Here is a 49,360-nt window from a genome sequence, read left to right as displayed (position 1 = left end):
TCGGTTGTTTAGTTTTTCGTTTGATGAGTTTCTTCTACCGCTTCCCGTGGGGCGGCTGGCTTGTTCTTTTTCGAGTTGATGCGGTGACGCACGGCCTCGAAGATGATCGGGGTGATGGAGAGCAAAACGATCGCGATGAAGATGATGTCGATGTTCTTGCCGACCCATTCGAAACGGCCCAGCCACGCACCTAGCAGGGTCACGCCGCCGCCCCACAAGACGGCGCCGATCACGTTGTAGAGGAAGAACTTGGCTTTGTTCATGCCGGCAACACCGATGATCACCGGAACGAAGGTGCGAACAATCGGGATGAAACGCGCCAGAATCAGGGCTTTGCCGCCGTGGCGTTCAAAGAAGTCGTGCGCCTTGACCACGTGCTCGCGTTTGAAGACCTTGGAATCGTCGCGGCTGTAGAGGGCTGGGCCGGTTTTCTCGCCGATATAGAAACCGAGTTGGTTACCCACGATCGCGGCGATGATGATCGCGGGGATCGCAACCCATAGTGGGGTTTCGATCGCCCCGGTTGCCATCAGCATGCCCGCGGTGAACAGCATGGAGTCACCCGGTAGGAAGAAACCTAGCAATAAACCGGTCTCAGCGAAGATGATGCCGACGACCAGCGCGATGACCCACGGACCTAACCCTGAATCACGCAAGAAAACGTCAGGGTTCAACCAGTCAGGTAGGAACGCGGCACCGACATTAACGACGTTGGTCACGGCCTCAGGCGAGACCAAACCAGTGAATAGATTGCTCAGCATGAGAAGAATTCTACGTGGCTATCCGTGAGGAGCCGCATCGGGGCTTATATGATCCGCATCGGGGTAGAATAGGCTCACGTGGCTGTGGATTTTGTAGCAATTGACTTTGAGACCGCTAATGGTTTTCGTGGTTCTGCGTGCGCCGTGGGGCTCGTGAGGGTCCGTGATGGGGCAGTGGTCGATACCTATGCGTCGTTGCTACAGCCGCCTGCGGGTTTTGATCATTTTGATCCCCGCAACGTCTCGATCCACGGGATCCATCCCGAGCAGGTTGAAACGGCGCCGCGTTTTGCAGACGCCTATCCTGAGATTGCCGAGTTCATCGGCGGTGACCTTGTCCTGGCGCATAATGCGGCTTTCGATATCGGCGTGATCCGTGCCGGTCTGCAGGCGTGTGGTGTTGGTGCGCAGAAGTTGGTGTATGCCTGCACGGTCCAGTTGGCCCGTAAGGTCTATGACTTGATGTCTTATTCCTTGCCTTTTGCAGCACATGCCGCGGGCTTCGACTTGACCTCACATCACGATGCGTTGGCGGATGCGCGCGCGTGCGCGGCCATCGGGGTCGATGCGGCCCGCAGGCTCGGTGCCAGCACGATGACCGAGGCTGTGGAACAGGCTGGCTTGCAGGTCTCGACGATGGCGAGCTTCAAGCCGGGGGACCCTGAGTGCAAAGCGTTGCGTGACGCGCGCGGATGGCGGGTTGCCGGGCACGCTGTTCCGCAACAGCTGGATGCTCCGTGGCCGGTTGAAGGCCCTAACCCTGAACCGAATCACGACGCAGACCCTGCGAATCCGCTCTTCGGTCAACGCGTGGTGTTTACTGGCGAGCTTGGTATTCCCCGGAACGAGGCGAAAGAGCGCGCCGCCGCGGTGGGCGCTCAAACAGCTGACAGGGTGTCTACCACCACGAGTGTTCTGGTTGTTGGCGACGGTTTCGTTGCCGAAGACCTCACATCAGGCCGCATGACGCGCAAGGCACGCCATGCATTGGCGCGCCGCGACATGGGGCAAGACATTTCAGTGATGTCCGAGGCGGAGTTCCTCCAAGCCGTTGGCGGCCACTGGCCTTTGGGTGTTTGATACCGGCCAGTGAACACGCGGCGCTAGCCAGGCCAGTGCAGGCTCAGAACATGAGTTCTGCGAGCTTCTTCGAGTATTCCTCGATGAGCGGGTAGTGGTGGCGGGTGCCTGACTTGCCGGTCACGGCGGCGATGAGAGCGGCGGCGAACATGCCGGCCTGGAGGTAGCCTTCATCGGCGAGCGCGGTCCCTACGTCGGTAGCGTGCGCCTCACTTGCATCTGTGCCTAATGCGTTGAGGGCTACACCGGCAGCCAAGGTGAGGTTCGAGCGCGCAACACCGTCGTTGTTGTGGTCTGCCCGTTGGGCATGGTGGTCTGGCTGTTGAGCGCTGGGGTCTGGTTGCTGGGTGTGTTCGCCAACTTCGGCGGCGCGTTCGAGTGCCTGGATGAACGAGTTTTCTCCGGCGTCTTGGGGCATCTGGTGGGTGGCGCGGACGATCAGTTCCGCGGCATCCGCGCACGCGGCGTGGGCCTGTGGGGATCCGTGGGAGAGGGCTGCGGCGGCTGTTGCGAAGGAACGGGTCTGCTCGGTGGGCAGATAAGGGACCACTCCGAGTGCAATGGCGCGTGCCAGGACGCCGGGACCGTCTGTTGCAGCGAGCTCGGGAACGCTTGCGGCGGGACGGTTAAACGGGCGATGCGGAAGACTCATCTCGGGGGAGCGTAACCCAACGATGTTCTGCGGGTCCCCGCCTTCCTGGACGCCGAGCGCGAGCATGTGGTCCGTGAACGGGCGCGCTGGAGGGACCGGGGCTCCGTCCGGAAGTTCACGGTCAACTGCGCGGATCCAACGCAGTGCACCGAGCCACATGCATGCTGGCTCATCGGAGGTTACCCCGTCGTGGGCCCATTCGAGGGCTTCCATGAGGCCGTCTCCGATCGAGAGCATCAGCATCGATTCAGGCCCGAGCTGATGGACCTCGGTGGTGTGGGTACGTTCAACCTCTGCCGCGGCACTGAGCACAGCGTAGACGAGCTCGGCGTATCCTGAAGGGTCGGATGGGCGTGGTGTTGGTGCGGAGTCTGCGGGAGAATTGCTCATGCCTCCAGCCTAGCGGTGTTCGTCATCAAAATCTCAGGGGTGCTGGGTAGGGTGAAGCCATGAAGTTCCTGCACACATCGGACTGGCATTTGGGCCGTAATTTCCACGGTGAGTCCCTCGAAGCGGCTCAACGTAAGGCGTTGGGTGATGTGGTCGATGCCGCCCGTGAGCACGCGGTCGATGCGGTCTTGATCGCCGGTGATGTGTATGACCGCACGGTCCCGCCTGAACGAGCGGTCACGATGTTTGAAGACACACTTGAAGAACTCGTGCGCCTGGGTATCAGCGTGGTGGTGACGAGCGGGAATCATGACTCGGCGCGCAGGATGTCTTTCGGTAGCAGCTTCATGTCCGCTGCTGGCGTGCACTTCCGCACGAGCCTGGAGGACAGCATCGTCCCTATCCGCTTCACGCAACGCAGTGGCAACGGCGGAAGGGTAACGGTTAGCAGCGACGCCGAGAACGGGGTTCATGGTGCGGGCGGCGAGGTGGTTCAGCACGTTGATGTGTATGGGCTTCCGTACCTTGAACCGCGGGTTGTCGCAGTGCAATTGGGGGTTGAGAAACTCACTCATCACGATGTGGTTGCCGCCGCGGTAGCGAGAATCCGCGAGGTTGCCCAGCAACGCGAAAGCCAAGCCGGGGAAGTTCCGGTCAGGACGGTCATCATGGCGCACCTCTTCGCGGCCGGCAGCATGCCCACCGATTCGGAAGCAGTATTGTCTGTGGGGCAACTGGATCAGGTTTCAGCCGGGCTTTTCGCTTGGAGTGACTACACGGCCTTGGGGCATCTGCACGGTCCGCAAAGCCCCCTACCGAACGTGAAATATAGTGGCTCGCCGCTGCCCTATTCCTTCTCTGAAGCGCATCAAGAAAAAGGCGGGTGGATCGTGGAGATCAACCCGGGTGAGGATGTGAGCGCATCCTGGGTTGCGTGGCCGCCAGCGGTGCCGCTCGCGATCCTTAGAGGACCTATCGAGGAGCTTCTCACCAAAGAAGAACACGCCTGGGCCGAGCAAGCGTATTGTCAGATCACGCTGACAGATGCCCAGCGCCCAGAGCGCCCCATGGAACGGCTGCGGGAACGTTTTCCTAAGACCTTGGTGCTCCAACACGAAAACCGTGCAACCTCCCACGGCGCTGAAACCTACCGGGCACGGATGAAAAAGGCGGAGAATCCGCAACAGATCGCCGAAGGGTTCCTGGAATTCGTGCGCGAGCGCAGCCCGAATGAAGAAGAGACGAAACTCATCGAAGAACTCATCGAGCAGGCACGTGTTGAACAAGCAGGTGCCCAACAATTAGGCGTTGGGCAGAGGCAGGTAGATGGGCGGAGACAGGTAGATGGGCAGAGACAGGTAGAACAGTCCCACAGCGGGGCGGACGCGCAGAAGGGCCGGGCATGAAACTCCACACCCTCACGATGACTGCCTTCGGCCCGTACGCCGGAACCGAAACCATCGACTTCGATGCGCTCTCCGGAACCGGCCTGTTCTTGCTGCAAGGGGACACCGGGGCCGGGAAAACCACCATTCTCGACGCCGTGTGCTTCGCCCTCTACGGGAAGCTTCCCGGCGCCAGAAGCGAACTGGGAACCAACCCGCCCGTCAGAAGCAGCTACGCTCCCGCATCCCTCGCCGCTTCCGTAGAACTCGAATTCTCAATTGATGCGCAACGCTATCGAGTCAAACGTTCCCCGGCATGGAACCGACCGAAGAAACGCGGCACTGGAACCACCGCAGAGAACGCGAAAGCCTACGTCGAAGAGCTGGTGGATGGCCACTGGGTCAGCCGCGGCGCCAAACCCGCTGACGTCAACGTCTTCCTTGACGGCGCACAAGGCCTCCTAGGCCTCACCCTCGACCAATTCACTCGCGTGGCACTGCTACCACAAGGGGAGTTCGCCCAGTTCCTCAAAAGCAGCACGAATGAACGCGACGCACTGCTCTCAACCCTGTTCGATGTGTCCCTCTACGAGAACCTGCAGAAAACCGCGAACGAACATTCCAAACATCTCGAAGCCCAAACCCGGGACACTCAAGAAGCCTATGAACGCTGCATCGAAGACCTTGAAGAGCTCGCCGTGCGCTTTTGTCTTGAACCAGCGGATCTGGAAGGCGCAAGCGATGATCTCGGGTGGGCTGAAGGCCTGACCGAGGCGGCATCGCAGCTCATCCAGCGGCGCAGCGAGGCTCACCAAACGGCAACACAGCACTACGGGGATGCGAAAGATAAGCTCGCCCGCCTGGAATCCGTGGCGCGGGACGCCCGTGAATATGAAAACTACCGGCAGGCCCGCGCCGAACTAGAGGCCGGAGAGGCAGAAGCCGAGAAGAAACGGCAGGCCTTAGTACTCCATGAGCGCGCACGTGAAGCTCAGCGCTTCATGGAGGCAGAAGCGAACGCGGCCAGCACGGTTGCGAAACTCAGCGATGCATTCGAGCAAGCTCGCTTGGAACTACCTCGTACGCTTCCGGTGGATCATCCCGAACAGGCCTACCCATACCGGGAACTGACCCGAGGCAATGATGCATCTGAAACTCATGCCGCGAGTCTCGCGCTCTCACAACCTGTGCACGAGTTCACCGCGTGGGAAGAAGCCATTGCTCAAGCGCGCACACGGCAGCGGGAACTCATCACAAGCCAGGAAGCATGCAAAGCATCTGCGGCTACACTTCACCGCGCCCAGGCCGAGAGCGAAAAGCGTCAAGCCCACGTTGAGCAGGCAAACGAGACCCTCACACAAGCACACACCAGCTATGAGCGGGCACTCGAACAAGTTCAAGCGTGCCAGAAGCCGGAACAAGGCGCGTCCCAGCTGGAAGAACGGCTCCACAAGCTCACCAAGCAAGCACAAGCGGCCCGGGCTGTCGAAGACGCCGAGGCAGCCCACAAGGCGGCGCGTGAACGCGGCGAAGAAACCCAAACCTCACTCGACGCTGCCCGGGCATACGAACATGACCTCTACTCCCAGCGTGAGGCGTACCTCGTGGCGAGCCTTGCCCAAGATCTCACACCAGGTGAGCCGTGTAGCGTGTGCGGCGCGACCGAGCATCCCTCCCCAGCCACCCATACACAGGCCGCGACCAATGAAACGGAGACCACCGGCTCGGATCCAACCACAGCCATCCCAACGGTCACCGAACACGACATCGAAGAAGCCCAGCAGGCCAGAAAGCGTGCCGAGCGTGAGAACAGCGCGGCACAAGACCACGCGCGTGGCAGCTACGAGGCGCTCAGTGCGGCCCGAACCCAAGCCGGCGGCTTGAGCCTGAAGCAAGCCCAAGAATCCATCGCGGAGCTGGCGAACAAGCTGGAATCGGTGCGTGAGCAAGAAGACGCATTCGAGCGGGCAGAGACCGCCGTCACTTCAGCTGAAAAAGCCGTTGACGAAGCTCGCAGCCGACTCAAACACGCACAAACCGAAGCCGCCGCGAGCCGGCAAACCCTCGAAGAAGCAAGCCAAGAGGATGAGCGGCGTCGCCACAAACAGCTCGCACAGCAAGGGGAGTGGGAGAGCATCGAGGCCCTGAGTGCGGCACTCACACGTTTCACTGACACCATGCGGCGCTGCATCGACCTACATGCCCGTACAACAGATGCACAAGAGCAGATGAATGAAGCACGCGCAAAGGCTGAAACGTACCTCACCCATCACAAACTCACCCGCACAGAAGCAGAGAGAAACCTCCTCGAAGATGAGGAAGCAGAGCAGCTGAAGAAGGACATCAAAGCCCGTGCCGATCTTGAAGCACGGTCAGAAGCGCTTGGCTCGCTCGAATCCGTTCAGCGCGCAATCCAACGCATCGAAGACCGCGAGAGCACCCCAACGGAAGAACAGCTGACCGAACAGCGCGGGCGAGTCCAGCAAGCGGCGGAACGTAAAGATGAAGCGCTCGCCGCCCACATTGAAGCCCGGCACGTCAGCGAATCGATCGATCAGGCTTGCGCAGAACTGCGCGATGCAGATTCCCGGCGCGGCGAGCTCGGGGCGCAAGCGCAACGAGCCAAAGCTATAGCGGCGGCCCTCAACGGGACCGGCGGTGAGAACCTCAAGTCCATGAGCATTCGCGCCTATGTTCTAGCGGCCCGGCTTGAAGCGGTAGCTGAGGCGGCGACCCAGCGGCTCAACGTCCTCTCCGATGGCCGCTACAGGATCCTGCATGATGACACGAAGAGCCGTAACAGGAAAGCGGGCCTCGACCTCGTGGTCGAAGACTCCTGGAACAGCGTGGTCCGCCCCACTGCGACCCTCTCCGGGGGTGAAACCTTCCTGGTATCCCTCGCGTTAGCGCTGGGCCTTGCTGACATCGTGCAGGAAGAAACCGGCGGCATCACCATCGAGACGCTTTTCGTCGATGAAGGGTTCGGGACACTCGATAAAGAAACACTCGATAAAGCGATGACCGGCATCGAACGGCTCCGGCAAGACGGACGGATGATCGGCATCGTCTCCCACGTCGAAGAGTTACGCAGCCAGATCCCTGACCAGATCTATGTCCATAAGACCCGGAAGGGTTCACAAGTGAAAGTCATCACAGCAGACCAGCCGCAAACTTGAAAGACGGCCGGACGCGTGTAGGCAAGGGCTAGCATGAGAGGCATATGACACCAGTACAAGGCCCAACTGAAGAAGCGCCCCAATCAGCTACGAGTTTCCGCCGCCTCGCTCAAGACGCCGGGGCGCTCTATTTTCCGATCTCGCTGTTAGCTCGCTTGCCGATGTCGATGCTCGGCATGGCGTGCCTGACCTACATCGTCGCCTCGGCTGAAGACTTCACAACCCCAGGGCTCGTGACCGCGATCGGCGGGGTAGGGGCAGCGATCGGCACGCCCATCTCCGGGGCCCTCTCAGACAAACTGGGGCAAAAACCAACGCTGCTCGGCCTGTGTCTTATCCATGTTCTCGCCCTCATCGGGGTTCTGTACTTCGGCTCCGGTAGCGACGGGCCGGTCACGCTCACCCCGCAGCTGATGATCATCGCGTTGATTGCGGGGGCGAGCATCCCGCCATCCGGGCCCATGACGCGAGTGCGTTGGATCAACAGGTACGGGGCTGACCTTCACCAGCTACGCACACTGGAGGCAGCGCAAAGCTACGAGTCCACGATGGATGAGCTCTCTTTCGTACTCGGCCCCGCATCGGTCGGAATCCTCGCGGCAACCTTCGGCCCAGCGGTGCCGATCTATGTTGCGATGGCGTTGTGCATCGTGATCATCCCGGCCTTCGCGTTCCATCACACCGAGGCCTATTCACGCTTCAAGAAGCCGCGCACAACCGTTACGGAAACTACGCCGGCCACCCAGAAGCCACCGCGGAGAGGCAACGCTACGCTCATCGCTATCACCGTGATCGGGATGCTCGGGGTCGGGACCGTCTTCGGCTCGCTGGCCACGATCCTCACCTACTTCGCCGACTACACCGGCAACCCGGGAACCGGCGGGCTGATCTATGCGGTCATGGGCATCACATCGGGCCTGGCTGCCCTTTCTGTAGCGCGCTGGCCTGTCACGTTCTCTCACCCAGCCAGGCTCTTGACAGGGGCTGTCACTCTCGTGCCTCTCGTGATCGTGCTGTGGCTACCGGAAACTCCGCTTTCGATGAGCCTTGCGATCCTTTTACTCGGTGTTCCTATCGGGCCTATCCTGGTCACGAACTTCACGCTCGCCTCCAGCATCACCCCGTCGCACCGGATGGGATTCGTGATGACTCTGCTCTCGGCAGCGATCACGTTGGGAACATCGGCAGGAAACTCGATTGCAGGCCGCCTCACGGACGCCGGCGGACACCACCTCGCCCTCGTGGCAACGCTGGGCGCATCGGTTCTCGTCTTCATATGCGCGTTTTCGTATACAGTCCTGAACAAGCAAAAACAGCGTTAGAGACTTGGTACAGTGACTCCTATGATGAACCGCACCTATCTGGGATCCCGTGTGATTGGTCTCGGACATTTTCAGCCAGAGAAAATTTTGTCCAACCATGATCTCGAAAAACTCGTCGACACCAACGACGAATGGATCCAGGCCCGCACCGGTATCAAAGAGCGCCGCATGGTCGGTGAGAACGACACGGTGGTGAGCATGGCCGTCGAGGCGGCACGTATGGCACTCAAGGACGCCGACGTCGCGACTGTCGATCTCATCGTGGTTGCATCCACAACCTCCCAGAACCGCACTCCGAACGTCGCATCCCGTGTAGCGGAGGCTCTCGGATTGGAGCGCCCAGGTGTTCTCGATATCAACACCGCGTGCTCGGGCTTCGAATATGCGGTTGCGGTAGCGGATCAGTTCGTCTCTTCGGGCGTTTCTGAGCGGGCGCTCGTGATCGGTTCTGAAGCGCTGACTAACTTCACGGACTACACCGACCGCACAACGTGCGTGCTGACCGCCGATGGTGCGGGAGCTTTCGTGCTGGAACGCACTGAGGAGCCTGAGATCAGCCCGGTCGCGTGGGGATCGATCCCCGAGCTAGGGGATGCGGTTGTGATCGCTGGCGAGCCGGAATACTTCAGCCAGAACGGCCGTAACGTGATGCGTTGGGCTCTGACCGGGGCGGTCAAGGAAGCGCAGAAGGTGCTCGAGAAGGCTGGTCTCACGATCGATGATATCGACGTGCTGGCTTTCCATCAGGCCAACCTGCGTATCATCGAGCCTCTCGCTAAGGGGCTTGGGGCGAAAGATCAGATTGTGATCAAGGACGTTGTGAATTCCGGAAACACTTCCGCTGCGTCCGTGCCGCTTGGTCTTTCTAAAGCGTGGCACGCCGGCGAGCTTCCGCGCGGTGGGCGGACGTTGCTTTTCGGGTTCGGCGGCGGGTTCACCTTCGCGGGCCAAGTCATCAAGTTGCCAGCCTAAACTGCGGCGGCTGAAAGCGACAACGCTTTTCGTGGCCTACAACATGTCTTGTGCATGACGCAAAAGTTTCACTCTCTATCGTGGTGATGTGACGCGTGTCGCATTAGATCTGTGTATGATGTGGTGACCGTCACAACCGAATGATCGTTCGGTTGGCAATAGTAAAAGTCAGGCCCTACCTTCATCACAAGGGTCTGCTGTGGCCAAAGAAGGACATCATGACCACAACATCTGCACCCACGGCACATTTGGATGCCGCGACCAAGCGCAAGGAAGAACGTCGCGTCCTTGCCGGAACCCTCGTCGGAACCTCGATCGAGTGGTACGACTTCTTCATCTACGCGCAGGCAGCATCGCTTGTCTTCGCGAACCTCTATTTTGATCCGCTAGCTAAAGATGCCCCAGGTTTGACGCAGGTCATCTCGCTTGCCACGATCGGTATTTCCTTCCTCTTCCGTCCACTCGGGGCCGTGGTTGCCGGACACCTCGGCGACAAGCTCGGGCGTAAGAAGATGCTCGTCTTGACCCTCATGATGATGGGCTTCGCCACCGCTGCGATCGGCTTGGTCCCAACCTATGCGACTATCGGTGTTGCTGCTCCGATCCTGCTGATGCTCCTGCGCATTCTCCAGGGCTTCTCCGCCGGTGGTGAATGGGGTGGAGCGGCGCTCATGGCTGTTGAGCACGCGCCTAAGGGCCGCCGGTCGCTCTTTGGCGCCTACCCGCAGATCGGTGTCCCGATCGGCATGATTCTGGCAACCGGTGTGATCTTCGCTCTCCAGCAGATCCTCGGCATGCAGGCCTTCCTTGAGTGGGGCTGGCGCATCACGTTCCTGATCTCGATCCTGCTGGTTGTGGTGGGCTACATGATCCGCCGGTCTGTCTCTGAGTCTCCTGTTTTCGAGGAACTGCAGGAGCGCCGCGCCGAGTCCTCTGCTCCGCTGGGCAAGCTCATGAAGCAGAACAAGCGCGAGGTCTTCCTCTCGGCATTCATCTTCATCGCTAACAACGCGATCGGCTACCTGCTTATCGCGTTCTTCATCGGCTTCCTCGCCAAGCGTGAAGAGAACCCGCTACCACTCGGTCCGGTCCTTGGCGCGACGATGGTCGGCTCCTTCGGCTGGCTGACCTTCACCTTCGTCGGGGGCTGGCTTGGCGACAAGATCGGCCGTGTACGCACCTTCCAGCTCGGCTATGCACTCTTGGCGGTATGGGCTATCCCGATGTGGATGATCATCAAGGAAGTCAAGACCGTTGACGATCTGTGGATGTACGTGCTCGCAGTGTTGCTCATGACTGTCGGCTTGGGGCTGTCCTACGGTCCGCAGGCGGCACTGTACGCGGAGATGTTCCCGTCTTCGGTTCGCTACTCGGGCGTCTCGATCGGTTACGCGCTCGGTACCGTGCTGGGTGGTGCGTTCGCTCCGATGATTTCGCAGATGATCCTCAACCGCACCGGTGAACCGAACATGATCGGTGTCTACATGATTATTGTCTCGGTTATCTCCTTCGTTGCTGTGACGATGGTCAAGGACCGCCCGGACCGCGACCTCAACGTCGATAGCGCAGACCAGATGCGCGAAGAGAACCGCCGCACCACGTTGCGTAGCTTCCGCGACTAAATCGCTGAATAGCTGACTACTCAATAGTTGGATCCGAAATAACTGAATACTGACTAACTGTGGCGCCCCGGCGGTTCAACCGCCAGGGCGCCACAGCTACGCCTGGATGAGTTCGAAATCCACTAGCTCGCCTTCATGCCCGTTGATCACCAGGCTTAAAGCCTGGGTGCCCGGGTAGTAGGTGCGTGTGCTGGTGACCCGAAACGGGTGCGTTTTGGTTACCACACGGGTTTCACCTGGCGCCAGCGTGTATTTGCCGAGGCGGAACACGCTCGGCTTCCTGGTGCGGTTCTTTTTCAAGAAGTGCACGCGATACTCTGCAAGCACGTTGGCGGGGGTACCGCCTGTGTTGGTGAGTGTCGCTGAAAGGGTCGCTTTATCCCCAACGGCAACGGTGTCGGGGAATTCGGGACGGGTTGCGGTGATCGCGGTAGTGGGCGCGAATCCGACAAGCTCCAAGGCCTCAGGGTGGCCGCACTTGATCAGCCCGCGCAACCCTTGCTCCACGACCCGCTTTGCGTGCGGCCCGCCACTGGTTGCCCAGCGTTGGGCCGTGGCGAGAGCTAACTCAGGGTGCGTGCGGCCGATATCGTTGAGGTTGTTAGCGACGGATTTGCGAACAAACAGCGACGGATCCTCGTGTAGCCGGTCCAAGACCGGAAGGATCGGGGAGGGGTCCGCAACAAACGGTCTATGCACCTTCGCCCACGGAAGGCGCGGGCGGATGCCCTCGGAGGCGAGCCGGCGCACATTATGGCTATCTGAATCCGCCCATTGATGCACGCGTGCCATCGTTAGCTCCGGGTAGCGCTCCAGGTAGGGACGCACTGCCCACTCGCCGGTAAACGCCCTCGTGAGCGCCTCGATCGCGTCTAAGGAAACCTCCGGTTCATCCACTCCGTACAGTTCGATGAATCGGCTCACCGGCCACAAGTGGAATGCGTGGTTGAAGTAGCCTTCCCCCTCCGCGAGTTCGGGCCCCAGTTTATTGAGAAGCCCGTTGACCGCGTCTGTATAGTCCCGCGCGAGCCGCTCACGAAGACCCTGAGCGAACACGGTTACGCGGTCCAGGATTTCTAAACCCTCGATGCGTGGAGCGACCCACTCGGCGTATTCTTCAGCATCGATACCAAGCTGCGCACCGAGCCTTCGCGCGGTGTCAGGGTTGAAGTAGTTCTTCATTCTGGTCCTTGATTTTGCTTTCGCGTTTGAGTCGTTTGCGTTCGCGGCGGCCTTCAACGAGCCGGTAGAGGACCGGAACAAGGATCAAGGTCAATAGCGTCGATGAGATGAGGCCACCGATCACCACGACCGCGAGAGGCTGCGAGATGAATCCACCGCTACCGCCCGTCATACCGAAAGCGGTTGGGACCATCGCGCCGATCGTCGCCATCGCCGTCATCAAGATCGGACGCAACCTGCGCAACGCACCCAGCTCGATCGCCTGGTTCAGCGGCATCGCGTCGCGTTCACCTTCAGCGCGGTGCGCGGCGGGGTCGCGGTACTGGTTGATGAGGTCGATCAGGACGATCGCGTTGGTGACAACAATGCCAACCAGCATCAACATGCCGATCAAGGACGGCAGGCCCAACGGGATCTGCGTGATCAACAACGCAAGCAACGAGCCGATGAACGCGAACGGAATCGAAACCAACAGAATGAACGGCTGGATGAGTGAGCGGAAGGTCGCGACCATGATGATGTAGACGATCGCGATAGCAAGCAGGACCGCGATCCCCAACTGCATGAACGCATCTTCCTGCTGGGTTGCCGCCCCTCCGATGCTTGCGTGGGCGCTGTCAGGCAACTCGATTTGGTCCAGCCGTTGGCTCACTTCAGCCGATACAGCGCCGAGGCCGGCGGCCGTAGGAGAGATCGTGACTTGCGCAATGCGGTCGGTGTTGCGCGAAACCACAACGGTTTCTTTCTCCTGCTGAGAAACCTTAGCGATGTCGGAGACAGTGACCTCACCGGTTGCGGTAGGGATCTTCAGCTTCTCAAGGTCCTCGAGTGAAGCGATCGTCTTACCTTCACCGATCTTGATCGTGTAGGTCTGGAAGCCGAGGGTGGTGCGGCCAGCTTCCAGGGGTTCGATGGTGCCGTTGAGCAACGCGCCCACTTGCTGCGCGCTCAACCCCTTTTCAGCTGCCTTCTTCCGGTCCACGTCAACGCGTACGGTCGGCTGGGTTGTGGTGAGGTCATTCTTGATCGCGGTCACCTCAGGGATGTCCCGCATCGTGTCCGTGACCTTCTTGGTCGCTTCCGCGAGAGTTTCAGGTGTGTTGCCTTGCACCTCGATCGTGATGTCCTGGTTGAAACCACCACCGGTTCCTGGGGCGGAGACCTCGAACTCGGCGTCCTTATCGAGGCCTTCGAGCTCTCCGATCTGCTTTTCGACCTCGGAGCGCGCTTCATTGACTTTGGATGAGTCTTCGACCACCACAATGAACTGGGCCGTGTCCGAGCCTTGCCCGCCCATCATCACGGAAAGCTGGTCGGTGCCCGAGCCGACCGTGTACTGGACGTCGCGGACACCATCGACCCCCTCAATCTTCTCGGAGACCATACGGGCTTGCTTTTCGGTGGTATCCAGCGAGGAACCTGCAGGCAGGGCGAGCTCGGCGTCGAAAGAGGTCTCACCCATGTCACCGAACATGTTCGTTTTGATGAACGGAGTCAACGCGATAGACCCGGCGAGCAACACCACGGATGCCACGAGCGTGATGACGGGATGCTTCTGCGTGGAACGAAGGACGGGACGGTACGCCCGCTGCAGGGCCGGTAAACGCTCGGCGGCATCAGTATTGCGGCTCTTGCGGTTCCGAGAGGTCTTTTCGCCGGAGATGAACCAGTAGGCGAGCACCGGAACGATCGTGAGCGAGACCACCAGGGATGCAAGCAGCGCGATGCTCACTGTGAGGGCGAACGGACGGAACAGTTCACCGGCAAGTCCGGATACGAAAGCGATCGGCGCGAACACCGCAACGGTCGTCAACGTCGATGCGGTGATGGCTCCGGCCACTTCGCGGACAGCGTGGATGATGCTCTCACGGCGGGAGACGACAGTTCCGTCGCGTTCGGTCCGCGCATCGAGTGCGTCATTGGCGAGGTGGCGACGAATATTTTCGATCACAACGATCGCGTCATCGACCACTCGGCCGATCGAGATGGTGAGCGCACCCAAGGTCAGCATGTTCAGTGAATAACCGAAACCGAACAGGCCGATGAACGTGGCAAGCAAGGACAGCGGGATCGAGATCGCGGTGACAAGCGTTGCCCGGAAAGAAAGCAAGAAGATCAAGATCACGAGGATCGCGAAGACGAGGCCAAGCAGGCCTTCCTTTGTCAGGTCAGAAACCGCATCGGTGATCGGTTCGGCTTGATCGAAGATCACCACGCCTTCGGCGTCGGCGTCCTTGAGCAGGCCCGGCAGGGTTTCCTTGATCTTCTCGACGATCCTGACGGTGTCAGCCTCGGGTGTCTTGGTGATGGAGAGCGCAAGCGAGAGCTCCCCGTTGGTGCGGGTGATCGAGGAGCTGGCCTCATCCGCAAGCTCGACTGTGGCAACATCACCCAGCAACGAGACCTTGGGGTTGCGGTCTTGCGGTGCCTGCGGGGCTGAGCCCCGCGGCGCCGCGGCGGCTATGGGGAGTTTCCGCCACGCATCGAGGTCCGCTGGGGCACCGTTGGTCTCGGCCGGCAGACTCAACGTACCTTTTTCAATCGACCCCAGAGGGACTGAGCTACCGACTTCGCTGATCGCTTTCTGCAGGTCTTGCTCGCTCAGGCCCGCATCTTTCATCTTCTTTTTGTCAGGGGTGACCTTGACGTACTGGGAATCAGCGCCCGTGAGTTGGGCCTGGCGGACCCCGTCGAGACGTTCAATCTCAGGGATGACGTTGGCGCTCACACGGTCTGCGACAGCGGAGAGCGAGCCGTCACCGGAGACGGCGTAATACACGACCGGGAAGTCGCTGAAAGACCCTGCGAAAGAGGTGGGCGAGACGCCCTCGGGCAACATGTCGCTGGCGTTCGAGATGGCTCGTTCAACCTGGTTTCGTGCACGGTCCATGTTGGTCCCGTAATCCAGGGAAAGCTGGATGGTCGTCAGCCCTGTCCGGGATGTCGATTTGGTGGATTCAAGCCCCTCGACCGCCTGCAGTGAGCGTTCCAGCGGTTGCGCCACCTGTTCGTCCATGACTTGCGGGGAAGCTCCCGGGTGCTGCGCTGCCACGGAGATCATCGGGAACTCAACCGATGGCATGAGCTGTTGTTTCAACTGGTTCATCGAAACAACGCCGAACGTGCTCACGAACAGTGTGATCAAGATGATCAGAGCCCGGTTTCGCAGCGAGACTTTCGCCAGGTGGTGCATGAGGATCCTTGATGTAAGGCCGGAAAAGGGAGATGGGGGCGTGCCCGCAACGAAACGTTACGGACACGCCCCCATCCTATGCGTTGTTGGAGCGAGTAGTGGACAGACCTAGTTCAGCCCCAGGACCTTATCGGTGCGGTCCTTGACCTCGCTGTAGAGGGAAGCGTTGTTGTTGAGTTTCTGACCCAGCGATGGAATGAGCTCCTTGACCTGGTCTTCCCAGCCAGCCCACTTATCAGCGAAGCAGGTCTTGAGCAGGTTGACCATGATCGGTGCTGCAGTGGATGCGCCAGGGGAAGCGCCGAGTAGGCCAGCGATGCTGCCGTCAGCCGAGGAGACAACCTCGGTACCGAATGCGAGGACCGCCTTGCCGTTAGGGCCCTTCTTCATGGTCTGGACGCGCTGGCCCGCGGTGATCATCTCCCAGTCGCCCTTCTGAGCGGCGGGGTAGTAGGCGCGCATCGCTTCCATCTGCTGGTTGCGGGTCTTAGCGAGCTCGGATACGAGGTAGGTCACGAGGTCGAAGTTGGACTTCGCGACACCGAGCATCGTGCCGAGGTTGTGTACACGAACCGAGAACGGAAGGTCGAAGAAAGAACCGGACTTGAGGAATTTAGGCGAGAAACCGCCGTAAGGACCGAACATGAGGGACTTCTTGCCGTCCACGTAACGGGTGTCCAGGTGTGGAACGGACATCGGAGGGGCACCCACGGACGCCTGGCCGTAGACCTTGGCTTCGTGGCGGGCGATGACCGATTCGTTGGTGCAACGCAGGAATTCACCTGAAACTGGGAAGCCGCCGTAGCCCTTGATCTCATCGATACCGGACTTCTGCAACAGTGGGAGAGCGCCACCACCGGCACCCACAAAGACGAACTTGGCGTTGACTTCGAGGGTCTGCTTGGAAGCCTTGTCCTTCACGGTCACAACCCAGCCGTTGCCTGCGCGCTTGAGGTTGGTGACCTTGTGGTTGTAGAAGACGTCGGTGGAGTTCTTAGCGTCCATCGCGTCGAGTAGCTGGCGGGTTAGGGAACCGAAGTTGACGTCGGTGCCGGATGCGGAGCGGGTCATCGCGACGTTGTTGTTGGTGCGGCCTTCAGCTACCAGCGGGGTCCACTCGGCGATCTGGTCGATGTCGGTGGTGTGCTGGAAGTCCTGGAACAGAACGTTCTGTTTGAGGGTCTCGTAGCGGGTCTGCAGGTAGCGCTTGTGGTCTTCACCGATCACGAAAGAAGCGTGCGGCAACGCGTTGATGAAGCTCGATGGGTCCTTGACGATGCCCTGCTCGACGAGCCACGCGTAGAACTGGCGGGACTGCTGGAACTGTTCGGCGATGCCGAGCGCCTTGGTCGGGTCGACGGAGCCGTCGGCAGCCGCTGGAGAGTAGTTGAGTTCGCACAGTGCGGAGTGGCCCGTACCGGCGTTGTTCCATGGGTCGGAGGATTCGGCGCCAGCGCGGTCAAGGCTTTCGAACACGCCGATGCTCCACCCCGGCTCCACATGGTTGAGGAAGGTTCCGAGCGTTGCGCTCATGATGCCGCCGCCGATCAGTGCGACGTCGAGGGAGATCTTCTGGTTGGTCGAAGACACGGATGCAACTCCATCTGACATGTTTGTAGGTAAACCTTAATAAGTCTACGTCTCACAGTACCGCCGGGCTCTGTATAGGTGAAACGTATGGCGGCCTTTTAAGGGCCCAAAGTTACTAGCGCCACGTTCTGCGGTAACTTCTCAGCGCCCGCCTAGCCCTAGCTCAGTAAAGGGCTGTTGTTCACGGATAGTGCTTACTTCATCGTCACGAGTTCGAGTGGCTCTTCAAGGTATGGGTTCAGCGGGTAGTTCGTGACGTCGCTGGAGAGGCCGAGGGCCGATGCCGGCAAAAGTAGCGGGTGGAGCGGAAGGTCGGCTATGAGGTCGGTTTCGATGTTTCGGTAGGTCTCGCGGCGTTGGCTCGCTGAAGCGATGGCAAGGGCCGCATCGAGACGGTGCGGGATGTCGGTCAGGCGTGCGTTGCACAGGGGCCGGGGTCCGCTGAAGAGGCGAGCGAGCATGTCATGCGGGGAGCGGTAGAGCCCGTGTAGCCCGAAGAGGAAGAGCCCAGTGTGTTTTCCCTCGAGAAGGGCTGGCAGGAATTCGGTGTCCCAGTGCATGGGCTTCAACTGGGTTGTGATGTGCACTTCCGCGAGTTGTTTCTGAATGCCTTGCGCGGTCAATTCGGGTAGCGGGAAGTAGGGGAGGCGTACGCCGGTCGGGTAGGCGATCGGGATGCTTTCTCCGCCGTATTTGGCTGTCTTGAGTAGATCGGTGGTTGCTTTTTCATCCCGGATCGCGGGGCGTTCAGGCTGTACCCCTAGGGAAGCTGGCGTGTATCCGTTGGCGCTCAGGGTTGATTCTGGGAACTGGTCTTTGAGCAGTTGCCGTTCGTCGATGTTTTGCACGATCGCTTGGCGCATCGCGCGTTGTTTGAGGTTCTCGTCGTTGTGGTTGAAGCCGAGGTAGACCACGGAGAACGGGTCGCGGTGCATAACCCGCAAGCCGGCTTGGGCGATCTCTTTTTGTTCTTTCGCTGCCACCGCGTCGACGACGTCGGCATGCATCGGATTGTCGTGTTTGCTTGCCAGCCACTGGGCCGGTGTCGCTGAAAGGCTTGAGTGGATGAACGCGATAGTGGCTGGGGCTTTGCCTTCGGCAGGTGCTGGACGCAACGGCACCCCGCCGTCGTGGTTGGAGTCCCGGCCATAGTCTGGGGAGCCTTGGCTCGCGCTCTCGCTGTGTGTTGCACTAGCCGATGCGGCGGCGGATTCACGCTCGCTACGGAACTCTGCGCGTAGCTTCAGGCGTGTGGTGTTAGCTTCTTCGCGGTGAGGTGCGGTCTTGGTCGCTTTCGCTTCAAGGGTGTATGCGCCGGCGCCAATAGGTGTGGCGACAGGTTCGGTTGAGTCCTTGCCGAAAGCTGCCGGGGAGAGGACCCCGAGTCCGGGGTGTGTTAGCGCGTCTGGGAATGCGAAGCATGGGCGGGCGAAGTGCACATCGAGTACGTGTTTGCCCGGAGTTTTATAGCTCTTGATGAGCGGGGCCGAAGCCGAATCGGCGAGGATCGTGTCGATCGCCGAAGGCGTGGCGGCTGTGGAAGCGATCTTCTGCCAGCGTTCAAAATTGGCTTTGAGTGCAGCGGAATCGAGTTCTGTTCCATCGGAGAAGGTCAGGCCGTGTGCGAGCGTGATGCGCAGACGAGTGCCGTCCTCGTTGAGGTTTGCCGTGCGCGCTAGGATGCCGGTGAGGTTGCCGTCGGCGGAGTTGATGCTCACTAGCGGCGGGCAGATTTGTTGGATGATGCGCTGATCGAGTGGATCGTGGATAAACGCCGGATCCCAGACCCGAGGGGGTGCTGCGGCGAGGAAAGTGAGTTCTGTGCGGCTGCTTTTGCCCGGTGAGGGGGCACCGTTGGCGCATCCTGCCGCCATGAGCGCGAAAAGCCCCCATCCTAGGAGTGCGCGGCGGCTAGGGCCTGCAGAAGCGTGGTCCTCACGCGAGGAGCGACCTTTGTTGTGTGGGGGGAGTGCGCTATGTGGCATCTGTTCACCATCCCAGGGTGATGGCTTACATGAATGTTATGTGTAAGCGAATGAACGCATAAAGCAGAAAGTGCGGGCGGAGGGACTTGAACCCTCACGTCAAAGACACTGGAACCTAAATCCAGCGCGTCTACCAATTCCGCCACGCCCGCGGACGGCACCTGAGCCGGTGCCGCTGATCTATATTAGACCAGTTTCAGATCTCGTTGAAGTTTAGCAACGTGTCCTTTAGCTCGCACGTTGTATTGCGCGAGTTCTACGGTTCCGTTTTCATCGATCACGATGGTCGAGCGGATGAGGCCCTCATATTCGCGGCCGTAGTTCTTTTTGATGCCCCACGCGCCGTAGGCTTCTGCGACGGCGTGGTTTTCATCGGAGAGTAGCGGGAAGCTCAGCTGATCGCGTTCCACGAACTTAGCGAGCTTATCCACCGGATCGGGGGAGATCCCGACAACCTTGTAGCCGTGTGCAGCCAGAGATTCGAGCGAGTCACGGAAATCGCATGCCTGGGTTGTGCACCCTGGGGTCATCGCTTTCGGGTAGAAGTAGACGATGGCTTTGGTTCCGTTGGTGAGCTCACCAAGGCTCACGGTGCTTCCGTCAGCTGCAGTGAGTGTGAAGTCGGGTGCCGGTTGGCCTGGCTCAAGACGGTTGGTCATGGATCCTCCTTGAAGCGCGCTTGATACGCGAAAGGCTGAAACTGTTGTACAGTTTCAGCCTTTCATATTGGTGCGCCCTCCGGGACTCGAACCCGGAACCTATTGATTAAGAGTCAAGTGCTCTACCAATTGAGCTAAAGGCGCCCGTCTCGCGTTGTGATGCTTGTTGTGTTTGCGGTTCTTACTGAATCGCTGGGCATCGCTCGCGGCGACCTGTTCAACATTACAGTCAGTTTTCGTAAACGCCAAATCGGAGCCAACGGTTGAGCGCTTTTGTGAGATACAGCATATTGCTGGGGCTCATGAAGCCGTGCCGCCTCCTATGTTCCCGTGCTCCGGCGCGGCGCCCATTTAGGGGGCGGTGCCGGCCTCGATGGCGTCGGCGAAGAAGTTGATGAACTCTGCGAAATCGACTGATTCGCCGTACTGGTCCAGGGTCACTGCTGGGGTACGTTCGGTTCCAGAGCTTGATGCTTCTAGCAGCACGGTCGGGTACGGCGGGCAGGTGACGCGGAAGGTGCGTCCGGTGGTCATTTCGAGTTCCACTGAATCTGCGGAGTAGATCCCTACCGCGCTGATGTTGGTGAGGTTGATGCTGACTGCGGACTCGCTGGCTTGAAGAGTGTGGGCGTCGATGGGTGCAACCACGAGTTCGATTGGCTGGTTCCTGAACCCTATGAGGCACGGGCCACCCGAACCTGCCAGCCCAAACGCGTATGCGATGTTGAAGGAACCGTAGTTGGGGATTTGCTCATCGAACACTGCGCGCAAGCGGGCGCGTAGCTCGTCTTGCACTACAGGTTCGCTGGTTGGGACGGGTTCATTTGTGTCCATGTTCTTCACCATACGGGAATGCCCTGCCGCACCGGCGGAAAGCGGTGGGGCAGGGCATTCTCCATTCACTTGGGTTGCGCTTAGCTGTGCGGTTTAGAGATCTTGTGGGCGTGCGATGCGTTCCAGCGCGCTGATGTCGCGCACGGCTCCGCGGTCGGCTGAGGTGGCCATGAGCGCGTATGCGCGTAGCGCGCGGCTGACCTCGCGGTCGCGTTTGAGCGGCTGGTATCCGTGGCCGGCCTCGAGTTGAGCGCGGCGGGCCTGCATCTGTTCGTCTGAGATCTCAAGCTGGATTGAGCGGTTGGGGATGTCGATCGTGATGGTGTCGCCGTCCTGGATGAGCGCGATCTCGCCACCCGAGGCGGCTTCGGGGGAGACGTGGCCGATAGACAAGCCCGAAGTGCCGCCGGAGAAGCGGCCGTCGGTGATGAGGGCGCACTTCGCGCCAAGTCCCAGGCCTTTCAGATACGAGGTTGGGTAGAGCATTTCCTGCATGCCTGGGCCACCGCGCGGGCCTTCATAGCGGATGACAACTACGTCGCCTTCCTTGATCTCTTTAGACAAGATCTTGAAGACGGCCTCGTCTTGGGATTCGCACACCACCGCTGGGCCGGAGAACGTCCAGATGGATTCATCCACGCCGGCGGTCTTCACGACGCATCCGTTGCGTGCGATGTTGCCGTGCAGAACAGCGAGGCCGCCGTCGGCGGAGTATGCGTTTTCGGCGTTGCGGATGCAGCCATTTTCCGCGTCGGTGTCAAGGCTGTCCCACACTTCGGACTGCGAGAACGCGGACGAGGAACGCTTGCCACCCGGGGCTGCATACCAGAGCTTTTGGGCTTCTTCGCTGGCTTTGCCGCCGCGGATGTCCCATTCATCGAGCCAGCTAGTGAGGTCGGGGGAGTGTACGGCATGCACGTTGGTGTGCAACATGCCGGCGCGGTTGAGCTCCCCGAGCAGGGCAGGGATGCCGCCTGCCCGGTGGACGTCCTCCATGTAGTAGGTCCGCTCACCGGCAACGTTGGGCGCAACCTTGGCCAGGCACGGGACCTCGCGGGACTTCTTATCGATGTCCGGCAGGGTGTAGTCGACCTCGCCTTCCTGTGCTGCGGCAAGCAGGTGGAGGATCGTGTTGGTTGAGCCACCCATCGCGATATCGAGTGCCATTGCGTTATCGAAGGCTTCGCGGGTTGCGATGTTGCGCGGCAAAACGGAAGCGTCGTCGTCTTCGTAGTAGCGCTTGGTGATGTCCACGATGGTGGCCCCTGCGCGTTCGTATAGCTCCTTGCGCGCGGTGTGGGTTGCCAGAACGGAGCCGTTGCCAGGGAGTGCAAGCCCGATCGCTTCGGTGAGGCAGTTCATCGAGTTCGCGGTGAACATGCCGGAGCAGGAACCGCAGGTTGGGCATGCGTTCTCTTCGATCGAGAGCATGTCGGCATCAGATACGGATTCGTCCACGGCGTCAGCGATCGCGTTGACGAGGTCGAGGCTTTTCACGGTCCCGTCAGTCAATACGGCGCGGCCTGATTCCATGGGGCCGCCGGATACGAAGACGGTGGGAATGTTGAGGCGCAGTGCGGCTAGCAGCATGCCCGGTGTGATCTTGTCGCAGTTGGAGATGCACACGAGCGCGTCTGCGCAGTGGGCGTTGGCCATGTATTCGACGCTGTCGGCGATGATGTCGCGGCTTGGTAGCGAGTACAGCATTCCGCCGTGGCCCATCGCGATCCCGTCATCGACTGCGATCGTGTTGAATTCGCGTGCGACCGCACCTGCGTTGTGGATCGCTTCGGAGACGATGCGGCCCACGGGGGCTAGGTGGGTGTGGCCTGGCACGAACTCTGTGAAGGAGTTGGCGACGGCGATGATCGGCTTGCCGATGTCCTGGTTGGCGACACCGGATGCGCGCATGAGTGCGCGGGCTCCTGCCATGTTGCGGCCGTGGGTGACTGTGCGTGAACGAAGTGCTGGCATGTCTCTAGTCAAACATGCGCAGCGAGGCGGGTGCTGTTGATTTAAGACGTATGACGCACGTGTGAAGCGTTCACATACTGGTCTGTGGTCCAGTATGTGAGATTGTTACGGGCTCGGTTTGGATGTCCTAGATCACTATTGAGACGATTGGGAAACGTGCTTGAGGCCACATGGTCGGCCTCGCTTTCCGGCCGCGATACAACGCGAGCGGGAGTAGCGCATCCGGGATGACCTTCCAGTTGCGCATCGGCACGGGAGTACCAAACACAGCTACTAGTACATCACTCGGTGAGAAGGGACAGCATCATGGGGCAGGCGAACGCTGCATCCGATGCGTCTGCGGGAAAGAACTCCCGCAAGACACACCACCCCCGCGGGCACGCGGTGGACGTCATGGGGCCTAATCGGAGCGTAGATCCGATTGAGATGACGGGCGCGCAGGCTATTGTGCGTTCCCTTCAGGAACTAGGTATTGAGTCTGTCTTTGGTCTTCCGGGTGGAGCTATTCTGCCAACCTATGACCCGCTGTTGGAGGCACCGGAACTCAACCACGTGCTGGTGCGCCACGAACAGGGGGCTGGGCACGCGGCTCAGGGTTATGCGATGGTGACTGGCCGTCCGGGTGTCGCGATCGCAACCTCCGGGCCAGGTGCAACCAACCTAGTGACCGCGCTCGCGGATGCCCATATGGACTCCGTCCCGATGGTCGCTATTACCGGTCAGGTGAACTCCAAGGTCATCGGTACTGACGCGTTCCAAGAAGCTGACATCGTGGGTATCACGATGCCGATCACCAAGCATTCGTTCCTGGTGACCAACGCCCAGGATGTCCCGGACACGCTCGCGAAGGCTTTCTATCTGGCGACCACAGGCCGTCCCGGCCCGGTTCTGGTCGATGTGACCAAGGACGCCCAAGAAGGCCTGATGACGTTCACGTGGCCTCCGCAGCCAGCCATGGCAGGCTATAAGCCGACCTCTAAGGGTCATATCAAGCAGGTGCGTGAGGCCGCTAAATACATCGCCTCCTCGATCCGCCCGGTGTTCTATGTCGGTGGTGGCGTGATCAAGGCCGATGCGGCCGAAGAATTGCGTGAGCTTGCCGAGCTGGTGGGCGCACCCGTGGTGACCACGCTGACTGCCCGCGGTGCGTTCCCGGACTCCCACGATCAGCATCTGGGCATGCCGGGTATGCACGGTTCAGTTGCTGCGGTGTCCTCGCTTCAGCAGGCGGACCTGCTGATCACCCTCGGAGCGCGTTTCGATGACCGTGTGACCGGCGTGCTGGATTCTTTCGCACCGGAAGCACGCGTGATCCACGTGGATGTGGATCCGGCGGAGATCTCTAAGAACCGTAACGCTGATGTTCCGATCGTGGGGGATCTGAAGAGGATCCTCCCGGACCTGACCGAGGCGTATCGCGAACGCAAGGATGAGGGGGAAGCCCCGGATCTTGAGCCGTGGTGGGAGATCCTCAACCGCATCCGCGATACATATCCGCTCGGCTACACCAAGACAACCGACGGCGCGCTCGCCCCGCAGCACATCATCCAGCGTCTGGGTGAGATTGCTGGTCCTGAAGCGATCTATGTTGCAGGTGTTGGCCAGCACCAGATGTGGGCTGCTCAGTTCGTGAAGTATGAGCGGCCTCGCCAGTGGCTGAACTCCGCAGGCTTGGGCACTATGGGCTATTCGATCCCGGCGGCGATGGGTGCCAAGGTCGGTAACCCGGACCGTGTTGTGTGGGCCATCGATGGTGACGGCTGCTTCCAGATGACTAACCAGGAGCTGGCGACGTGTGTGATCAACAAGATCCCGATCAAGGTTGCGCTCATCAACAACTCGTCGCTAGGCATGGTTCGGCAGTGGCAGACGCTGTTCTATGACGGCCGCTACTCCAATACCGAGCTGAACACGGGTAAGGATTCGATCCGCGTCCCGGACTTCGTGAAGATGGCGGATGCCTACGGTTGCGTTGGTATCCGTGTGGAGACAGAGGACGAGATCGATGCGGCGATCGAGAAGGCGATGTCCATCAACGACCGCCCCGTGCTGATCGACTTCATCGTCTCCAAGGACGCCATGGTGTGGCCGATGGTCCCTTCAGGTGTTTCAAATAACGAGATTCAGGTGGCACGAGGCATGACGCCTCAGTGGGAAGAGGAATAGGACTACATCAATGGCACGCCATACTTTATCGGTACTGGTCGAGGACGTCCCCGGTGCGTTGACTCGCGTCGCTGGCCTCTTCGCCCGCCGTGCATTCAATATTGATTCTTTGGCTGTAGGCCCCACCGAGACTCCAGGGCTTTCGCGCATGACCGTAGTGGTTCAGGCGGATGAGAAGCTATTGGAGCAGGTGACTAAGCAGCTGAATAAGCTCGTCAACGTGATCAAGATTGTTGAGCTTGAGCAGACACACTCCGTGCAGCGTGAGCATGTGCTGATCAAGGTCAACGCTGACGCGGAGACACGCACCCAGGTGACGCAGGCGGCGGATTACTTCCGTGCCCGTGTGGTGGATGTTTCACCGGACACCGTGGTGCTTGAAGCGACCGGTTCGGGCGAGAAAATCTCTGCACTCTTTGACGTTTTGGAGCCGTTCGGTATCCGCGAGATCGTGCAGGCTGGAACGTTGGCTATCGCACGCGGACGCAAGTCGCTGTCGCATCGGGCTTTGCACTCGATTTCGGCCTAGCTGGGGCATCGATCTGGGGCATCGAGTTGCGACACATCGTAGCCGATAAGTGACCGAGAAAATTTTTAGACCTAGAAGAACTCAAACTGTAAGGAATGGTTTCGTGAGCACCACCATGTACTACGAAGAAGACGCAGATCTGAGCAAGCTCAGCGATAAGAAGGTAGCCGTTATCGGTTACGGTTCCCAGGGCCACGCTCATGCGCTTTCGCTGCGTGATTCGGGCGTGGATGTCCGTGTTGGTCTTGCTGAGGGCTCCAAGTCCCGCGCTAAGGCTGAAGCTGAAGGCCTCAAGGTCCTCAACGTTGCTGATGCCGCGGCTGAGGCTGACGTCATCATGATCTTGGTTCCAGATCAGGTTCAGGCCAAGGTTTACGAGGAGTCCATCAAGGACAACCTCAAGGCAGGCGACACCCTCGTCTTCGCCCACGGTTTCAACATCCGTTACGGCTACATCGAGCCGGGCAAGGACATCAACGTGATCATGGTTGCTCCTAAGGGCCCAGGCCACGTTGTCCGCCGCGAATTTGAAGCCGGCCGCGGTGTTCCAGCGTTGATCGCCGTTGAGAACGATGCGACTGGCGATGCCAAGGAGATCGCTCTGGCGTGGGCTAAGGGTATTGGCGCTACCCGCGCCGGTGTCATCGAGACGACCTTCACTGAAGAGACCGAATCTGACCTCTTCGGTGAGCAGGCTGTTTTGTGCGGTGGCGCATCCCAGCTGGTCCAGTACGGTTTCGAGACCCTCACGGAGGCCGGCTACGCTCCAGAGATCGCATACTTCGAGGTACTGCATGAGCTCAAGCTGATCGTTGACCTCATGGTTGAAGGCGGCTTGTCCAAGCAGCGCTGGTCGATTTCCGATACCGCTGAGTTCGGTGACTACGTCTCCGGACCACGCGTGATCGACCCATCGGTCAAGGAAAACATGAAGGCTGTTCTGAAGGACATCCAGGACGGCACCTTCGCCAAGCGCTTCATGGATGACCAGAACAACGGCGCCACCGAGTTCCAGAAGCTGCGTAAGGAACAGGAAGGCCACGCGATCGAGGCGACCGGCCGCGAGCTGCGCAAGCTGTTCTCCTGGATGGAAGACACCGATTCGGACTACACCGAGGGCACTGCCGCTCGCTAAGTCCAGCTCCAGCCGTTCGCTAGCATGAACGGTGAGCCTCACGGCGGGAAAAGAACCCATGGTTCTTTTCCCGCCGCCGCGTTTAACTGTCTCGCCGGAAGAGGACCGTCCAGCAGATCAGGCGGGCAGATCAAGCCGGCAACCGCATCGTTATATTGCATTTCATGAAGCGTGCTGTGTGTCATACCAGCGAAACCTGGGTGGCAGTTGGCTGTGGGGAAGATAGCGTTAGGTGCAGTGGGATTCCGCCGGAAGTGCGGAATGCCTGCTGAACACGCTTGATAAACCAGTGACATAACCCCATCGATCGAACAGAGGATCACGTTCGTGGCTCAGACTCAGCCTGTTGTACTGATTGCAGAAGAACTTTCGCCCGCAACCGTTGAAGCGTTGGGCCCAGATTTTGAGATCCGCAGGACTGATGGCGCGGACCGTGACCGTTTGCTCACCGATATCGCTGATGTCGATGCGATCTTGGTTCGCTCCGCCACGCAGGTGGACGCGGACGCGATCAGCGCGGCTAAGAACCTCAAGGTGATTGCGCGTGCCGGTGTCGGCTTGGACAACGTCGATATCAAGGCGGCCACCCAGGATGGTGTGATGGTTGTTAACGCGCCGACCTCTAACATCATTTCCGCAGCTGAACTGACGGTGGGCCACATCATTGCTGCGGCCCGGAATATTCCTGCCGCTAACGCTTCGATGAAAGAGGGGCAGTGGAACCGCAAGGCATTCACGGGTGTCGAGCTCTTTGAGAAGACCGCTGGCATCATCGGTTTGGGCCGCATTGGTGCGCTTGTTGCAGAACGGCTCGCCGCATTCGGCATGAAGCTCGTCGCATATGACCCCTACGTGACCCCGGCTCGTGCACAGCAGCTGGGCGTCACGCTCGTGGAGCTCGATGAACTGCTCGCTCAGGCTGACTTCATCACGATCCACATGCCGAAAACCCCGGAGACTACCGGGATGATCTCAACCGAACAGTTCGAGCGGATGAAAGACACCGCGTTCGTCTTCAATGTCGCCCGTGGCGGCCTCATCGACGAGGAGGCACTCTACACGGCGTTGACCCAAGGCCAGATCGCCGGTGCGGGCATCGATGTTTACACGTCCGAGCCTGCCCAGGGCATCAAGTTCATTGAGCTTCCCAACGTTTCGGTGACCCCGCACTTGGGTGCCTCGACCGCTGAGGCCCAGGAGAAGGCTGGCGTGGCTGTCGCTAAGTCCGTCCGTTTGGCTCTCACAGGTGAGCTGGTTCCGGATGCGGTCAACGTTGCCGGTGGCGTGATCGATCAGGACGTACGCCCTGGTATTCCGTTGGCGGAGAAGCTCGGCCGTATTTTCTCCGCACTCGCGCAGGGTGAGCGTTTGACCTCGGTTGAACTCACGGTGGCTGGTGAGATCGCCTCCAAGGACGTCACGAGCCTCAAGCTCGCCGCCCTCAAGGGTGTTTTCACCGATGTTGTCTCGCAGGGGGTCTCCTACGTCAACGCGCCTGTTCTTGCGGAACAGCGTGGTGTCGCAACCCGCTTGACTACCACCGAGGTCTCTGAGGACTACCGCAATAAGCTCGTGGTTTCGGGTGCTTTGGCCTCCGGAGCTGCGTTGTCGGTGACCGGCACATTGACGGGCCCTAAGCAGATCCAGAAGCTCACCGCAGTGTTCGGGCAGAACCTTGAGATCCCGATCGAGGACCACATGTTGATTCTGCGTTATGAGGACCGCCCGGGTGTTGTGGGTGCGTTGGGTCGCGTCTTGGGGGAGCACAACGTCAACATTGGCGGTATGCAGGTGGCCCCGGCCGATGAGCAGGGCCAGTCCGCCGCGGTTGTCACGATTGATGACGCCCTGCCGGAGGGCCTGTTGGAAACCATCGGTGAACAGATCGGCGCGAGCGTTGCTCGCGAGGTCGACCTCGAAGAGTACTAAAACCTGACTTAGCTCTGGCGCATCAAGGCACCGCAACGGTGCAGGGCGTGGTCCAGGGCGCAGAGCTGGGAACGGTGTGAGGAACGGTGTGGGATGGGTGTCATGTACGCCCATCCCACACCTCATTTCGATAGAATCGCGGCGTGACTGATCTGGGTAAAGATAAAACGTTCTACATGACCACGGCTATCTCGTATCCGAACGGGGAACCGCACATCGGGCATGCCTACGAATTCGTGGCGGCTGACGCGATGGCGCGTTTCAAGCGTCTGGATGGCTATGACGTCTACTTCCTCACGGGCACTGATGAGCATGGCCAGAAGATGATGCAGACTGCCCAAAAGCAGGGCATCACCCCGATGGAGTTGGCTCGTGTGAACTCGGATCGGTTCCAGTCCACGCAGGATGCTTTGGGTATTTCTTATGACCGGTTCATCCGCACCACTGATGCGGATCACCAGGCTGCCGCCCAGGCGATCTGGAAGGCCATGGAGGCCAATGGCGATATCTATTTGGGCCACTATGCGGGCTGGTACTCGGTGCGTGATGAAGCCTATTACGACGAGGAAGAGACCCACGTAGGTGAGGATGGGGTCCGCTACGCGACCGAGACGGAAACTGAGGTGACCTGGACGGAAGAGGAATCGTATTTCTTCCGTCTCTCCAAGTACGCTGAGCCGTTGCTTGAGCTGTATAAGGAGCAGCCGGAGTTCGCGGCACCGGGTTCCCGGTTCAACGAGGTGATTCGTTTCGTTGAGCGTGGGCTTGAGGACCTCTCGATTTCGCGCACGACTTTCGACTGGGGTATCCCGGTTCCGGATGCGCCGGGGCACGTGATGTATGTGTGGGTTGATGCGTTGACGAACTACGTCACGGGCGTGGGCTACCCAGATACCGCGGGGGAGAAGTTCAGCAAGTACTGGCCGGCCGACGTGCACATTATCGGTAAGGATATTTCCCGTTTCCACGCGATCTACTGGCCTGCGTTTTTGATGTCTGCTGGCATCGAGTTGCCCAAGCGCATCATGATTCACGGGTTCTTGCACAATAATGGCGTGAAGATGTCTAAGTCTCTCGGTAACACGGTGGGTCCGGCTGACTTCATCGAGAATTATGGCTTGGATGCGATGCGGTACTTCTTCTTGCGTGAAGTGCCGTTCGGTGCGGACGGTTCGTATTCGCATGAGGCGATTGTGAACCGCATGAACGCGGAGTTGGCTAATAACCTCGGTAACCTCGCGCAGCGTTCCCTTTCGATGGTCGCTAAGAATCTTGACGGGAAGATGCCAGCACTTGAGAATCTGACGGAGGCTGATACGCAGCTGTTGGCTTCCGCCAAGGGTCTGCTGGACTCGGCCCGAGCTCATTACGATAAGCAGGCGTTCTCGCTGGCCCTTGCTGAGCAGTGGAAGGTACTGCACGATGCGAACTCGTATTTCGCTGAGATGGCTCCGTGGGTCTTGCGCAAGGAAGACCCGCAGCGCATGTCGGTGGTGTTGGCTGTGACCTTGGATGTGGTGCGGCGGGTCGCGTTGCTCGCTCAGCCGGTCATGCCGGATTCGATGACCCGCATGTTGGATGTGCTGGGTGTCCGCCAGGGCGCGATGCGCACGTTCGCGGCGTTCGATAGCACAGTCGAGGCGGGCACGCCGCTGCCGAAGCCGCAACCGATCTTCCCACGCTATGAGGAGCCCCAATCTAGCTAACGCTGTGGAACCACAGCGTTAGCTAGCGTAACTGGACTACAGCGGTGGGGCAGGTTCACATGAATGTAAACCTGCCCCACCGCTTTTATGTAGCTAGCCGCTATAACGCTTCGTGAGCGTTTACTCGACGGCGAGCCCCTCAACTGGAGTGATCTTGGCCGCGCGGCGTGCTGGCAATACCGTTGCCAGCATGGTGATCGCCACGGTTGCTACCCACAGGATGAACAGCGGGATCCACGGGATCGTGAACTCTGCACCATCCATTAAACGGAGCAGAGCGGTGGACCCGAAGTAGCCGAACAAGGTACCGAAGATCACTGCCGCCAGCGCTGTGATGCCTGCGATCAGGAACGCTTCGAGGAACAGCATTGAGCGTAGCTGCTTGCGGGTGAGGCCAAGGGCTCGCAGCAAAGCGTTCTCGCGGGTGCGTTCGAGGATCGAGAGTGTCAGGGTGTTAGAGACACCCACCAGCGCGATGAGGACCGCGACACCGAAGAGCCCAACCACGATCAGCGTGAAGGTCATGATGGTGGCGTCGTACGCTTCCTTTTCCTGTGCGGCCAGTTCAAGGTTCTGTGGGGTTACGTGTGCTGCGTTGGCGATCACCTCAGAGGCGGTCGTCGGCTTGACGTCTTCGTCCAGCTTGGCCCAGATCTGTGTCTGCTCATCAAGCGTCTCGATGTTGAGCTTCTGAGCGGTCTGGATATCGATCATGCACGGAACGGCTGCCCTCGAGGCGGTACCGTGAGGCTTGAGCGTGGTGCCCTTGATCTTCAGCGGAAGAGCTTCCTCAAGTTTTCCGACCGGGCCGAACTCGTTTGCCCCAGGCAACGGCACGTTCGAAGGCACGACCTTCTTCAACGCCTCGACATCGCCAACATAGAGGGCGCTGCAGGAGGTCTCGGCCATCTGGTCTTCCGTGAGCTTCGCAGGTTTGACCAACACTGCTGCCTCGACCTCGTTAGCCTTGGCAACGTTCTCGAGCGTCTTATCCGTCGGGAGCTTGTCCTCTTCGAAATAGACTTTGGCATCGATCGGGAACTGGTTGGAGATCATGTTGTTCATCGTGGCCCTGAGGCTGAACATACCCGTGAGGCATGCCGCAACCAACACCACACCGATCATCAGTGCGGAGCCGACCGCACCTGTGCGGGCTGGGTGGCGTACCGCGTTGAGCCCGGCGAGCTTTCCAGCCGGTTTCCCAGCGAAGGGCTTACCGGCCTGCCCCACAAGGAACGGCACGAGGAAGGTCGCGACAACGAGCAGGCCGAGGAAGGCCAGCACGCACCCTAGGAAGACGACCAAGAAGAACACCGCGGCAGTGTCGGCGTCATCTTCGACAGGGAGAACCGCAGGCCCAGCCATGCCGATGCCGATGAAAACGGCACCCAACAGGATCAGCAGCACACCGGTGGTGATGCGTTTCTTGCCCTTACGGCTACCGACCGTCACGGTTTCTTGCGGCTGGAGGGCAGCGATCGGGGAGAGGCTGGAAGCCTTCTTTGCCGGGCGGATCGAGGCAAGCCATGTCATGACCACGGCCAGGACCATACCGGCTGGGAGGGACCACCAGTTGAATGCGAACTGGAACGTCGAAGACTTAGTAACCCAAGCCATGATCGAACCACCGCCGGCGATCAGCGCGATGCCGAGCGCAACACCAACCACGCCGCCGATCAACCCGACCAGGAGGCCTTCGGTGCGCATCATGGACTTGATCTGCTTCGAGTTAGCACCGATCGTGCGAAGCAACGCAAGTTCGCGGGTGCGCTGAGCCAAAACCACGGTGAACGTGTTCGATGTGACGAGCACACACACCACTGCCGAGAGCAGCACGAACGCGAAGAGCGCTACGGTGACGAAGACCATGGAGGAGCCGATGTTCTCCATCGACTGCTCGAGCAGCTGCTCCGGTGTTGCAACCGTGACGCCTTCGATGCCTGCTTTCTGCACGGCGGTTTTGATCTGCCGTACGATCTCATCCGGGTTGCTACCCGGGGTGAGCTTGAGCAGGTACACCGGCTCGGGAGAGCCCATCAACAGGCCTGAGGCTTCAGCCTGCTTATAGTCCATGAAGACCAGAGGCAAACCAACGTCATCGATCATCATAGAGTCTTCAAATACACCGTTGGCCTCGTATTTCTGCGGCTTAGCTTCCTCCGGGTCCTGCTCCTGCCCGTCAGAATCCGGCGAGTATCCCAAGGTCAGCGCCGGCGCGCTTGAGTCCTGAGAACCCTTGAAGCGCTGTTTGATCTCCTTGGAGATACCGATGCTCTTGCCATCAGGGAATTCGCCTTCGAGTTTCTTGAAACCGAACAGGCTCCAATCTCCCTTGACTGCATAGAGGGTCAGAGGATCGTAGCCTCCGCCGAGTGAGAAGATCATTGCGCTCTGATACATCGCATGATCAGCAACCGAACCGTTCGAGGTCACAATCTTGTCGATTTGCTCCAGCCCCTGTGCTGCTTTTTCAGGGTCCCCCTGAGACTTGCCGGTATCCTTCACCTGCACGACAACATCAGACTGTGAATAGACCTGGCCTTGGGAATTGGCGAGGCTCGCCTTCGAGGAGGTCGAGAAGTTCATGACAGCGCTGAGGAACGCAACACCGATCGTCACAGCGAGGATTACCGCTATATAGCGGCGCAGATAAGCGCGCACATTCGCGCGTGCAATCGTATTCATTATTTGGCCCCCAACTGAGCGAGTGCTTCAGCCACACCCTGGGCTGTCGGGTGATTGATCTCGCCGGCAATAACACCGTCAGAGAGCAACAAGACACGGTCAGCGTAGGAAGCAGCCTGCGGGTCGTGCGTCACCATGATTACGGTCTGGCCGTATTCGTGCGCTGCGCGCTGCAACAAGGTCAGCACCTCGCTACCGGACTCCGAATCCAAGTTACCGGTCGGCTCGTCACCGAAGATCACATCGGGACGGGACAGCAATGCACGTGCCACAGCAACACGCTGCTGCTGGCCACCCGAGAGCTCGTGTGGCTTGTGGTTCAAACGTTCGCTCAGACCCAAACGCTCAACGAGCTCGTTGAACCAAGCCATGTCCGGCTTTTGTTCTGCAAGCTCAAGCGGAAGAAGAATGTTCTGCTTGGCCGTCAAGGTTGGAACCAGGTTGAACGCCTGGAACACGAAACCCACGCGCTCGCGGCGCATACGGGTCTGCTCGTCTTCATTCATGGTGTCCACGCGAGTATCACCCAGTGACAATGCCCCGCTCGTAGGGCGATCCAGGGTTGCCAGCATGTGCATCAACGTGGACTTACCCGAACCCGAAGGGCCCATGATCGCGGTGAACCTACCGCGGGTAAAACCCACAGTTACGTTGTTCAAAGCCGTGACCTGAGTAGAGCCCTCACCAAAGATCTTGGTGAGATTCCATGCTGCAACTGCCGGCTGAGCCGCGTGCGAACCGATGTGTGCTTCAGATGATGGAGGTTGTGTAGTCATGCTTCTACAGTAATTTCCACGCGATCTGTGATCATCGACCACCAGGATGGAAAAACGCAAGGCCATGTCATACTCAGGTATGACATGGCCTCGAAGCGGCAACAGATGACCTGCTTAAGGGGTCACGACGCCTGTTTTATACGCAAGGACGACAGCCTGAACGCGGTCACGGACCTCAAGCTTGGACAAAACGCGGCCCACGTGTGTCTTGACGGTGGCCTCAGACAAACACAGCTGCTCAGCGATCTCCGTGTTAGAGAAACCCTCAGCCATGAGCTTGAAAACCTCAGCCTCCCGCGCCGTCAGAAGCTCCAGAAGGTCCTGAGCCGACGCCCCGTCTTGTTGAGCCTGAGAACGCAAAAGAGGCGCCATATGGTCCAGAAGCCGCTTAGTAGAACTCGGCGCAACCACCGCACCACCATGGAACACAGTGCGGATCGCCTCCAGCAGATCCTCCGGAGGAACATCCTTGAGTAAGAACCCGGCAGCGCCAGCCGCAATCGCATCAAGAACGTACTCATCCAAATCAAACGTCGTCAGAATCAAAACCCGCGGGGCCTCCACACCACGCCGAGCCGCATCTGAAAGCAACTGCGTGGTCGCGGCAATCCCATCCATTCCAGGCATACGGATATCCATCAAAACAACATCCGCATCACCAACGGAGGCTCCACTTGCCGGCGGCCTGCACACCGCAAGACCATCAGAGGCCTCCGCAATAACACACAAATCAGGCTGCGAATCAATCAACATTCGAAAACCAGAACGCACCAACTGCTGATCATCAACCAGCGCAACCTTAATCCGCTCCATGGAACCCTCCAAACCCACAACCTTCCAAGCCCAAGCCCGGCTCAATCACTTTCATACCTAACGACTTATTGATTCAAGGATGGCGTGCTCACGCACTAGCAAGCTCATCCGAGGCATACGGGATGAACGCATACACCTGATAGCCCCCCGGCAAAACCGAGAAAGCAACCTTACCCCCATACAGCTCAGCCCGCTCGCGCATACCAACCTGTCCGCGTCCACTCGATGGCAATGCGGCGGCAACCCCAACAGTCACCGGAGGCGGGGCATCTGAAGCATCTGCGCTGGCAACACCCTGCGTCTGAGAAGCACCTTGGGCCTGAGGACCTCTCGGTGGCAGCGAATCATTCGCAACCGTCACCGCAAGCCCGCCAGCCATCCACGTCAGAACAACATCTGTACGCGTAGGCGCAACCGCGTGCTTACGAACATTCGTCAACGCCTCTTGAACAATCCGATACACCGCCAACTCAGCACCGGGAGGCAACGTACCGGCAGGGGAGTGCTTCCACTCAATCGAGGTCTCAATACCACTTGCGCTCGCGGTGTAGGCGAGTTCATCAAGCCGATCAAAACCAGGGGCGGGGGCTCTGCGGGCCTCATCGCCCTCATCCCTCAAAACCCCCAATAGTGAGCGCATCTCGGTCAACGCTTCACGTCCCGTTTGAGAGATCGTCTCCAAAACCTCGCACGCTACTTCCGGACGCTGGACGGCCGCATATCGGCCGCCGTCTGCCTGAGTCACGATGACCGAGAGCGAATGAGCCACCACATCGTGCATCTCCCGAGCGATACGACGCCGCTCATCCGCTGCAGCGAATTCACGCTCCCTGATCTGCTCGTCGATGAGCCTCTTCATCCGCAGCTTTTCAGCTTCGAAACGTGCGCGCCGTTCGAAAGATAGGCGACCGAGAAGCCACGCGACCGCCACGACGAGCCAATGCCCAATCAGCGCTGCCGCGTAGTCCAAGGCAGACCGATACTCCACGTCGTGTGTCATGAAGAACACGACTGCCACAATGGAACCGAGGAGCCCCGCAACCAAAGCTGTGTTCGAGACCCAACGGCTCCCGTGCGCGGCAGAAGAATAAATAATGGGAGGCACGAGGATCAGCATGGGGGACCGGTCGGCGACAACGCACACTTGCACAAGGCATGCGATCACCGCGGTCACCAGCGCAGCGCCAGGTTTATAGCGGCGAATAGCCCATGCAGCGCACAACACTAGCCCCACCAGGAGTACGGTGGCGCGACGCACGGCATAGGGGAATAGCGGCCAGAATGGCAGCGCAGGTGCCCCCTGAAGGTATTCACCGCTTTCTGGGTCTGGCATGTGCGGGCCCAGCGGGAGAGGACCCGCCGCCCAGAAGATGAAGCTGACGAACAGGGCCATGCAGGCGGCTTGCATCATATCGATCCTCACCGGATGTGTGCGGATCCACGTTTCCGTGCGCCTTATCCTGCCTGGGCGAGTGTTAGCGGTCTGGGCCATACACCACACTCTAATGAGTAAGAGGCACTTTTGACTGCGACCAGGGTATGACGCGCGGCGGCGCCACGGAGCGACGGTACTTGGGTGCATAGCCGTGCTGTGCCGAGGCCGTCATAAACGCGTCCCACATAGTGGGATGTTGGCTCATATTGTGGACGAGGGCGTATTGTGGAAGCCATGATGCGCACACTTGATTTGGCAGTGATCCCCGGCGACGGCATCGGCCCCGAAGTTGTTAGCCAAGCCCTCAGAGTCATCATGGCATCGCTGGAAAACACCGATGTTGACGTAGCGACCACCGAATACAACCTCGGCGCTGAGCACTGGCTCGAAACCGGAGAAACCCTCACCACGGAAACCCTCGAGCAACTCCGTGAGCACCAAGCGATCCTCTTCGGCGCGGTAGGTGCCGCCCCCAACGACGAACGGATCCCATCAGGCATCCTCGAACGCGAGATCCTGCTCAAGCTTCGATTCGCCTTCGATCACGCCGTGAACCTGCGCCCATCCAGGCTCTTCCCAGGTTCCGTGAGCCCACTGAGTGAACCTGGCCAGATCGACTTTGTTGTGGTCCGCGAAGGAACCGAAGGTCTCTATGCAGGTAACGGCGGCCAATTCAAAACGGGAACCGAGCACGAGATCGCAACCGAAGTATCGATCAACACGGCCCACGGCGTCCGCCGCGTAGTCCGCGACGCCTTCGAACGCGCCACCGCACGCCGCAAGAAGCTCACGCTGGTCCACAAACACAATGTTTTGGTCAACGCCGGCAAGCTCTGGAACCGCATCGTCAACGAAGAAGCCACGAACTATCCAGACGTCATCGTGGACTACCTGCACGTCGACGCGGCAACCATCTTCATGGTCACAGACCCAGCCCGCTTTGACGTGATCGTGACCGATAACCTCTTTGGCGACATCCTCACCGACCTCGCAGGAGCCGTCACCGGCGGCATCGGGCTCGCCTCCTCCGGCAACATCAACGTGGATGGAACCGCGCCGTCGATGTTTGAGCCAGTCCACGGATCCGCGCCAGACATCGCAGGAAAGAACATCGCAGACCCGACCGCCGCGATCCTCTCCGGTGCACTCCTGTTGCGCCACGTAGGGCTAGGCGAGCAAGCCGACGCGATCGAAGCGGCAGTCGAACGCGACCTCGCTGCACTCGTTGATGCGCCCGCCGCGCCGCAGCGAGCCACCACCGAAATCGGCGATGCGATCATCGCGCAGCTGAGCGCATAGCGCGGCCTCAAACTCCCATCAACGGTCTTGCTCTACCGCATAGGGTAGGCGCGGGACTAGGGTTACCTAAAGGGGTTACCTACAGGTGCATGCAGACTCAGCGTCTGTGTCGCCGAACAAACACATCACGAGCCGCCACCAAGAGCGGTGAAACGTATCGGAACTGGAGCACAACAGTGGAATTCACCCGCACGCTCACGACCAACCCGACCTCGGACGAGGAACGCTCAAAGATCCTGCAAGACCCGGGTTTCGGAACCCACTACACGGATCACCAAGTCATTATCGACTGGGATATTGACAAGGGCTGGCACAGCGCGCGAGTAGTTCCATATGGCCCGGTCGCGCTGGACCCAGCCGCCGCTGTTCTGCACTACGGCCAAGAAGTCTTCGAAGGACTCAAGGCCTACCGCCACAAGGACGGCGGCGCGTACAGCTTCCGCCCCGAATCCAACGCACGCCGTCTGAACCGCTCAGCGGTCCGTTTGGGAATGCCTGAACTGCCGGTGGATGTCTTCCTGCAGGCCATCCAGGAACTTGTGAGTGCCGATGAAGCATGGATCCCGGACGGTGACGGCGAATCGCTGTACTTGCGGCCGTTCATGATCGCAACCGAAGCGTTCCTGGGCGTGCGGCCATCGCATCGTTATGAGTTCCGCGTGATCGCCTCACCTGCCGGTAACTACTTTGGCGGCGAGCTCAAACCGGTTCAGATTTGGCTCTCTGAAACCTATGCCCGCGCAGGCCACGGAGGCACCGGCGAAGCCAAGTGCGGCGGCAACTATGCGGCCTCGCTCATCGCCCAACTCGAAGCTGAAGCCAACGACTGCCAGCAGGTCCTCTTCACCGACCCAACAAACGATCACGCGGTACAGGAACTCGGCGGCATGAACGTGTTCTTCGTGATCGATAACGGCAAGACTCTGGTCACCCCAGCGTTGGACGGCACAATCCTGCACGGCGTCACGCGCTCCTCAGTGCTCGAGCTCGCACAAGAGAAGGGCCTGGCTGTCGAGGAACGTACCTTCACGCTCGGAGAGTGGAAACAGCGCCTCGATGAAGGAACCCTCGATGAAGTCTTCGCGTGCGGAACCGCCGCGGTCATCACACCGATCTCGCAGCTACGCGGCCGGGACATGACCCTCACGATGCCGGAAGTGAAACAGGACGGCGTGTGGGCAACAATCCGCCACGACCTCCTCGGTGTACAGACCGGTGCGGTCGATGACACACGCGGCTGGCTGCATCAGCTCGCCTGATGTCCCCGCACCGCTGATGTCCCCGCACCGCTGACGTCCCCGTACCGCTGACGTCCCGTACCCAACCGTGCTCCAGTAGACCCAGTAGGCTGGTTTCATGCGTATTGCCCGTTGTGTCATTGATGATGACCCGTTCTATGGACTCGTGGAAGTCGAGCAGGTTATCGAGCTAGCTGGTGACCCGTTCTTCCACGGCGTCCAGCCAACCCAGACCGTGCACGCATTAGATGATGTGCGTTTGGTCGCGCCGATTATCCCGCGTTCCAAGGTCGTGGGTTTCGGCAAGAACTATGCCGAGCACGCCCGCGAGATGGGTGGGGAAGCCCCCGCCCGGCCAGTCATGTTCTTGATCCCGAACACCGCGGTTTTGGGGCCGGGGGAGCCCATCCGGTTCCCGGATTTCTCCGATGAGATCTCCTACGAGGGGGAGCTCGCTGTTGTGATCGGCCGGATCTGTAAAGACGTCCCGCCGGAGAACGCCCACGAGGTCGTGTTCGGGTACACGATCGCCAATGACCTCACCGCGAGGGACGCCCAACGCAACGATGGTCAATGGTCCCGCGCTAAAGGCTTTGACGGGTCGGTTCCATTGGGTCCGTGGATCGAGACCGAATTGGACCCTGATGCGTTGGCGATCACCACCACAGTGGATGGCAAGACGGTCCAAGACGGCAATACCCGTGACATGCTGACCCAGGTCGCGGGCCTGATCGCGCAAGCCTCCGAAGCGTTCACGCTACTTCCAGGCGATGTGCTGCTCACCGGAACCCCGGCAGGCGTCGGGCTACTGCAGGAGGGGCAGACCGTTGAGGTCACCATCGAAGGCATCGGCACGCTATCGAATCGCGTGATGTAGCCGGCAACCGCTCGGTTGACGGCCTCGCATCGTTGCTTGCCTCGCATCGTTGCTTGTCTTCATCGTTGGTTGCCCTCATCGTTGATAACGACCTACTAAGATAAAGGATCATGAGCTTTACTGCGTCGCTTCCTACGGTTTCCGATTCAACTCCTGTTCGCGTTCGTTTCTGCCCTTCACCCACCGGCACCCCGCACGTCGGTATGGTCCGCACCGCCCTGTTCAACTGGGCCTATGCGCGCCACACGGGCGGAACCCTGATTTTCCGCATCGAGGACACGGATGCCGCGCGCGACTCTGAAGAGTCTTTCAACCAGGTCATCGACGCGATGGAGTGGCTCGGGATCGACTGGGACGAAGGCATCCGCGTGGGCGGGCCGCAAGAGCCGTACCGCCAGTCCCAGCGCATGGATATTTACGCTGATATTCTGCGCAAGCTGATCGACGGCGGATACGTGTATGAGGACTTCTCGACCCCGGAGGAAGTCAAGGCACGCCGCCAGGCAGCTGGGCAGGACGTCCAGTTAGGCTATGACAACTACGATCGCGACCTCACCGAGGAACAGAAGCAAGCCTTCCGTGACGAGGGCCGCAAGCCCGTGTTCCGTCTGCGGATGCCGGACGAGGACATTACGTTCGAGGACCTCATCCGCGGTGAGATCACGTTCCCAGCCGGTTCGGTTCCTGACTTCGTGGTGGCCCGCGCCAACGGCGCGCCTCTGTATACGCTGGTCAACCCGGTTGATGACGCGCTCATGGGTGTCACGCACGTTCTGCGCGGCGAAGATATCTTGTCCTCGACCCCACGTCAGATCGCGCTCTACCGCGCGCTGATCGAGCTGGGGATCGCTGAATACCTGCCGCGTTTCGGCCACATGCCATACGTCATGGGGCAGGGCAACAAGAAGCTGTCCAAGCGTGACCCGGAATCATCGCTGTTCAACCTGCGCGACGCCGGCTTCATCAAGGAAGGCCTCGTCAACTATCTCGCGTTGCTGGGGTGGGCGATCTCCGGGGATGAGGACATCTTCACGACGGAGGAGATGGTCAAGGCCTTTGACATCAAGGATGTACAGCCCAACCCTGCCCGCTTTGACGTCAAGAAAGCCGAAGCCATCAACGGAACGCACATCCGTAGGCTTTCGCCTGAAGTTTTCATTGAACGTTTGATCCCGTACCTGCGAGACGCTGAGCTTGTCTCGGACCCGCTGACACAAGACGAACAGCGCATCCTTGAAGCGGCGGCGCCTCTGGTCCAGGAACGCATGCAACTGTTGGGCGAGGCGCCTAAGATGCTGGACTTCCTGTTCAAGCCAGACGCTGAGATCACGATGGATCACGACGCCCTCAAGCGCATGCCAGAGAACCTGGGCGAGGTCATCGACGTTGCAGCGGACGCGCTCGAGAAGGTCTCCGAGTTCACGGTAGACAACATCGAGCAAGCCCTGCGGGAAAGCCTCATTGATGGCCTTGGGCTCAAGCCACGCCTAGCGTTCGGCCCGGTCCGCACCGCTGTTTCCGGGCATCGGGTGTCCCCGCCACTGTTCGAATCCCTCGAAATTCTGGGTAAAGAATCAACCCTGGCGCGGCTGCGTGCATTCCGCGAGAACCACGCGGAGTAAACCCGGCGTTAATGTGGCGTTCGACACGAGGGAGGAAGCCGATTTGGTTTCCTCCCTCGTCTCGGGTAGGCTAGACAATCGCATGCCGTCGCGAGAAAACATTTGATCGCAACGAAAAACACTCGGTGAATGCGAGCAGTTTGAGAATACTGATTCGCAAAACCGGGTAAGCATAATTGAATATGAGAATTCATATTGATCGTGCTACGCTGTAGTGCACATTGGGATATGGTGTAATTGGCAACACGACTGATTCTGGTTCAGTTATTCTAGGTTCGAGTCCTGGTATCCCAGCGAAGATCTCACCGCTGTTATGGAAGCGGGTAGCCCTCACGGCAGAAGAGATCAGCGATTCCCCTTAAACCCCACACGTACTTGTTCTGGCAAGCAGTGGGTTAAAGAGATGGGGAGTAGCATTTGGCCCCATCGTATAGCGGCCTAGTACGCCGCCCTCTCACGGCGGTAACGCGGGTTCGAATCCCGCTGGGGTCACGTCGCAACACACGGTTCACTAATTCAATATGTGATGCAGATTCATTGAGGATCTGCGTAGCGTGTCGCGAAAGCGGCCCCATCGTATAGCGGCCTAGTACGCCGCCCTCTCACGGCGGTAACGCGGGTTCGAATCCCGCTGGGGTCACGCAAGAAAAATCCCGGTGATCGCATCACCGGGATTTTTTATACCCTAATCTGGCTAGTGACTCATTCACGTGCGCAGAAATGTGCGCAGAAACGGGTGCAGAATCGTGCGCAGAAAGGGAAACCGGTGGGGACCGTCAGTGGATTAGGCGAGGCAGCCATCATCGCCTCCATCAACCGCGCCTTCGCGCCCAACGCTAGCTCAGCGGGCTCCGTGAACTCAGCGGTCCAAGGCCCTGATGAGGCTCGGGGTCGCGGAGCAGTGCTTGTTGGTAACGGCGATGACGCCGCCGTACTCGCCGCAAACGCGCGCCTGGTCTTGACGATGGATACCTCGGTTGAAGGCCAAGACTTTATGCAGGCGTGGCCCAGCGGTGTCGAAACATCCCCGCGGCTACTTGGTTTCAAGTGCGCGGCGCAGAACCTTTCCGATATTAACGCGATGGGTGGGCGGGCCCGTTTTCTTCTGATGTCCCTGTCACTCTCGAAGAATGTTGCGGCGAGTTGGCCCAGCGAATTCGCCGCAGGCATGCGGGACGCCTGCGAGGTACTCGGGGCAGAAGGTGTGGAACTACTCGGTGGGGACGTATCTGCTGCTGAAGCGATCTCGATCACGATCACTGCGGTCGGGGAACTCGATAGTAAGGCCCGGCCCATCGTCCGCAACGCGGCCCGGCCAGGGGATCAGCTCTATATCGCAGGCAGGCTGCGAGGCACATCCGGCACTGCCCTGAACCGGCTCCTGGACTCCAGAACGCAACAAGAGCCTTCCCTAGAGCACATGCCGAGGCAGCACGCTCAGCCTGACGAAGACGAATTGGCTCGCGCTCTCGAGGCGCACTTCATGCCCACCCCGCCGCTGGAGCTCGGACCAGCACTAGCTGCAGCTGGCCACCGCATCGCCGGCATCGACGTTTCCGACGGTCTAGTGCGGGACGCCACGCGCATCGCCGAAGCCAGCGGGGTAGACATGGTCCTGGATGAGGCAGCTATTGAACGGATGGCGGCACAGTTGGGGCAAGCGTGGGCCCTGCAGAGCGCAGAAGCGCGCCACAACGTTCTCTACGGAGGAGAGGAGTTCAACCTCTTATTCACCGTGCCCGCCGGAACGGAGTTGCCTCAGCTACCGGGCGTCAGCATCGTACGAATCGGCGAGGTTACACAGCTGAACCAGGCAGGCCGGCAGTCTGGGATTTATCTGGAGGGGCAGCGCCTGGATGAAAACCTAGGTTTCGATCACTATTCGACAGATAAGCCCTAAGCAGTACGAGCCCTCAAGGTGCCAGCGGTGCGAACTTAGACTGAGAACCTAGATTGCAAACCTAGACCGCGATTGAGGCGCTGAGATCATGAGCGACTTGCGCGACGATGCTTCCGTAGCGTTTCCCCGGGTCATTGCTGATGCGTTGAACAGGCCCGGACATCGAAAGCGCGGCCACAACCTTCCCGGTCGGGCTGAAGATCGGCGCGGACACGGAGGCCACACCGCGTTCGCGTTCTCCCACGGACTGTGCCCAGCCGCGCTTCTTGACGCGCGCGAGGTCATGCGCAGTGAACCGCGCCTCTTCAAGACCCTGCACGATGCGGGCCTGATCCTCCCACGCGAGCAAGATCTGGGCAGCCGAACCTGCGGCCATGGACAGTTGCGTACCCACCGGGATAGTGTCGCGTAGGCCAGTGGGGCGCTCTGCGGAGGCAATGCATACACGCAGATCGCCTTGGCGTTTGAAAACCTGGGTGCTTTCGTTAGTGAGTTCCCGCAAGCGCTGTAGAGCTGGGCGCGATGCGGAGACAAGCCGGTCTTGACCTGCGGCGGCCGCTAGCTCAGATAGACGTGGGCCGAGAACGAACCTGCCGTGAAGGTCTTTGGTCACAAGGCCGTGATGAACTAGGGCTTGGGCGAGCCGGTGGGCTGTTGGCCGGGCGAGGTGGGTCGCCTCCACGAGGTCCGCGAGGCTTGCAGGTCCAGACTCGAGGGCATCAAGGATCATCGTCGCTTTATCGATGACGCCCACACCACTGTTTTGTGACATGCTAGAAACCATAACGTCTCAATCTTTGAGACACAAGATCAGAATGTGGAATAGTCTGGTGTTAGCGTGGTCGTGAACACACGCCGCGATTACAGCAAGCATCGCAGCTGTGAGCATCGTGACTGAGACCATCACAGCTGAGAACATCGTGACTGGGAACGCACAGCACTCAGAAGGGAAGAACAACATGTCGAGCACAGGAGCCGCGCGCACCTTGGCAGAGAAGGTGTGGGAAGACCACGTCGTAGCTCGAGGCGAGGGTGAGGGCCTCGACCGCCGCCCTGATTTGCTCTACATCGACCTACACCTCGTGCACGAGGTCACCTCGCCGCAGGCTTTCGAAGGCCTGCGCTTAGCTGGCCGAAAGCTACGCCGGCCTGACCTGACCATCGCGACCGAGGACCACAACACCCCAACCCTGGAGATCGACCGGCCCATCCAAGACCCGATCTCCGCAAAGCAGATCGAAACTTTGCGCGCTAACTGCAAGGAATTCGGTGTCCGCTTGCACTCACTGGGCGATAAAGAACAAGGCATTGTGCACGTCGTTGGCCCACAGCTGGGCCTCACTCAGCCCGGTATGACGATCGTGTGCGGTGACTCCCACACATCAACCCACGGCGCGTTCGGTGCGCTGGCCTTCGGCATCGGAACCTCGGAAGTCGAACACGTCATGGCAACCCAGACGCTGCCGCTCAAGCCGTTCAAGACCATGGCGATCAACGTTGAAGGAACCCTGCGCCCAGGCGTGACCTCGAAAGACATCATCCTCGCGGTGATCGCCAAGATCGGTACCGGTGGCGGGCAGGGCTACGTGCTGGAATACCGCGGCTCTGCGATCGAGCAGCTTTCGATGGAAGCCCGCATGACGATGTGCAACATGTCGATCGAAGCCGGCGCGCGTGCAGGCATGATCGCCCCAGACCAGACAACCTTCGACTACATCAAGGGCCGCCCACACGCCCCACAAGGCGAAGAGTGGGACGCCGCGGTCGAATACTGGAAGACCCTGCGCACCGACGATGACGCGACATTCGATGCAGAAGTGTTCCTCGACGCCGACGAGCTCGAACCCTTCGTAACCTGGGGCACCAACCCGGGCCAGGGCGTTTCGCTCAACGACGTGGTTCCGCACCCAGAAGAATATGGTGACGAAAACGAGAAAGCTGCAGCCCAACGCGCACTCGAATACATGGGGCTGGAAGCCGGAACCCGCATGAAAGACATCCGCGTAGACACAGTATTCTTAGGCTCTTGCACCAACTCCCGCATGGAAGACCTCAGGGCCGCGGCGGATGTGATCCGCGGGCAAGAAAAAGACCCGAACGTACGCATGATCGTGGTTCCCGGGTCCGCACGCGTGCGGCTTGAAGCAGAAGCCGAAGGCCTGGATCAGGTTTTCAAGGACTTCGGTGCCGAATGGCGCTTTGCCGGTTGCTCAATGTGCCTGGGCATGAACCCAGACCAGCTCTCCGAAGGCGAGCGCTGCGCATCGACCTCCAACCGCAACTTTGAAGGCCGCCAGGGTAAAGGTGGGCGAACCCACCTCGTGTCCCCGCTCGTAGCAGCGGCAACTGCGGTGCGAGGCACACTGTCCTCGCCAACGGACATCATCGAAAACCACGCCGCAACGGCCTCCGCATAACCGCACGCTGGTAGAGAAGGACATTCATCATGGAGAAATTCAGCACACACACCGGCGTTGCCGTGCCACTGCGAGCATCCAACGTCGACACCGACCAGATCATCCCGGCGGTCTACCTCAAACGCATCACCAAAACCGGCTTCGATGACGCGCTGTTTGCCCGCTGGCGGCAAGACCCAGAGTTCATCCTGAACCAAGAGCCGTATAAGAATGGCAGCGTTCTGATCGCAGGCGCGGACTTCGGCACCGGATCCTCACGCGAGCACGCCGTGTGGGCGCTCAAAGACTACGGCTTCCGGGTAGTGATCTCATCGCGTTTCGCCGATATCTTCCGCGGAAACTCCGGCAAGCAGGGACTACTCACGGCACAAGTTGAGCAATCTGACGTTGAACTGCTGTGGAAGCAAGTTGAGCAAAACCCTGGGATGGACATCACGGTCGACCTTCCGAACCGCACCATCACCGCGGGCTCGTTGACCGTGGGCTTCTACGTCGACTCCGATACCGCGTGGCGCCTCGCTGAAGGCCTCGACGATATCGACCTTTCGCTGCGCCAAGAAGAGGCGATCGCTGAATACGAAGCACGCCGTCCATCGTTCAAACCAACCACACTCCCAGCCCGCTCTTAAAACGGGCTCCAGGCTGTGCTATAGGATTGAATCTTCTGTTCTTTTTCATAGCATTGCCAGTCTGAATCCCCAGTCACTTGCAGATGTGAGATTATGAATCACTCAATGCATGTGGCTGGGGATTAGCTTTTCCATGCCACACGCCCTGACCTATATGATGGTGAGGAACTAACGGGGTCATCCCGTGCTTAACCACTGCCCGCTGATGACAAGGAAAGCTAAAGCGTGACGACCAAGGTCCTGTCCATTAATGGTGGCCGCCCACTCACTGGTGAGGTGACGGTACGTGGTGCCAAGAATCTGGTGCCAAAGGCGATGGTCGCGTCCTTGCTGGGTAGTGGGAAATCGATTCTGCGCAACGTCCCTCAGATCAGGGACGTCGACGTGGTAGCTGGCCTGTTGCGCCTGCACGGCGTGACGGTCGATATCGATCACGACAAGGGCGAGCTCGTGATGGACCCCTCGGGCGCCAAGACTGCCTCGAGCGCCGAAATCGATGCGTTCGCAGGGGACTCGCGCATCCCGATCCTGTTCTGCGGCCCGCTCATGCATACGATCGGGGAAGCCTTCATCCCGGACCTGGGTGGCTGCCGCATCGGCGATCGCCCGATCGACTACCACTTGCAGGTTCTGCGCGAATTCGGCGCCGTCGTTGAGAAGGCCCCGAACGGGATCAGCATTTCCGCGCGCAACGGCCTCTACGGCGCCAAGGTCGAGTTGCCTTATCCTTCCGTAGGTGCGACCGAGCAGGTTCTGTTGACCGCGGTGCGAGCCCAGGGCATCACCGAGTTGAAGAACGCGGCGGTTGAACCTGAGATTCAAGACCTCATCTCTGTTCTGCAGAAGATGGGCGCGATCATCGACCTGCGCGGCGAACGCACCCTCGTGATCGAAGGCGTCGAATCGTTGCGCGCCTACGACCACACCGCCCTGCCAGACCGCAATGAGGGCGCATCGTGGGCTTCCGCTGCCCTAGCCACCGGGGGAGACATCCTCGTGAAGGGCGCGGACCAGAAAGACTTGTCCGCGTTCCTGAACTGCTACCGCCGCCTCGGTGGCGAATTCGAAGTCCAGAGCGAAGGGATCCGGTTCTTCCACCCAAGCGGTGACCTCAACCCCCTCGTCGTAGAGACCGATGTGCACCCTGGTTTCATGACGGACTGGCAGCAGCCGCTTGTAGTGGCTCTGACCCAGGCCACGGGTGTCTCGATTGTGCACGAGACGGTGTATGAGAACCGTTTCGGCTTCACTGACGCGCTCAAGCGCATGGGTGCAACGATTCAGCTGCACCGCCAGTGCCTCGGATCTCTGCCGTGCCGCTTCGGCAACCGTGACTTCCTGCATTCCGCGGTGATCACCGGTAAGTCCAATCTCAAGGGCGCTGACTTTGTGATCCCGGATCTGCGGGGTGGATTCTCCCACGTGATTGCAGCGCTGGCAGCCGAAGGCGTGTCGAATGCCACCGGCATCGACCTCATCAACCGCGGCTATGAACACTTCACCGATAAGTTGCGTGGCCTAGGTGCCGATATCGAGCTGAAGGAACAAGCGTGATGGCGCGGAAGGGATCTAACGAAACCCTCGCCGCACGCATCACTTTCGGGACCGCCGCAGCTTTCGTACGCCCTGCCCTGGCGCTGTTGTTGCGCCGAACCTGGGTTGGTATGGGTTCGATCAAACCGGGCTCGATCATCGTTGCGAACCACATCAGTGAACTTGACCCGCTCATCATTGCCGAATCGGTATATGTGCAGGGATTGCTTCCGCGTTTCCTCGCGAAGTCACCGCTGTTCAAGATCCCACTGGTTGGCCGCGTTCTGAAAGCGACCGGCCAGATCCCGGTAGAACGCGGAGGGCCGGGTGCCAAGCTCTCGCTCGAAGCGGCAGCTGAAGTGATCGGACGCGGCGGTGTGATCATCATCTATCCGGAAGGAACCTTGACCCAAGACCCGGATAAGTGGCCTATGCAGGCCCGCACGGGTGCGGCTCGGCTCGCACTGAAAACCAACGCACCAGTGGTCCCTGTTGTCCACTGGGGGGATCAGGAACTTTTGGGCGGCAAACCACGCAGGCTCAAGCTGTTCCCGCGGAAAGCGACCGTGGTCATGGCAGGTTCGGAGATTGACCTCGATGACCTGCGTAGCGGACCAATGACCCGCTCGGTGCTGGACGAGGCAACCACCCGCATTATGAAACACATGACGTACCTGGTCTCTGACTTGCGCGGTGAAGAACCCCCGGAAGCGCCGTGGAATCCTACGGCCGATGCCGATGAACAGCTCAAGCAGCGCGAAGAAGAAAAGCGCCGCCGCCGTGAGCAAGAAGACTGGTAGAAAAGCGGTGAAACCGCGCAGTAGATACCCCGCAGTAGACACCGCGCAGTAGACGCTTCAGAAGAGAACACAGCGTTGGAGGCATACGCGTGAAGAATCTCACCGTGATGGGTTCAGGCTCGTGGGGGACCACGTTCGCCAAAGTTTTGGCTGACGCCAACCCGGAAGCGACCGTAACGTTATGGGCCCGTCGTGACGAGGTGGCCCAAGAGATCGCGACCAAACACACGAACAGCGGCTACCTCGGTGAATTGATGTTGCCGCTCAATGTCACCGCAACCTCGGATCCGGGCGCGGCACTTGCTGATGCGGACATGGTGGTTCTCGCTGTACCGGCTCAAACCTTGCGGGAGCAGCTCACCCAATGGGTGGAGCACATCCCGTCTGAGGCGATCATCGTTTCGTTGATGAAGGGCCTGGAACGAGGCACGGGTCTGCGCATGACCCAGGTGGTCCAGGAAGTTCTGGGAACCAAGCAAGACAAGCTCGTGGTCCTCTCCGGCCCTAACCTTGCACGCGAGATCGCGCGTGAAGAACCCACCGCCTCGGTGGTTGCGTGCGCTGTCACCGAGACCGCTGACGCCGTCGCGAAGGCCTGCACCGCCCCATACTTCCGTCCCTACACCAACCGGGACGTGATTGGCGCTGAGATCGGCGGGATCGTGAAGAACATCATCGCGCTCGCGGTGGGTATGTGCGATGGCATGGGCATGGGGGATAACACGAAGGCCACCGTGATTACCCGCGGGCTTGCAGAAACCACTCGTTTGGCTGTGTCTCTTGGCGGTAAAGCGGAGACGATGTCGGGGCTAGCCGGTATGGGTGATCTTGTGGCTACGTGCGCCTCATCGTTGTCCCGAAACTATACGGCTGGGCGTCTGTTTGGTCAGGGGCTGAGCATGGAGCAGGTGATCTCGAAGATGACCCAGGTGGCAGAAGGCGTCAAGAGCTGCTCGGCTGTTTTGGAACTTGCTCACGAAAACGGTGTTGATATGCCGATCGCTGCGGCGGCTTCGATGGTTCTGGATGGATCCGAGCCGGTGGTGAAGATGCCTAAGCTGCTGTTGGACCGGGATCTGAAATCGGAAGGAGCG

The 49,360-nt window shown here is 59.7% G+C and carries 35 protein-coding genes and 5 tRNA genes (1 of these 40 running past the window's edge); 24 read left to right on the top strand and 16 right to left on the bottom strand.

The genetic code is table 11. From position 1 onward, the window contains the following. Positions 1-8 precede the first annotated feature (8 nt). Complete coding sequence (locus HMPREF3160_RS03050; RefSeq protein WP_083285360.1) at positions 9-761, bottom strand: VTT domain-containing protein; 753 nt, start codon at positions 759-761, stop codon at positions 9-11. Positions 762-839: 78 nt separating this feature from the next. Between HMPREF3160_RS03050 and HMPREF3160_RS03045 the strand changes: the two genes are divergently transcribed. After that, on the top strand, positions 840-1,841 hold the full coding sequence (locus HMPREF3160_RS03045; RefSeq protein WP_035754624.1) for a 3'-5' exonuclease: 1,002 nt from the start codon (positions 840-842) through the stop codon (positions 1,839-1,841). Positions 1,842-1,884: 43 nt separating this feature from the next. Here the strand turns inward: HMPREF3160_RS03045 and HMPREF3160_RS03040 are convergent, their stop codons facing one another. After that, entirely contained in the window at positions 1,885-2,883 is a 999-nt protein-coding gene (locus HMPREF3160_RS03040) for a hypothetical protein (protein WP_035754626.1), read from the bottom strand. Between the two features lie 59 nt (positions 2,884-2,942). Between HMPREF3160_RS03040 and HMPREF3160_RS03035 the strand changes: the two genes are divergently transcribed. From HMPREF3160_RS03035 to HMPREF3160_RS03015, 5 genes are all read left to right on the top strand, one after another. Continuing rightward, positions 2,943-4,289 carry an exonuclease SbcCD subunit D gene (locus tag HMPREF3160_RS03035; RefSeq protein ID WP_070490400.1) on the top strand — a complete coding sequence of 449 codons (1,347 nt, stop codon included), beginning with the start codon at positions 2,943-2,945 and terminating at the stop codon, positions 4,287-4,289. Further along, complete coding sequence (locus tag HMPREF3160_RS03030) at positions 4,286-7,444, top strand: AAA family ATPase (protein WP_070490398.1); 3,159 nt, start codon at positions 4,286-4,288, stop codon at positions 7,442-7,444. The genes HMPREF3160_RS03035 and HMPREF3160_RS03030 overlap by 4 nt, the downstream gene beginning before the upstream one ends. A 44-nt stretch (positions 7,445-7,488) precedes the next feature. After that, the gene (locus HMPREF3160_RS03025; protein ID WP_070490396.1) at positions 7,489-8,766 is read left to right on the top strand and encodes an MFS transporter; all 1,278 of its coding nucleotides are present in this window, start codon (positions 7,489-7,491) and stop codon (positions 8,764-8,766) included. A gap of 21 nt (positions 8,767-8,787) precedes the next feature. Beyond that, a complete protein-coding gene (locus HMPREF3160_RS03020) occupies positions 8,788-9,738 on the top strand; it encodes a beta-ketoacyl-ACP synthase III (protein ID WP_310246838.1) in 951 nt (316 codons plus the stop codon). Positions 9,739-9,956: 218 nt separating this feature from the next. Further along, positions 9,957-11,360: an MFS transporter gene (locus HMPREF3160_RS03015; protein WP_052048247.1), complete on the top strand. Its 1,404-nt coding sequence runs from the start codon at positions 9,957-9,959 to the stop codon at positions 11,358-11,360. Positions 11,361-11,456: 96 nt separating this feature from the next. Here the strand turns inward: HMPREF3160_RS03015 and HMPREF3160_RS09805 are convergent, their stop codons facing one another. The 9 genes from HMPREF3160_RS09805 to ilvD form a co-directional block, all read right to left on the bottom strand. Next, positions 11,457-12,542 carry a DNA alkylation repair protein gene (locus HMPREF3160_RS09805; protein WP_070507025.1) on the bottom strand — a complete coding sequence of 362 codons (1,086 nt, stop codon included), beginning with the start codon at positions 12,540-12,542 and terminating at the stop codon, positions 11,457-11,459. Next, positions 12,520-15,735 (bottom strand): efflux RND transporter permease subunit, encoded by a 3,216-nt coding sequence (locus HMPREF3160_RS03005; protein WP_070507022.1) that lies wholly within the window; start codon positions 15,733-15,735, stop codon positions 12,520-12,522. The genes HMPREF3160_RS09805 and HMPREF3160_RS03005 overlap by 23 nt, the downstream gene beginning before the upstream one ends. Positions 15,736-15,843: 108 nt before the next feature. Continuing rightward, complete coding sequence (locus HMPREF3160_RS03000; RefSeq protein ID WP_052048249.1) at positions 15,844-17,346, bottom strand: malate:quinone oxidoreductase; 1,503 nt, start codon at positions 17,344-17,346, stop codon at positions 15,844-15,846. Positions 17,347-17,519: 173 nt separating this feature from the next. Next, positions 17,520-19,310, bottom strand: a complete 1,791-nt coding sequence (locus HMPREF3160_RS02995; RefSeq protein WP_083285359.1) for an ABC transporter substrate-binding protein — start codon at positions 19,308-19,310, stop codon at positions 17,520-17,522. A gap of 71 nt (positions 19,311-19,381) precedes the next feature. Further along, positions 19,382-19,462: transfer RNA gene (locus HMPREF3160_RS02990), tRNA-Leu, on the bottom strand. Positions 19,463-19,495: 33 nt separating this feature from the next. Further along, complete coding sequence (gene bcp, locus HMPREF3160_RS02985) at positions 19,496-19,969, bottom strand: thioredoxin-dependent thiol peroxidase (RefSeq protein ID WP_035754639.1); 474 nt, start codon at positions 19,967-19,969, stop codon at positions 19,496-19,498. A gap of 68 nt (positions 19,970-20,037) precedes the next feature. Beyond that, positions 20,038-20,113 (bottom strand) — tRNA-Lys (locus HMPREF3160_RS02980). A gap of 207 nt (positions 20,114-20,320) precedes the next feature. Then, a complete protein-coding gene (locus HMPREF3160_RS02975; protein ID WP_070507188.1) occupies positions 20,321-20,803 on the bottom strand; it encodes a hypothetical protein in 483 nt (160 codons plus the stop codon). Positions 20,804-20,896: 93 nt separating this feature from the next. Next, positions 20,897-22,777 carry a dihydroxy-acid dehydratase gene (ilvD, locus tag HMPREF3160_RS02970; RefSeq protein WP_070490386.1) on the bottom strand — a complete coding sequence of 627 codons (1,881 nt, stop codon included), beginning with the start codon at positions 22,775-22,777 and terminating at the stop codon, positions 20,897-20,899. A 306-nt stretch (positions 22,778-23,083) separates the two neighbouring features. Between ilvD and HMPREF3160_RS02965 the strand changes: the two genes are divergently transcribed. The 5 genes from HMPREF3160_RS02965 (at position 23,084) to metG (ending at position 30,242) form a co-directional block, all read left to right on the top strand. Next, positions 23,084-24,943, top strand: a complete 1,860-nt coding sequence (locus tag HMPREF3160_RS02965; RefSeq protein WP_070490384.1) for an acetolactate synthase large subunit — start codon at positions 23,084-23,086, stop codon at positions 24,941-24,943. A 10-nt stretch (positions 24,944-24,953) separates the two neighbouring features. Further along, complete coding sequence (ilvN, locus tag HMPREF3160_RS02960; RefSeq protein WP_070490383.1) at positions 24,954-25,472, top strand: acetolactate synthase small subunit; 519 nt, start codon at positions 24,954-24,956, stop codon at positions 25,470-25,472. A 115-nt stretch (positions 25,473-25,587) separates the two neighbouring features. Next, positions 25,588-26,607: a ketol-acid reductoisomerase gene (ilvC, locus tag HMPREF3160_RS02955; RefSeq protein WP_035754776.1), complete on the top strand. Its 1,020-nt coding sequence runs from the start codon at positions 25,588-25,590 to the stop codon at positions 26,605-26,607. A gap of 327 nt (positions 26,608-26,934) precedes the next feature. Next, on the top strand, positions 26,935-28,536 hold the full coding sequence (gene serA / locus HMPREF3160_RS02950; RefSeq protein WP_070507016.1) for a phosphoglycerate dehydrogenase: 1,602 nt from the start codon (positions 26,935-26,937) through the stop codon (positions 28,534-28,536). 143 nt (positions 28,537-28,679) lie between these two features. Then, entirely contained in the window at positions 28,680-30,242 is a 1,563-nt protein-coding gene (metG, locus tag HMPREF3160_RS02945) for a methionine--tRNA ligase (RefSeq protein WP_370977393.1), read from the top strand. Between the two features lie 120 nt (positions 30,243-30,362). Here metG and HMPREF3160_RS02940 read toward each other — a convergent pair whose 3' ends face one another. The 4 genes from HMPREF3160_RS02940 to HMPREF3160_RS02925 all read right to left on the bottom strand — a co-directional run bounded on the left by HMPREF3160_RS02940 (position 30,363) and on the right by HMPREF3160_RS02925 (position 36,008). After that, positions 30,363-32,927 (bottom strand): FtsX-like permease family protein, encoded by a 2,565-nt coding sequence (locus HMPREF3160_RS02940; protein ID WP_070507014.1) that lies wholly within the window; start codon positions 32,925-32,927, stop codon positions 30,363-30,365. Beyond that, positions 32,927-33,703, bottom strand: a complete 777-nt coding sequence (locus HMPREF3160_RS02935) for an ABC transporter ATP-binding protein (protein WP_035757203.1) — start codon at positions 33,701-33,703, stop codon at positions 32,927-32,929. Before HMPREF3160_RS02935 ends, HMPREF3160_RS02940 begins: the two co-directional genes overlap by 1 nt. Positions 33,704-33,817: 114 nt before the next feature. Then, on the bottom strand, positions 33,818-34,516 hold the full coding sequence (locus HMPREF3160_RS02930) for a LuxR C-terminal-related transcriptional regulator (protein ID WP_070507184.1): 699 nt from the start codon (positions 34,514-34,516) through the stop codon (positions 33,818-33,820). Between the two features lie 88 nt (positions 34,517-34,604). Then, positions 34,605-36,008: a histidine kinase gene (locus HMPREF3160_RS02925; protein ID WP_176744686.1), complete on the bottom strand. Its 1,404-nt coding sequence runs from the start codon at positions 36,006-36,008 to the stop codon at positions 34,605-34,607. Positions 36,009-36,185: 177 nt separating this feature from the next. On the opposite strand from HMPREF3160_RS02925, the gene HMPREF3160_RS02920 reads away from it, so the two are divergent. From HMPREF3160_RS02920 to thiL, 8 genes are all read left to right on the top strand, one after another. Continuing rightward, positions 36,186-37,250 carry a 3-isopropylmalate dehydrogenase gene (locus HMPREF3160_RS02920; protein WP_070507012.1) on the top strand — a complete coding sequence of 355 codons (1,065 nt, stop codon included), beginning with the start codon at positions 36,186-36,188 and terminating at the stop codon, positions 37,248-37,250. 176 nt (positions 37,251-37,426) lie between these two features. Continuing rightward, positions 37,427-38,509, top strand: a complete 1,083-nt coding sequence (locus HMPREF3160_RS02915; RefSeq protein ID WP_070507009.1) for a branched-chain amino acid aminotransferase — start codon at positions 37,427-37,429, stop codon at positions 38,507-38,509. A gap of 97 nt (positions 38,510-38,606) precedes the next feature. After that, the gene (locus tag HMPREF3160_RS02910; protein WP_070507006.1) at positions 38,607-39,365 is read left to right on the top strand and encodes a fumarylacetoacetate hydrolase family protein; all 759 of its coding nucleotides are present in this window, start codon (positions 38,607-38,609) and stop codon (positions 39,363-39,365) included. Between the two features lie 110 nt (positions 39,366-39,475). Then, positions 39,476-40,987, top strand: a complete 1,512-nt coding sequence (gene gltX, locus HMPREF3160_RS02905; RefSeq protein ID WP_070507003.1) for a glutamate--tRNA ligase — start codon at positions 39,476-39,478, stop codon at positions 40,985-40,987. A gap of 222 nt (positions 40,988-41,209) precedes the next feature. Next, positions 41,210-41,281: transfer RNA gene (locus tag HMPREF3160_RS02900), tRNA-Gln, on the top strand. A gap of 125 nt (positions 41,282-41,406) precedes the next feature. Next, positions 41,407-41,479: transfer RNA gene (locus HMPREF3160_RS02895), tRNA-Glu, on the top strand. Positions 41,480-41,554: 75 nt separating this feature from the next. Next, positions 41,555-41,627 (top strand) — tRNA-Glu (locus HMPREF3160_RS02890). A gap of 57 nt (positions 41,628-41,684) precedes the next feature. Next, on the top strand, positions 41,685-42,887 hold the full coding sequence (gene thiL / locus HMPREF3160_RS02885; protein ID WP_176744685.1) for a thiamine-phosphate kinase: 1,203 nt from the start codon (positions 41,685-41,687) through the stop codon (positions 42,885-42,887). Between the two features lie 61 nt (positions 42,888-42,948). Here the strand turns inward: thiL and HMPREF3160_RS02880 are convergent, their stop codons facing one another. Next, complete coding sequence (locus HMPREF3160_RS02880; RefSeq protein WP_070490571.1) at positions 42,949-43,659, bottom strand: IclR family transcriptional regulator; 711 nt, start codon at positions 43,657-43,659, stop codon at positions 42,949-42,951. Positions 43,660-43,846: 187 nt separating this feature from the next. On the opposite strand from HMPREF3160_RS02880, the gene leuC reads away from it, so the two are divergent. The 5 genes from leuC to HMPREF3160_RS02855 form a co-directional block, all read left to right on the top strand. Beyond that, positions 43,847-45,304, top strand: a complete 1,458-nt coding sequence (leuC, locus tag HMPREF3160_RS02875) for a 3-isopropylmalate dehydratase large subunit (protein ID WP_070507181.1) — start codon at positions 43,847-43,849, stop codon at positions 45,302-45,304. A 29-nt stretch (positions 45,305-45,333) separates the two neighbouring features. Beyond that, entirely contained in the window at positions 45,334-45,933 is a 600-nt protein-coding gene (gene leuD, locus HMPREF3160_RS02870) for a 3-isopropylmalate dehydratase small subunit (RefSeq protein WP_035757197.1), read from the top strand. A gap of 225 nt (positions 45,934-46,158) precedes the next feature. Then, positions 46,159-47,487, top strand: a complete 1,329-nt coding sequence (gene murA / locus HMPREF3160_RS02865; protein ID WP_035757195.1) for a UDP-N-acetylglucosamine 1-carboxyvinyltransferase — start codon at positions 46,159-46,161, stop codon at positions 47,485-47,487. Further along, positions 47,487-48,266: a lysophospholipid acyltransferase family protein gene (locus HMPREF3160_RS02860; protein ID WP_070490371.1), complete on the top strand. Its 780-nt coding sequence runs from the start codon at positions 47,487-47,489 to the stop codon at positions 48,264-48,266. The genes murA and HMPREF3160_RS02860 overlap by 1 nt, the downstream gene beginning before the upstream one ends. Before the next feature lie 89 nt (positions 48,267-48,355). After that, positions 48,356-49,360: the 5' portion of an NAD(P)H-dependent glycerol-3-phosphate dehydrogenase gene (locus tag HMPREF3160_RS02855; RefSeq protein ID WP_256173851.1), read on the top strand. It continues 3 nt past the right edge of the window; 1,005 of the gene's 1,008 nt are visible here — the first part of the coding sequence; the start codon lies at positions 48,356-48,358; its stop codon lies beyond the right edge, outside the window.

The sequence above is a fragment of the Arthrobacter sp. HMSC06H05 genome (genome assembly GCF_001807395.1).
Classification (GTDB): Bacteria; Actinomycetota; Actinomycetes; order Actinomycetales; family Micrococcaceae; genus Pseudoglutamicibacter; species Pseudoglutamicibacter albus.
This window is presented reverse-complemented; position numbering and strand designations above follow the sequence as displayed.

Excerpts from the sequence above, each read along its gene's own strand:
- HMPREF3160_RS03050 (WP_083285360.1), bottom strand. The coding sequence starts at position 761 with ATGCTGAGCAATCTATTCACTGGTTTGGTCTCGCCTGAGGCCGTGACC.
- HMPREF3160_RS03040 (WP_035754626.1), bottom strand. The coding sequence starts at position 2,883 with ATGAGCAATTCTCCCGCAGACTCCGCACCAACACCACGCCCATCCGAC.
- HMPREF3160_RS03035 (WP_070490400.1), top strand. The coding sequence starts at position 2,943 with ATGAAGTTCCTGCACACATCGGACTGGCATTTGGGCCGTAATTTCCAC.
- HMPREF3160_RS03030 (WP_070490398.1), top strand. The coding sequence starts at position 4,286 with ATGAAACTCCACACCCTCACGATGACTGCCTTCGGCCCGTACGCCGGA.
- HMPREF3160_RS03025 (WP_070490396.1), top strand. The coding sequence starts at position 7,489 with ATGACACCAGTACAAGGCCCAACTGAAGAAGCGCCCCAATCAGCTACG.
- HMPREF3160_RS03020 (WP_310246838.1), top strand. The coding sequence starts at position 8,788 with ATGATGAACCGCACCTATCTGGGATCCCGTGTGATTGGTCTCGGACAT.
- HMPREF3160_RS03015 (WP_052048247.1), top strand. The coding sequence starts at position 9,957 with ATGACCACAACATCTGCACCCACGGCACATTTGGATGCCGCGACCAAG.
- HMPREF3160_RS09805 (WP_070507025.1), bottom strand. The coding sequence starts at position 12,542 with ATGAAGAACTACTTCAACCCTGACACCGCGCGAAGGCTCGGTGCGCAG.
- HMPREF3160_RS03005 (WP_070507022.1), bottom strand. The coding sequence starts at position 15,735 with ATGCACCACCTGGCGAAAGTCTCGCTGCGAAACCGGGCTCTGATCATC.
- HMPREF3160_RS03000 (WP_052048249.1), bottom strand. The coding sequence starts at position 17,346 with ATGTCAGATGGAGTTGCATCCGTGTCTTCGACCAACCAGAAGATCTCC.
- HMPREF3160_RS02995 (WP_083285359.1), bottom strand. The coding sequence starts at position 19,310 with ATGCCACATAGCGCACTCCCCCCACACAACAAAGGTCGCTCCTCGCGT.
- bcp (WP_035754639.1), bottom strand. The coding sequence starts at position 19,969 with ATGACCAACCGTCTTGAGCCAGGCCAACCGGCACCCGACTTCACACTC.
- HMPREF3160_RS02975 (WP_070507188.1), bottom strand. The coding sequence starts at position 20,803 with ATGGACACAAATGAACCCGTCCCAACCAGCGAACCTGTAGTGCAAGAC.
- ilvD (WP_070490386.1), bottom strand. The coding sequence starts at position 22,777 with ATGCCAGCACTTCGTTCACGCACAGTCACCCACGGCCGCAACATGGCA.
- HMPREF3160_RS02965 (WP_070490384.1), top strand. The coding sequence starts at position 23,084 with ATGGGGCAGGCGAACGCTGCATCCGATGCGTCTGCGGGAAAGAACTCC.
- ilvN (WP_070490383.1), top strand. The coding sequence starts at position 24,954 with ATGGCACGCCATACTTTATCGGTACTGGTCGAGGACGTCCCCGGTGCG.
- ilvC (WP_035754776.1), top strand. The coding sequence starts at position 25,588 with ATGTACTACGAAGAAGACGCAGATCTGAGCAAGCTCAGCGATAAGAAG.
- HMPREF3160_RS02940 (WP_070507014.1), bottom strand. The coding sequence starts at position 32,927 with ATGAATACGATTGCACGCGCGAATGTGCGCGCTTATCTGCGCCGCTAT.
- HMPREF3160_RS02935 (WP_035757203.1), bottom strand. The coding sequence starts at position 33,703 with ATGACTACACAACCTCCATCATCTGAAGCACACATCGGTTCGCACGCG.
- HMPREF3160_RS02930 (WP_070507184.1), bottom strand. The coding sequence starts at position 34,516 with ATGGAGCGGATTAAGGTTGCGCTGGTTGATGATCAGCAGTTGGTGCGT.
- HMPREF3160_RS02925 (WP_176744686.1), bottom strand. The coding sequence starts at position 36,008 with ATGGCCCAGACCGCTAACACTCGCCCAGGCAGGATAAGGCGCACGGAA.
- HMPREF3160_RS02920 (WP_070507012.1), top strand. The coding sequence starts at position 36,186 with ATGATGCGCACACTTGATTTGGCAGTGATCCCCGGCGACGGCATCGGC.
- HMPREF3160_RS02910 (WP_070507006.1), top strand. The coding sequence starts at position 38,607 with ATGCGTATTGCCCGTTGTGTCATTGATGATGACCCGTTCTATGGACTC.
- gltX (WP_070507003.1), top strand. The coding sequence starts at position 39,476 with ATGAGCTTTACTGCGTCGCTTCCTACGGTTTCCGATTCAACTCCTGTT.
- HMPREF3160_RS02880 (WP_070490571.1), bottom strand. The coding sequence starts at position 43,659 with ATGTCACAAAACAGTGGTGTGGGCGTCATCGATAAAGCGACGATGATC.
- leuC (WP_070507181.1), top strand. The coding sequence starts at position 43,847 with ATGTCGAGCACAGGAGCCGCGCGCACCTTGGCAGAGAAGGTGTGGGAA.
- leuD (WP_035757197.1), top strand. The coding sequence starts at position 45,334 with ATGGAGAAATTCAGCACACACACCGGCGTTGCCGTGCCACTGCGAGCA.
- HMPREF3160_RS02860 (WP_070490371.1), top strand. The coding sequence starts at position 47,487 with ATGGCGCGGAAGGGATCTAACGAAACCCTCGCCGCACGCATCACTTTC.